45 protein-coding genes and 1 pseudogene (1 of these 46 cut by a window edge) are annotated in these 57671 nt (G+C 41.6%); 22 read left to right on the top strand and 24 right to left on the bottom strand.

Annotated features, from left to right (window positions below):
- Positions 1 to 316 precede the first annotated feature (316 nt).
- Positions 317 to 499 (top strand): hypothetical protein, encoded by a 183-nt coding sequence (locus J8L86_RS16180; RefSeq protein WP_211031028.1) that lies wholly within the window; start codon positions 317 to 319, stop codon positions 497 to 499.
- 103 nt (positions 500 to 602) lie between these two features.
- Here the strand turns inward: J8L86_RS16180 and J8L86_RS16175 are convergent, their stop codons facing one another.
- The 4 genes from J8L86_RS16175 to J8L86_RS16160 form a co-directional block, all read right to left on the bottom strand.
- A complete protein-coding gene (locus J8L86_RS16175) occupies positions 603 to 914 on the bottom strand; it encodes an antibiotic biosynthesis monooxygenase family protein (RefSeq protein WP_065110411.1) in 312 nt (103 codons plus the stop codon).
- A gap of 95 nt (positions 915 to 1009) precedes the next feature.
- A complete protein-coding gene (locus tag J8L86_RS16170; protein ID WP_211031027.1) occupies positions 1010 to 2101 on the bottom strand; it encodes a GTP-binding protein in 1092 nt (363 codons plus the stop codon).
- A 2-nt stretch (positions 2102 to 2103) separates the two neighbouring features.
- On the bottom strand, positions 2104 to 3774 hold the full coding sequence (locus J8L86_RS16165; protein WP_211031026.1) for an amidohydrolase: 1671 nt from the start codon (positions 3772 to 3774) through the stop codon (positions 2104 to 2106).
- Positions 3775 to 3896: 122 nt separating this feature from the next.
- On the bottom strand, positions 3897 to 4541 hold the full coding sequence (locus J8L86_RS16160) for a trimeric intracellular cation channel family protein (RefSeq protein WP_065110408.1): 645 nt from the start codon (positions 4539 to 4541) through the stop codon (positions 3897 to 3899).
- Between the two features lie 412 nt (positions 4542 to 4953).
- On the opposite strand from J8L86_RS16160, the gene J8L86_RS16155 reads away from it, so the two are divergent.
- Positions 4954 to 6066: a linear amide C-N hydrolase gene (locus J8L86_RS16155; RefSeq protein WP_065110407.1), complete on the top strand. Its 1113-nt coding sequence runs from the start codon at positions 4954 to 4956 to the stop codon at positions 6064 to 6066.
- A gap of 95 nt (positions 6067 to 6161) precedes the next feature.
- On the opposite strand, the gene J8L86_RS16150 is transcribed toward J8L86_RS16155, so the two are convergent.
- Positions 6162 to 7049 (bottom strand): LysR family transcriptional regulator, encoded by an 888-nt coding sequence (locus tag J8L86_RS16150; protein ID WP_065110406.1) that lies wholly within the window; start codon positions 7047 to 7049, stop codon positions 6162 to 6164.
- A 166-nt stretch (positions 7050 to 7215) separates the two neighbouring features.
- Between J8L86_RS16150 and J8L86_RS16145 the strand changes: the two are divergent.
- The 5 genes and pseudogenes from J8L86_RS16145 to J8L86_RS16125 all read left to right on the top strand — a co-directional run.
- Positions 7216 to 7578, top strand: a pseudogene (locus tag J8L86_RS16145) (PfkB family carbohydrate kinase); the annotation flags it as partial.
- A gap of 164 nt (positions 7579 to 7742) precedes the next feature.
- Entirely contained in the window at positions 7743 to 8681 is a 939-nt protein-coding gene (locus J8L86_RS16140; protein ID WP_211031025.1) for a hypothetical protein, read from the top strand.
- A 38-nt stretch (positions 8682 to 8719) separates the two neighbouring features.
- Positions 8720 to 9805: a DUF2157 domain-containing protein gene (locus tag J8L86_RS16135; protein WP_211031024.1), complete on the top strand. Its 1086-nt coding sequence runs from the start codon at positions 8720 to 8722 to the stop codon at positions 9803 to 9805.
- The gene (locus J8L86_RS16130; RefSeq protein ID WP_065110402.1) at positions 9802 to 10932 is read left to right on the top strand and encodes a DUF4401 domain-containing protein; all 1131 of its coding nucleotides are present in this window, start codon (positions 9802 to 9804) and stop codon (positions 10930 to 10932) included. The genes J8L86_RS16135 and J8L86_RS16130 overlap by 4 nt, the downstream gene beginning before the upstream one ends.
- Positions 10925 to 11665: a GDYXXLXY domain-containing protein gene (locus J8L86_RS16125; protein WP_197495570.1), complete on the top strand. Its 741-nt coding sequence runs from the start codon at positions 10925 to 10927 to the stop codon at positions 11663 to 11665. The genes J8L86_RS16130 and J8L86_RS16125 overlap by 8 nt, the downstream gene beginning before the upstream one ends.
- Positions 11666 to 11697: 32 nt before the next feature.
- Here J8L86_RS16125 and J8L86_RS16120 read toward each other — a convergent pair whose 3' ends face one another.
- The 9 genes from J8L86_RS16120 to J8L86_RS16080 form a co-directional block, all read right to left on the bottom strand.
- Positions 11698 to 12399, bottom strand: coding sequence for a DUF1826 domain-containing protein (locus J8L86_RS16120; protein WP_247663471.1), 702 nt, complete (start codon positions 12397 to 12399; stop codon positions 11698 to 11700).
- 150 nt (positions 12400 to 12549) lie between these two features.
- Positions 12550 to 14688: a TonB-dependent siderophore receptor gene (locus tag J8L86_RS16115; protein ID WP_211031023.1), complete on the bottom strand. Its 2139-nt coding sequence runs from the start codon at positions 14686 to 14688 to the stop codon at positions 12550 to 12552.
- Between the two features lie 78 nt (positions 14689 to 14766).
- Entirely contained in the window at positions 14767 to 16041 is a 1275-nt protein-coding gene (locus tag J8L86_RS16110) for a DUF3526 domain-containing protein (RefSeq protein ID WP_211031022.1), read from the bottom strand.
- On the bottom strand, positions 16041 to 17462 hold the full coding sequence (locus J8L86_RS16105) for a DUF3526 domain-containing protein (RefSeq protein WP_211031021.1): 1422 nt from the start codon (positions 17460 to 17462) through the stop codon (positions 16041 to 16043). Before J8L86_RS16105 ends, J8L86_RS16110 begins: the two co-directional genes overlap by 1 nt.
- Positions 17462 to 18172 carry an ABC transporter ATP-binding protein gene (locus J8L86_RS16100; protein WP_231919228.1) on the bottom strand — a complete coding sequence of 237 codons (711 nt, stop codon included), beginning with the start codon at positions 18170 to 18172 and terminating at the stop codon, positions 17462 to 17464. The genes J8L86_RS16105 and J8L86_RS16100 overlap by 1 nt, the downstream gene beginning before the upstream one ends.
- Positions 18173 to 18508: 336 nt before the next feature.
- Positions 18509 to 21544, bottom strand: coding sequence for a DUF1566 domain-containing protein (locus J8L86_RS16095; RefSeq protein WP_211031020.1), 3036 nt, complete (start codon positions 21542 to 21544; stop codon positions 18509 to 18511).
- A 72-nt stretch (positions 21545 to 21616) separates the two neighbouring features.
- Positions 21617 to 23008, bottom strand: a complete 1392-nt coding sequence (locus J8L86_RS16090; RefSeq protein ID WP_211031019.1) for a histidine kinase dimerization/phospho-acceptor domain-containing protein — start codon at positions 23006 to 23008, stop codon at positions 21617 to 21619.
- The gene (locus J8L86_RS16085; protein WP_055025567.1) at positions 23005 to 23685 is read right to left on the bottom strand and encodes a response regulator transcription factor; all 681 of its coding nucleotides are present in this window, start codon (positions 23683 to 23685) and stop codon (positions 23005 to 23007) included. The genes J8L86_RS16090 and J8L86_RS16085 overlap by 4 nt, the downstream gene beginning before the upstream one ends.
- A gap of 282 nt (positions 23686 to 23967) precedes the next feature.
- Positions 23968 to 24678, bottom strand: a complete 711-nt coding sequence (locus J8L86_RS16080; RefSeq protein WP_055025566.1) for a FadR/GntR family transcriptional regulator — start codon at positions 24676 to 24678, stop codon at positions 23968 to 23970.
- 684 nt (positions 24679 to 25362) lie between these two features.
- Between J8L86_RS16080 and J8L86_RS16075 the strand changes: the two genes are divergently transcribed.
- The 3 genes from J8L86_RS16075 (at position 25363) to J8L86_RS16065 (ending at position 28753) form a co-directional block, all read left to right on the top strand.
- Positions 25363 to 27024, top strand: a complete 1662-nt coding sequence (locus J8L86_RS16075; protein ID WP_055025565.1) for an FAD-binding protein — start codon at positions 25363 to 25365, stop codon at positions 27022 to 27024.
- Positions 27025 to 27102: 78 nt separating this feature from the next.
- Entirely contained in the window at positions 27103 to 27453 is a 351-nt protein-coding gene (locus J8L86_RS16070; protein ID WP_055025564.1) for a cytochrome c3 family protein, read from the top strand.
- A 52-nt stretch (positions 27454 to 27505) separates the two neighbouring features.
- On the top strand, positions 27506 to 28753 hold the full coding sequence (locus tag J8L86_RS16065) for an OprD family outer membrane porin (protein ID WP_192021713.1): 1248 nt from the start codon (positions 27506 to 27508) through the stop codon (positions 28751 to 28753).
- A 228-nt stretch (positions 28754 to 28981) separates the two neighbouring features.
- Here J8L86_RS16065 and J8L86_RS16060 read toward each other — a convergent pair whose 3' ends face one another.
- Positions 28982 to 30271 (bottom strand): carbohydrate porin, encoded by a 1290-nt coding sequence (locus J8L86_RS16060; RefSeq protein WP_211031018.1) that lies wholly within the window; start codon positions 30269 to 30271, stop codon positions 28982 to 28984.
- Between the two features lie 375 nt (positions 30272 to 30646).
- Here J8L86_RS16060 and J8L86_RS16055 point away from each other — a divergent pair, with 375 nt between their 5' ends.
- The 3 genes from J8L86_RS16055 to J8L86_RS16045 all read left to right on the top strand — a co-directional run bounded on the left by J8L86_RS16055 (position 30647) and on the right by J8L86_RS16045 (position 35590).
- The gene (locus J8L86_RS16055; RefSeq protein WP_082972465.1) at positions 30647 to 31816 is read left to right on the top strand and encodes a BamA/TamA family outer membrane protein; all 1170 of its coding nucleotides are present in this window, start codon (positions 30647 to 30649) and stop codon (positions 31814 to 31816) included.
- Positions 31817 to 32884: 1068 nt separating this feature from the next.
- The gene (locus J8L86_RS16050) at positions 32885 to 35035 is read left to right on the top strand and encodes a bifunctional 2',3'-cyclic-nucleotide 2'-phosphodiesterase/3'-nucleotidase (RefSeq protein WP_211031017.1); all 2151 of its coding nucleotides are present in this window, start codon (positions 32885 to 32887) and stop codon (positions 35033 to 35035) included.
- A 255-nt stretch (positions 35036 to 35290) separates the two neighbouring features.
- Positions 35291 to 35590, top strand: coding sequence for a DUF3144 domain-containing protein (locus tag J8L86_RS16045; protein ID WP_055025560.1), 300 nt, complete (start codon positions 35291 to 35293; stop codon positions 35588 to 35590).
- Between the two features lie 57 nt (positions 35591 to 35647).
- On the opposite strand, the gene J8L86_RS16040 is transcribed toward J8L86_RS16045, so the two are convergent.
- The 6 genes from J8L86_RS16040 to J8L86_RS16015 form a co-directional block, all read right to left on the bottom strand.
- Positions 35648 to 38794: a DUF3857 domain-containing protein gene (locus tag J8L86_RS16040; protein WP_211031016.1), complete on the bottom strand. Its 3147-nt coding sequence runs from the start codon at positions 38792 to 38794 to the stop codon at positions 35648 to 35650.
- Between the two features lie 393 nt (positions 38795 to 39187).
- Positions 39188 to 40321 carry a hypothetical protein gene (locus tag J8L86_RS16035; RefSeq protein ID WP_211031015.1) on the bottom strand — a complete coding sequence of 378 codons (1134 nt, stop codon included), beginning with the start codon at positions 40319 to 40321 and terminating at the stop codon, positions 39188 to 39190.
- Between the two features lie 158 nt (positions 40322 to 40479).
- Positions 40480 to 41703 (bottom strand): family 16 glycosylhydrolase, encoded by a 1224-nt coding sequence (locus tag J8L86_RS16030; RefSeq protein WP_211031014.1) that lies wholly within the window; start codon positions 41701 to 41703, stop codon positions 40480 to 40482.
- A 773-nt stretch (positions 41704 to 42476) separates the two neighbouring features.
- Positions 42477 to 43085: a hypothetical protein gene (locus J8L86_RS16025; RefSeq protein ID WP_211031013.1), complete on the bottom strand. Its 609-nt coding sequence runs from the start codon at positions 43083 to 43085 to the stop codon at positions 42477 to 42479.
- 37 nt (positions 43086 to 43122) lie between these two features.
- Positions 43123 to 43818 (bottom strand): HupE/UreJ family protein, encoded by a 696-nt coding sequence (locus J8L86_RS16020; protein ID WP_211031012.1) that lies wholly within the window; start codon positions 43816 to 43818, stop codon positions 43123 to 43125.
- Positions 43819 to 43972: 154 nt separating this feature from the next.
- Complete coding sequence (locus J8L86_RS16015) at positions 43973 to 44527, bottom strand: hypothetical protein (RefSeq protein ID WP_247663469.1); 555 nt, start codon at positions 44525 to 44527, stop codon at positions 43973 to 43975.
- Between the two features lie 566 nt (positions 44528 to 45093).
- On the opposite strand from J8L86_RS16015, the gene J8L86_RS16010 reads away from it, so the two are divergent.
- From J8L86_RS16010 to J8L86_RS15995, 5 genes are read left to right on the top strand one after another with little or no spacing between them, the layout of a single operon-like run.
- Entirely contained in the window at positions 45094 to 46137 is a 1044-nt protein-coding gene (locus J8L86_RS16010) for a hypothetical protein (RefSeq protein WP_211031011.1), read from the top strand.
- The gene (locus J8L86_RS16005; protein WP_211031010.1) at positions 46127 to 48688 is read left to right on the top strand and encodes a hypothetical protein; all 2562 of its coding nucleotides are present in this window, start codon (positions 46127 to 46129) and stop codon (positions 48686 to 48688) included. Before J8L86_RS16010 ends, J8L86_RS16005 begins: the two co-directional genes overlap by 11 nt.
- Positions 48685 to 48813, top strand: coding sequence for a hypothetical protein (locus J8L86_RS21290; protein WP_268788280.1), 129 nt, complete (start codon positions 48685 to 48687; stop codon positions 48811 to 48813). Before J8L86_RS16005 ends, J8L86_RS21290 begins: the two co-directional genes overlap by 4 nt.
- Complete coding sequence (locus J8L86_RS16000; RefSeq protein WP_055025553.1) at positions 48806 to 48997, top strand: hypothetical protein; 192 nt, start codon at positions 48806 to 48808, stop codon at positions 48995 to 48997. Before J8L86_RS21290 ends, J8L86_RS16000 begins: the two co-directional genes overlap by 8 nt.
- A gap of 4 nt (positions 48998 to 49001) precedes the next feature.
- Entirely contained in the window at positions 49002 to 49307 is a 306-nt protein-coding gene (locus J8L86_RS15995; RefSeq protein ID WP_055025552.1) for a hypothetical protein, read from the top strand.
- A 69-nt stretch (positions 49308 to 49376) separates the two neighbouring features.
- Here the strand turns inward: J8L86_RS15995 and J8L86_RS15990 are convergent, their stop codons facing one another.
- The gene (locus tag J8L86_RS15990; protein WP_055025551.1) at positions 49377 to 50321 is read right to left on the bottom strand and encodes a LysR family transcriptional regulator; all 945 of its coding nucleotides are present in this window, start codon (positions 50319 to 50321) and stop codon (positions 49377 to 49379) included.
- 229 nt (positions 50322 to 50550) lie between these two features.
- Between J8L86_RS15990 and J8L86_RS15985 the strand changes: the two genes are divergently transcribed.
- From J8L86_RS15985 to J8L86_RS15970, 4 genes are all read left to right on the top strand, one after another.
- Entirely contained in the window at positions 50551 to 51633 is a 1083-nt protein-coding gene (locus tag J8L86_RS15985; protein WP_211031009.1) for an efflux RND transporter periplasmic adaptor subunit, read from the top strand.
- A gap of 3 nt (positions 51634 to 51636) precedes the next feature.
- Positions 51637 to 54723: an efflux RND transporter permease subunit gene (locus J8L86_RS15980; RefSeq protein ID WP_211031008.1), complete on the top strand. Its 3087-nt coding sequence runs from the start codon at positions 51637 to 51639 to the stop codon at positions 54721 to 54723.
- Between the two features lie 179 nt (positions 54724 to 54902).
- Positions 54903 to 55499, top strand: coding sequence for a TetR/AcrR family transcriptional regulator (locus J8L86_RS15975; RefSeq protein ID WP_065110383.1), 597 nt, complete (start codon positions 54903 to 54905; stop codon positions 55497 to 55499).
- 100 nt (positions 55500 to 55599) lie between these two features.
- Positions 55600 to 56301, top strand: a complete 702-nt coding sequence (locus J8L86_RS15970; RefSeq protein WP_348772660.1) for a haloacid dehalogenase type II — start codon at positions 55600 to 55602, stop codon at positions 56299 to 56301.
- A 188-nt stretch (positions 56302 to 56489) separates the two neighbouring features.
- Here the strand turns inward: J8L86_RS15970 and J8L86_RS15965 are convergent, their stop codons facing one another.
- Both J8L86_RS15965 and J8L86_RS15960 read right to left on the bottom strand, forming a co-directional pair.
- Positions 56490 to 57470, bottom strand: a complete 981-nt coding sequence (locus J8L86_RS15965) for a sensor domain-containing diguanylate cyclase (RefSeq protein ID WP_082972471.1) — start codon at positions 57468 to 57470, stop codon at positions 56490 to 56492.
- A 186-nt stretch (positions 57471 to 57656) separates the two neighbouring features.
- Positions 57657 to 57671, bottom strand: partial view of a DsbA family oxidoreductase gene (locus tag J8L86_RS15960; RefSeq protein ID WP_211031007.1) — the 3' end only. 639 nt of this gene lie beyond the right edge of the window; 15 of the gene's 654 nt are visible here — the last part of the coding sequence; the start codon falls outside the window, past its right edge; its stop codon occupies positions 57657 to 57659.

Here is a 57671-nt window from a genome sequence, read left to right as displayed (position 1 = left end):
ACACTCAATATTTGAAACTGAAAATGTGATACACGGTTTGATACACCGTTGTAAAATCAATTGAAAAATGAAAGCAATAGCTGGCACTAAGCACCTTTATATCCGTAAACGGTGGTTTTATTTTCGAATGAAACTACCGAAATGGTTAGGCGTCAGGGAAGTTCGGCTTTCATTAAACACTCAAGACCTCTCTTATGCACTCCTAAAACTTCAATGTTTTACTCTACAAATTAATCTGTTAAAGCAACTTGTTGTTAGTTTGAAATCGTTAGACACTAGTGTTGTAACGTCTTCACTACTGATGATAAAGGACACTATGCTAAAACAACTGGCAATGAGTGATATAGATGGATTGGTAGCAGAACTTGAGCAAGGTTATTCTCATCATGCTCATGCGGTTAAAGTATTAGGCCAAAATAGCATCCTCGATAAGAACCATAAATTCATTACAGCGTTAACTTTTATTGCAATTGGATTTTTTACGTTTATTTCCGATTGATAAGTATCTTTGAGCTAACATTTTAATGAGAATGGATGAGCTAGTGTAAGACCAGCCATCCATTCTTATCAATTCGACCGTGTTCAATTTTGAAAAATAGAATCTATTTCGTGACAATATGGATGCTAGTAAACATAGTCGTTTTCGCATCAACGGAGACCTTATGAATAAGATCTTCGGTTTGTTTTGCACGCACTGGGCTATCTAACCATTGCTGATAGGCTTGCTCATTTTCCCAAGTACACATGACCAGTACTTTTGCTGGATCGTCTTTGGAGAGCATCGTTTCGCCATGTAAAAATCCGGGGATGGTTTCCGCAGCTTCTTCTACACAACGTCTTTCGATATGTAAATCAGCGAATCTTTTGCCGTCACCATCATGAGCCGTAAACTCAAGCATTGTAAAAAAAGACATATGTCATTACCTTAATATTGAAAGCTCAGATTGAGCCGTTTTGTGGCTTACGAGTGCAATATACCGTACTGTTGAGCCACGTAATCATTTTGCAGCTACACAAGACAATTGATGAGTGCTGTCTCAAGTTGTTCTTTGTTTAGCGTGCCTTTAGGACCAATAAAGACTAAGCTGCTATGTCTCTTTTCGTCCTTCCATGGCTCAGAAGTTCGATAAGTGTCTCGCTGTCCAACGCGTTGATAGATAGTTTTACTGCTAGGCTCACTGTCAAGATTAAGTACGCATTTCACTCGAAGTAACGACTCGGACAACTCGGCGAGTAGCGTTCGAATCTTGCTTTCTGAAATAGGTTGCTCGAACGTAAAACTGACACTGGCAAAATCATGCTTATGATCCGTACTTTCTGGCGATTCATAATCATCTGGCAGCGTGGTTTCGATACCCAAAATGATTTCCGGTGGCACGTTACCATCTAAGGCTTCAACCACCTTTTTTGTTGGGTAGTTATCTTTAAGCCATTGGCGCGCAATGGCACACTGGTGCTCATCGACTAAATCAACTTTGGTTAACACAATGAGATCTGCAGCTGAGATCTGGTTGTGAAACAATCGGCCAGTGAGTTTGTCTTGAGCCAGCGTAAATAATGTTTCCACGTCCACTACAGCAAGGCCGCCATCCAAGCGAATAGCTGGAATTGCATTAGCGACCTGCACAATACCGTGTGGATCTGCGACGCCACTGGCTTCTAGCACAATCGCTTCTGGTAATTCATCCCGTTCTGACAGTTTAATGAGGCTGTCGGTCAAATCTGCTGAAACTGAGCAGCACGCGCAACCATTCGACAAATTGATCATGTCATCAGTCTGTGATGCAATGAGTTCTGCATCAATATTCACTTTGCCGAAATCATTCACTAAAACCACCAAACGTTTCCCGTGAGGTGCAGTCAGCAACTTATTGAGAAGCGTCGTCTTACCTGATCCTAAAAAGCCGCCAATGATGGTTAAAGGTAGTGTGTTTTCGCTCGCTGTTGATATTTGCTTGCGTACTTTATAAGCGGTCATCAACATGCCCATCATGCCTTGATGTGCTTCGTTAAAGCGTTCTTCAACTGCTTGGCTATCCTTAGCATTAACAACATTTGCCATATTAAAGGCAGGGGTGTAAATGTTATTGGAATTAGCCATGATTATACTTCCTTAGCCTTGAATGGCGTACCGCCCATAACGGTGCCCCAAACGTTAATGTTTTCAATATGTTTAGGGTCAACCTCATATGGGTCTTCGTCTAATACAGTGAAGTCGGCAAACTTACCCTGTTCAAGGCTACCGATTTTATCTTCCATACCAAGTACATAAGCAGCATCGATGGTTACAGCACGTAATGCGCGATCAACACCAATCGCCTCATGAGGCGCAATAACGGTTTCACCATCTTCTGCAATACGCGTTACGGCACCAGAAACTGCGGAGAGTGGCTGCATCGGTACCACAACTTGTGGGTAATCTGAATGCATAGCAAACACTACACCTTCACGCTCAAGTGAGCCTAAACGAGCAACAGTTTCAGCGCGATCTGGGCCGTAAGCGTGTGTTCTGTGTAGAAGACTGCGATGATGGATAAAGTAGCTATTAACGCTAGCCACACCACCTAGTGCTTTAAGTCGACGGGCCTGCATTGGTGTCGTCATTGAATAATGCTCAATAGAGAATCGGTGATCGAATCGAGGCTGTGCTTTTTGCAACGCATCAAGCGTGTTCAAGGTTATGTCAGTCGCAAGATCACCATTGGCATGACAATGAAGCTGCATGCCAGCTTGCCAGTACGGAAGCATTAAATTAACGAGGTCATTGTCACCTTGCTCACCTTGTGAGCCATCTAGGTAGCCTGGGAATCCGACCAAAGAACCTTGGAGTGGATAAGAACCATCAGAGAAGAATTTGACACCACGTATAAAGAACTTATCGCTTTCTAGACTTTGAAGTCGTTTGATTTCTTCGATTGCACCTTCAACACCATGCAACTTTGTCATTGAGGCACCATGCGGGGTGAGCCTCATGCGTACAGGAAAATTCATATCATTAGTCGCTGCTACATGGTCGTGCAACTCTTGCTTCTCATCTAATGTACCATATAGCAAATCAGCAATGGTCGTAATGCCAGCACGGTTGGCGATCGAAGACATGAAGTTCAAACCATCGATACCTCCCCCCGCTAAAACCTGATCTAATACAGGCGCCATGGCCATTTGTACGCCATCAGCTTCGTTTAAGATGCCTTTGAGTCGACCATCTGCGTATTTCTGAATATGAGGATTGTCAGAATCCGTCGGGACATTAGACAGCTTTAAACCCGCTGAATTCGTATATATATAGTGAGGTGCCCATGCTAGAAGATAGATAGGACGAGTTGTACTGATTTGATCGAGTATGTCTCTGTCTAAAGTGCCACCTTGTTTAGCTTCATCATAACCCCAAGCAACAATAGGTTTGGTTGGGTCAGTTTCTTCTTTATCCAATTTTCTTAGAGTTGCCAAGATACCTTCAACATCATTAATCGGTTCTTGAATACCAAAGCGACCAGGCCACTTGATAGGGCCAATAAAATGCAAAGCCATAAAGCCGGCAGACATCCAGCAGTGTGAATGCGCTTCGATAAAACCAGGCATGATGATGCGGTCTTTAAAGGTATCATCAATGGTGACATCGTAACGAGAGAGCCAAGGTTGCATTGATTCGATGGTGCCAGTAGAGAGTACGCGTCCATCGAGTACAGCGATTGCTTCAACTGTCGGTCGACCTGGGTCCATCGTGTGTATTTTTTTTGCGGTATATACGGTTACTGTATTGTTAGTAGACATTTATCTATCTCCGAGTGTGGATATTTAAGTTGAGTATGTTGTAAATCTTTTGATTTAATTGCCTGCCGTTCAATTAAATTCAGTTTTGATATATATAGTTGTGATTGAAGAATGAAATCACCTCACGGATACTTCCTTGATAATATCGCCCATTCAGGCACCGTGATTTGTTTACTAATTGAAAGGTGTCTTAGGTAAACAGAAAAAATAATGGATACTACTGTGCCTGTTGTTGTCCACTCAGGTGCAAAGGCTAAAAACAGCGTATATATCATGCAACCAAGTGTGATGGGGATAGCGTAAAGCTCTTTACTGAGTAGTAATGACGGTTTTTCCAGTAAAACATCTCTCACAATGCCACCACCTACCGCTGTAATCACCCCCAAAAGTATAGGGGCGACAGGTAGTCCAAAGTCTAAATTCCATGCTTTGTGTGTCCCCTGTATGGCAAAGAGAGAGGCGGCAATAGCATCAATGTAAAGGTAGAATGTGTTTATTCGCTTCATTTGCATAATGGGAAAGAAAAAGAAGCCGAAAATACTCGCAACGATACCTATGATGGCGTAGTAAACATCGATTGACCAAAAAACAGGGACATTAAGCGTCCAGTCTCTCATTGTTCCCCCACCAATTGCCGTCATTAATCCGAGAGCGATGACGGTAAATATATCGACTTTTTTATCTAAAGCCGCTAAGACAGCTGAAAGGGCGAAAGCAGCAGTACCAATAATAGTAATGAATTGAAGTAATAGTTCAGTAGTGGACATATTATGCTCATCATGTTGTGCGAATCGATTGATAAATTAAACTGGAACGCTATTACAGGATTTATCCATTTAATGCTGAATAGTACGAATAATGTTCTATTGAATTTTATGCATAATACAAGGTTATCTGAGGCACAATAAATCTTCATGGTATGGATCTGGCCTACCTTATCGGGTGCTTATTGTGCTCACGGGCTAGATTGTTTAGTTTTTCTTTTGCTGGAGAAAGAGGGGGTTCTTAATCAAGGTAGGGGTTGATCTAACCATGGGTAGTTTGAGAAAAGCTCACATCAGGCAATAATCAAAATCGTAGCGTTACATGGAAAAGTAACGAGTGGTGCGTCAGTTTTAATCGCTAGCACCTTCACGCCATTAAACATAGGGATTCTACAACTCGCTTGAGGAAATAACGATGAAATTGAAACCACTATTTTGTTCAATTGCCCTTTCCACTATGATGTTTGCCACCGTAGCCCCTGCAGATGCTTGTACTGGTATTCGCCTCGTTGCTGATAATGGTGCGCCTGTCTTTGGTAGAACCATGGAATTTGGTAATGATGTGATTGAATTTAACTGGAAAACCTACCCACAAGGCTATCAGTTTAAAGGCCACACCTCTGAAGGGGCGAATGGCAAAGAATGGGCAGCTAAGTACGGATTTGTTGCGGCAATCCCATTTGAAGCGGAAGCAGTCACAGAAGGAGTCAATGAAGAAGGCCTTCAAGTTGGCTTATTCTTCTTCCAGCCATATAGCCAAGCTGAGTATCAACAGTATGATCCGAGCCTAGCACATGAATCCATTGGTGGTTGGCAGTTTGCAACGTATGTGTTGTCACAAGCAGCAAACGTAGAGGAAGCAAAGGCACTACTTAAGAGTGTGAAAGTTGTAGACTCTAACCTCTATCCAAGTGCCGAGGGCTGGGATTTTTCACCGCAAGCTCATATGGCTATCAATGATGCAGAGGGGAATGCCGCAGTGGTTCAATACGTGAATGGTGAGCTGCATATCTTCGATAATCCGCTTGGGACAATCACCAATGCTCCTCGTTTTGAGTGGCATCAAGAGAACCTAAAGCGCTATACCTCACTTCCAATCGATAAAGCTGCGCCACTTGGTGACGATGTACGCGATGTTGAGGCTGGTGGACTGGATATTGGAAACCTAGAAAACATTCCTGGAGAAATCACGTCTGCGAATCGTTTCGTTCGCGCTTCTATCTACAGTCAGACCGCTGATCGCTTTGCTGATGCTGACGAAGGTGTGCATTCGGTGTTTAATATCTTGAATAACTTTGATATGCCAAAGGGCGTGAAACAGTATCGCCATTCTGATGGAAAAGACTATTCACAGTTTGCACAATGGACAACCGTGAGCGATCTTCAAAACAAGAGGTTGTACATTCGTTCTTTCTACAGCCCGAGCGTGAAGATGGTCGATCTGAATGAGATTGATTTCACGGATGGTAAAGTCCATACCTTCGATATTCCGACCTCGTTCGAGTATGACAAGATTGAACTCGACTAATTATTGATAAATAAAAGAATAGCCTCACTATCGTTCTCTTTTCAATAACCACTATCAGAGACGCAGTGAGGCTTTCGTATTGTCAGGCTCACAATCTACTTAAAATATGGCGTTATAGACTCAATCAATGTGGTTTTGATTTGAGCAATTTGTATGGAATGCGGGCACCAAAGTGCCATGGGAATTAGCATCTCATTAAGCGCGCCAGAGAGTTCGATTTTCTGGATACTTTTTTGGTAACAAGAATGCTGCAGCGCCTCTTTGGGCAATATCGCCCAGCCGTGACCTTCACTCACCAGTTTGAGCAATAACGACATTTCACCAATCTGATCATGTTGCGACGATACTATCATTCGCGTTGCGAGGTCATCTTCAATAAATGCTTGCATGATCATTTGTTTAGACGACTGCATCGCAGGGTAGCGTGCGCTGTTTGGCAGGCTGTGTATTTCATGGTGATTGCCTGCGACAGGTATAAGTGAAATATGCCCTAAAAACGTCGAATCAATACTATGAATCATCTGAGCTTGATGAACATTCATCAAAGCAAAATGGATTTGTCCGCTTTGAATTCCCTGCTTGACTTCACTTTTGCTCCGCACCACAAAGTTGATACGCATGTTGGGAAAAGCGTCCGTGATGGTTTGATAGATGGTATTGAGAATACTTTGGGGAACAAAGCTACCATAGGCAATAGTCAGGGTTTCAAGTCCGGTACTTGCGAGGCTTATTGCCAGTTTATCGAGGGTTCTTGCCTGTTCCAATGCCTGCTTAGCATGATGATAAAGCAGTTTTCCTTCTTCGGTGATCTGTACAGAACGTGCTGAGCGGTCAAACAGGGTCACCCCCCAATGGATCTCCAAGTTCGTTATTACTTGGCCAACCGTCGTTCGATGTTTGTTGAGTTTGATTGCCGCTTTCTTGAACGACTTTAACTCATAAGCGGTGATAAATGTTTGCAGCTGTTCAAGGCTATATTGCATTTAGTGCGGCTCCTATAGACGCAGATTTAGAATAAAAGTCGCCATTATTCTTCACTCTATACTTTGGGGTCCTTTTCATCAATAGGAGGGACTAGATAAGGCCTTGGTAACGTCAAAACAATGGGTGTCTCTTTTGTTTAAAAGGGGGCTATTATTTTGATAATCAATAAACCCTACTAATGAAACTGAAGCACAAGCGCTTACGGGTACTGATACACACTCTGCCGCTCTTGCGGCGAACAAGTTGCATCAGTATGGCATTGACACGGTCATTATCACTCTAGGGAGTCAGGGCGCTTATGTCAGTGTGCAAACTGATTCTGAGCGATACAATCAACTAATAGCTGCTTTTCCTGTCACTGCAATTGATACCGTCGCTGCAGGTGACACGTTTAATGGCACATTAATGGTGGCATTAGATGAAGGGCTTAGCATGATTGAAGCGGTGAGCTTTGCCAACCAAGCATCGGCGATTACGGTGACTAGGCAAGGGGCGCAGCGAGGTATTCCTTATCGAGCTGAGCTGTAACTAATTGATAAACTTAAATCGCTAAACTAATGTGCATATAAAGAATAAATGCTATTGTATTCAATCACATTTAAGGATTTGAATGTGATTGAATACAAAATGGTGTTGTAACAACATTTCAGCTTAATTGGGTTGATTAAGTTGTGTGTCAAGGATGAAAGTATATGAGTGGGTATGGAAACTGTTGGAGTAACTCAAGTGATGTCATTATTAATGAGATCAAGGCTAAAGTCTTGGCTCGAGACTTTGAGCTCTATGGTATTAAAAGGCGAAATATTCCACCTCTTGGAATTGATTACCTTGAAGTATTAGATGGTGTTACTAAGCTCGATAGACTAGAAATTGAGCGTATTGCCAAAGAAGTGATCGCGACACATAAAAGAGGACCTACCCCTCCGCTCTCACTACAACAACAGCTTCAAGCAAGACAGAAAGATATTTGGCAACATCAAGAGCACCGATCATTTTCTGTTTTCTTAAAAGATTTCACTAAAGGCTTTTCTATTTACAAATTGCTTATTGTCTCTAGCTTACTGATACTTTTTGCTGTAACAGTGCAAGTTATGACCAATGGTTTGAGGTCAAAGCTTGTGAATAAAGAGCTGGAGGTCGAGATTCAACAAAGAATGAGCGAGCAGGAAAAGCATAAAGCTAACATTCTTGAAAACATGCAAAAGCAAATTGCAGCCCAAACCAAAACAATCAAGCTGAATTCTGAACAAGCGGAACTGAAGTCATTATTTCAAAGCCTAAACCGTCAAGTGTTAAGCGCTAGAAGAGATGTTGATAGATTTTATTATCAACATCAGCGTTTTCCAGAAAGTAATAAAGAAGCCAGTGCAATGTTAAATAGATTAAAGTCTGAAATTGGTGTCAGAGATGCGTTTATTTCTAGCCAGAAAGGCATTGTATTAGTGCTAGATTCGCAATTTGAATCAGGCACTGTTATTCATCACAAACCAAGTCAGTTTGGACAAGGTATACAATGGCGATGCGAGACAAATGCTGTAAAGGCTTTTCTTGAAAACCCAACGCAACATATTTGTAATCATAACCCTAGCATCAGAAGAATGACCCTCATTCCTGAAGTGTGGTCTGATTAATCAAATTTACCGCTATTGAAAATAAGAATGGATTCTATATGACCTCAAATCGTTCTCAAATGATTGAGTTGATCGAGCAGGATAAAATCGCTGAACATCACATCAATCAAGCGTTAAAGCTAAGTGGTGTCTCGCCAAGCACTCAAGGTTGGTTTCAATTTCTTAATCAATTACTCGCTTGGTTTGGTGGGTTAGCATTGATGTTTTCAGTGCTATTTTTTATTGCCTACAACTGGCAAGAGATGGGCAAGTTTGCCAAGTTTATGCTTGTTGAAGTGCTAATTGTTTTATCTGTTATTGGTTATTACTGGTTAGATAAAAAAGCGCGAAAAACTCAGCAAACTGAAGGCTCCGCTTTATCAGAACCCTCCAAGACACCTTCTTCAATCGTAAGCCAATTTAAAGTCAGCGATACTGTTGCCAAAATCCCTTTGTTAATGGCGTCGATTTTCTTCGGGGTATTATTGGCGTTATTTGGGCAGACATATCAAACAGGTGCCGATCCGTGGCAGTTATTTTTTAATTGGGCATTGCTGATTATTCCTTGGGTCATCATAGGTCGCTTAAGTGCATTGTGGATGGTATGGGTAGGCTTACTCAATTTAGCAGTACTACTATATTTTCTTGAGTTTGGCGGGGTAGGACTTTTTGGGCATCAAGACTTAAATGCGCTCTGGAGCGTCTTTAGTATCAATGCCATAGCACTATTGTGTTGGGAGTTTATGAGCCGCCGATATACTTGGTTAGCTGTTCGCTGGGCACCAAGAGTATTAGCGTCAGTCAGTGGTTACAGTATTACTTGGCTGACATTGTTGGTTATCGTAGATGCCAATTATATAGGTGTAAGTCGCTATGACTTGAGTGGTGAAAACCTCGTTCCTGTTCTTGTGTGGCCAATATGGGTTGGCTTAATGTACATCGCCTATCGACGCTTTCGGCAGGATTTATTTATGCTAGCTGGCACCTTGTTATCGGCCAACATCATTATTATCAGCTTTTTAACGACGCACCTACTAAATGATGTTCATGAGTTGGGCTTTTTGTTGATGTCGTTTACCACGATTGGAATGGCGGCGGGGTCGGCAATGTGGCTGCGAAATATCAATAAGGAGTGGCAATCATGAAGCAGTCACTCTCTAATACCAATAAGCCAATCCATGGGCTTTGGCAATTACTCATACAGCATCAATTGGTTATGGGAGAAGCGCCAGAAAAAACTGAAATTACATCACCTTGGTTTGTGAAGTTATTACTCGCAATAGCGGGCTGGTTTGCAGCATCATTCTTTTTAGGGTTTGTCGCATTGGGGTTAGAGTTTATCTTCGATGAAGATTCAGGCCCTTACATCATGGGAGCTGTGTTGGTGCTGGTGGCCTATGTATTACTTTTAAAAATTCGAAATGAGTTTTTAGAGCATCTTGCATTAGCGTTGAGTTTTTGCGGGCAAATATTATTGGTATATGGCTTTATTCAACATACTAACGATGACGTTAGTGGGTTAATGGCCACAGTGTTACAGCTTAGTTTATTGTTAATAATGCCGAATGATATTCATCGTTTTTGCTCAGCATTTATTGCAGGGTGCTGTTTGATGGTGACGTTAGCCTTGTTTCATCTGCCGTTTATTGGTGGCAGTGTGGTGCTGATGGTTGCGTGCTGGTTATTATTAAATGAGTTCAATCTATCAAAAAAACCAATGTTTGCCGGGTTATCACGTCATAAACGTCCCATTGCATATGGCTTGTTATTATCACAAGTTTTACAGTCTAGCTTAATGGCATTTCAATACCATTGGTATAAGGATATCGGCGCCTCGGTCAGTCAAGGGTTTTACACCGCTCCTTGGATGGGGAATGTACTATTGGCATTCGTGTCACTGTATGTGGCGCAAACGATACTGAGTCGTCATCCTGAATTATCCCAAAAACTGCGTTACTGGACATTCGCCGTTATCGTTATTATTTCGGTGCTATCGTTTGAAGCACCAGGAATTAACGTCGGTATCTTGTTGCTCATTTTAGGTTTTTCAGCCAGTAATTACTTATTAATGGGAGTAGGGATTACCGCTCTACTGAGCTTTATATCTGCTTACTATTACTTTTTACACTACACCCTTTTTGAAAAGTCGATAACCCTCGCCGTGATGGGATTAGTCCTGCTAGGTATGCGCTGGTTTTTACTTAAATCCAGTTGGCTTAACGGTGCAGAGGCGAGTATCAATAATGTTGCCAAGGAGTCGGCGAGTGAATAAGTTAATCCAATTGTTGAGTCATCATCAGACACGCTTACACAAAACCCTGTTATTTGGCACCTTAGTCATCATATTAGGGTTAGTGAATTGGCAAATTTATCAAAAAGAGCAACATCTTGCTCATGGCACCAAAGTTTATCTTGAGTTAGCTCCTGTTGATCCTCGCTCACTTATGCAGGGGGACTACATGGCGCTGCGGTTTAAAATCGCAGATGATATTCGTGCAGCATTAAAGCATGCTCAAGCGCAATCAATTGAAGCTGCGAAATCCAATCAAGGCGTTTCAGATACACAAAGTCACTCAGTCGCTAGCAGTGAAGAGCAAAACATTGAGATAACAAGTGAACAGTGGCAATCACTCCCCAATAGTGATGGTTATGTCATTGTCAAAATCGATGAAAATCATATCGCCCATTTTCAGGCTATTGCAGATGCTCCAGATGACGGCAAGAGTAATGCAAAAAACAGCGGTATAAACAGTGCTGAAGATAGCGAGCAAACTCTGAGTTCAAATCCGTTACGGATACAGTATCGAGTGAGGCAAGGGCAAATCAAATTTGCTACCAACGCTTTCTTCTTTCAAGAAGGTCACGCCAGTGTATATGAAGCCGCTGATTACGGTGAGTTTCGAGTTAACAGTAATGGCGAGCCGCTATTAACGGCCATGTATGATGCCGACTTGAAGAAGCTTGAGTATCGAGAGGAAGGCGGCGAGCAAGAAAGTAACAACTGATAATAGATTGAACTTTGTTGATTCAGCTATATTTAGTTGATGAAGTCCAATGTTAACAAAAGCCTTTTTTCACCTTTAGTTGGGCTAGGAGAGCGATGCACTAATCCGCCGCCTTCATTATCAAACCAACCCTCGCCTTTTAATAACGCAACATCACCGATAGACAGTTGGTTGATATCTTCGATGGATTGCAAAAGACCTGACTCTTCGTCAGCAAGTCCTTGGCTACCGATACCGAGCTTTGAACGGTCTATGACATTATTTTCAAGCCATTGTGTGGTGTTACCCGTAAAGGTGCAAACTAGTCGGCAAGGGACTCTATCTACATGAAATTTAGGACACATAGCGCGATCAAGTGCCGTTAATCTTAGGCCAACTCTTTTAAGCTCGAAAAGGGTACAAAACATATCCACCAATAAGCTGATTTGATGGCAAATTACATGATTATTTTCAAAAAGGCTTAACTGCTCAGTTAAGTGTTGATATGACTCTTGTGGGGTTACAGTCATCACCGCTTTTAGGTGAGGTATTTCTGTCACTAACCTCTGTGCACAGCTGACAACATCATGACTAAGCTCTTGCTGCCAAATGGCAATATTCACTTCTTCACGGTAAATGTCAGTTAATACATTCGGGTTGTCTGAGGAGACCGCCAACCGGCTTTTGTGCATTTCAGGTTGGTGATGAATGGATGTTACAGGTTTATTGGTTGTCTCAGTTGCTGTTGTCATCATTATTTACCTCAAATGCTATGTGTTAATCACCCAAATAAATGGGCTTTGCTGACAATGTAAATGCCATTAAGCCTTTAAAAGCCGGAATAAGAGCGCAATGTAATTAGGCTACTCACACCGGCTTACGGCCATCATTTATACAAGATGACGTTAGAATAAGTACTTCATGCTTGCTTTAAATGATCTAGGTTCGCCAGGCATAGTCCATGCTTCAGAATATGAGTTGGCGTAATACTCTTCATCAAGTAGATTATCGATGTTGAGGTTAAGCTCTAAATTTTCAGTCAATGTGACGTTGGCATATAGGTTCACCAAGGTGTAATTAGGCAGGTCGTAATCTTGCTCTAAAAAGTCACCTAATTGAGTGCCAACATATTGAACGACAAATCCGCCACTGCCTTCAAACCCACCAAATTCAACAAACTGACGTAGCATAAGGCTGCCACTGTGTTCAGGGACATTGCCTAAACGAGCACCTTCTTCAATGACATACCAATCCCATAGGGTTATTTCTTTGGCATTTTGCGCATCGATATAGGCGTACGACATCGACACTAACGTGCTATCGGTCATCTCATAAGAAAGATCAAGCTCAAAGCCTTCACTTTCCGCTTTACCAATGGCTTCAGTGGTGCCATCACCATTAGGACTACTGGCTAGAATGTTGGCTTTCTCGGTTGAGAATAAGGCCGCAGTACCGCTGAAACCGAGTTCTGCATAGTCCCATTTCATGCCGATTTCGTAAGACTTACTTTCTTCAGGTTCGTGGCCATTACCATCGGCATCGGTGCCTGAGTTTGGACGTGCGCCTTCTGAGTAGCTGGTGTAAAGACGTGCTTCATCAGATAGCTCGTAAACTAAGCCCACACGAGGATTAAAGTAAGACTTTGAGGTGCTGGTTTTACGGTTATTGTCTAATCGATAAGTGATGTCTTGGCTGAAGTTGTCGTAGCGCATACCAAACATGACTTTCCAGTCTTTAGACAAATCAATTTGGTCTTGGAAGTAAATCCCTTGACCACTTTGTTCTTCTAAATCAGACGTGTTGTCTATCATGTCTGGCAAGGCGTCGCGATACACAGGGTTATCGTAGTCGATGGCGTAATACTCAGGGGCGCTTTCAGGGCTACCAGCTGGCGCCGTGTTATGGCGATAGCGTAAAATAAGACGCTCTAGCTCATATTCGTAAGCATCAGCACCAATTAACAAGTTATGCTGTAAGCCGAATAAATCAGCTGAACCACTGAACTCGAAACGAGCCGATAAATCTTCGGCATCAAAATCACGATAGCGGCGCTGACGGACAATGTAGTTGCCATCGGCATCGTACCAACGTGGTTCTGTTGCGCTGCCTTCAAATGATGATGTGCGGTAGCTGAGACCCGCATTAATGGCCCAATCACCCGCTAAATCATGTTGTAGTTGCAGCTGGTGTCCCATAGCATTAATTTCTACAGGCCCGTCTGCTGGTTCACCGTAAAAATTTGATGCTGAGAAATCTTTACCTTCAACAACCACAACACCTCGATCCATTGGGGTTTGTTGATCTAAGTATTCAAGCTCGTAGCTGAGAATCGTATCATCACTTAATTGGTATAAAAATGAGGGTGTTAAAACCGTTTTGTTACTTTCAACGGTGTCACGATAGCTTTCAGCATCTTCATAAGCACCGTTAACTCTAAATGCTAAGTCGTCAGTTAATCCTGTCGTGAAGTCAGCTTCAGCACGATAAGTGTTAAAGCTACCTGCAGTCAGTTTGATATAACCTTGTTGGTCAAACTGAGGTTTTTTCGTGATGATATTGACGGTACCGCCAGGCTCACCACGACCATACAATGCAGAGCTTGGTCCTTTAAGCACTTCCATCACTTCCACGTTAGACATATCGCGATTGCCGCTAAAGCCGCGACCAGCACTAAAGCCGTTAATCAGATAGGCCGAAGGCAGGTTTTCATCTCCAGCAAAACCACGAATGGCGAACATGTCCCACAGTCCGCCAAAGTCGTTTTGTCTGGTTACGCCACTCACTAATGCCAATGAATCTTGAAGACCTGTAATGCCAGTTAATTCCAATGTTTCAAAGGATATAGTGGAGATAGATTGAGGGAGATCTTTTTCTTGAACGTTACCGCGGTACGCATTACGAAGACCTGTCACTTCAATGACTTCAACATCCTCTTTAACGGTCGCCGTTGTATCAGCTGCGTGAGCAAGCATTGGCGTTGATAAAGCGATACTGATACACAGACTCAAAGGTGTGATCTGCTGTTTGAAGGTGTGGCGTTTCATGTTAACTATTTTCCTTGTTATTCACTTGAGTTAGCAACTCGATCTAGCCACTAAAATGAGTGGCTAGATTTAGTGGCTTTATATATTTTCAGGGGGGGTAAATTTCGGTAAGCCTGACATCGTGTCTAGGCTAAACTCATCGTCGCTAAACAACAGTGGGTAATAAAAGTGACGTAACCTTTGATGGTATTGGCGTACACTTTGCTCGTACCTCATTGACGCTTGTGTGTCTGTGCCTGCGATTGATGACATTAATCTTTGTGCCAGCATCGGCGGTGACAGAAGCGCAAAACGACCCGCGAGTGCATCTTTTTCTAATGTGGCATTAAGGTAAGCGTTAGATAACTCACTGGCTTTCTCATCACCCACTTGTTGGAATGCGTAGTACCATTTCCACTCAAATAATGAATCCATTTGAGTGCTATCTTTCCATTTAGGATGATTCACTAAAAAGGCATCCCAAGTATCGGACATCGGTAGATCCCAAGCATCATTGACAGCTTCGCGCTGGGTTAATACGATTTCGCCACCATTAGGACTATGCACCATCTCATCAATGGCCATATCACTGACAACAGGCACTAACACGGTAACGGTTAGCCAAGCTGCAAGTAACACTGAAGCGGTTTGGGCAGAGCTTTGTTTTGAGGCTGTTTTACTGGCAGTAAAGGCTAGGGTTAATAACATCCAAAATACCAGATGGGCGAGTACGACCAGTATCATGAGCAGTGCGGATGTCAGTGGCGCCTTAAAGAACAATACACCGACAATAAAGGGTAACAAGACGGCGATAGCCAACGCACTACACAGAACAAAGGCACGTGATAACCACAGATTTTGCTGTTTTCTTGCTGTCGTGATCAGTAAGTCGTAACGACCTGCTTCACGTTCAGATGAGCGCAGATCGTGCAGTAATAAAATCACAAATAGCGGTAACAACACACTCACCAGAAAAGCAAAATCAAACTTGCCTAAAAAAGACAGCTCTGGATTGTCTACATCGGTTTCATAGATTTGTCCTTCCAAAGCCAACATACGTACGCGATGCTTCCACGGGTAAATATCTCGCTGCCCTAATGCAGCAAAGGCAATCTCTGAAGGGGCTGAGTAGGTCAGTTGAAAGGTGTAATAGGCTGCACTGCCGTAATCAGACTGTTTTGACAGGACATCTTCACGGTCTATTTGATCTTTTTGCTGCAGTCGCTCAATCGTAGTTAATTGTGATTGTGTTTCACTGATCCCTGACCATACGGAAAAAACAGCTAGCAAAAACACAATGCTCAAAAATGCAATAACATAACGCTGTTTTGCAACAAAGTGCGCTTCTCTTTTTAGGTTTGAAAATACATTCATTAACGTATCCTCCTTACTGCGATTCTCAAGCAAAGCCCTACACCTATCGCCCAAAACAATAATTGCAGAACATAAGCTGTACTGCGTTCTAGTCTGGTTGTCGCTGCGTCAGGTTCGAATGAAAATGAAGATAAAACTTGCCAGTTATCAGCATCGACTCGAGCGATGTCATCATCGGTATAACGATTCATATCGTCTTCATAACTCAACGCATCTTGATGAACTTGGTTAAGTGACTGAACAAAGTCGAAACGTAATTTTTCGGCTTCACGAAGAAAACGATGATGAGTTTCTAGGCTGGTGCCCGATATCATCATAGAAAAAGAACGGATTGCTGTGGTGGGCGTTAACCAACCAAATTGTCTTGCGATTTGGGCTTGTGAAAGCTCTTCATCCATGCGTTTTTCTGCAAACTCATTCAACAAGTCAGTGAGTTTTTTCTCTGAGTATTGCGATACCGCACCGCGAAAATTAATCGGTAGATCTTCGATGTTATCGACGTCATATTTTTCCAGTAAGTTCTTCTTTAGCTGCTCAAATGCAGGATCTGCAGCATCATGGCCGTTACCGAGTTTTCTTAATTCTTCTAAAACAGCAAAGTCTGCTTCCAATTTCCCTGGTGAAGGGGCTATGGCCGCAGCGCTTGAGCTGCCAATGCGAGGAATTAAAATACACAGCACTATCCACAGACAGGCTAACGTGGCGAAGCTGGCACTGTTTTTAGAACTTAGCGCCGAAACGGCTAAAACAATGCCACTCCAAACTAAGATATAAAGCACGTAACCGGCAACGAAAGCACTGGTGATCATGATTGACTCACCGTTCACTGTCGCCCAAATAGCGGCAATAATCAGCGGCAGTAACATCAATAGTCCACTGCTGACTAAGGCAATATATTTACCTATGAGCAAGTGCCATAAGTTGATGCCTTGGGTAATCATGATATCGAGAGTACCGGCTTCTTTTTCGCGGGTGATGCTGGCATAACCAATCATGATGATGAACAGTGGCACCAGCACTTGCAGCAAAAAGCTTGGGGTTAAGCTGCTAAAGCGGGTCATGCCCGATGCCTGACGTTGATCAGAAAACATGGCGCTGTTTTGACGATGTCCCTCAAGGAAAATAGATGTCCCAGTAAATGCATCAACACCTGGCTCAATGATGCTCAGTGTAGAAGGGGTACGAAATACATAATGACCGTAATGCACCATACGGTGCGGGTGTCTATCAGGTTGTTCTAAAAATCGAGATTCAGAGGTGTGTTGTAAATGCTCACGCTCGTGCGTGGCGTGTTGCATTTCATTGGTGTTAACTATTGCAGATACAATAGTCAGTAAGGTACCGATGATGATAATGGTTGCTGCAAGCTTAGTTCTGTGCCAAAAACGCCATTCATCACGTGTAATTTGATTAATGGCCATTATCTTCTGTATCTCGCTGAAAAGGCTGAATGAACTTCTTCTGTATCGATGTGGGCGTTGTCACCACGCTCAAACATGCCAACAATTTTTCCGTTATCTAATAAGCCAATGCGGTGGGCAATTTGGCAAGCACCATAAACATCATGAGTCACCATAAATACGGTAGCGCCTTCATTGGCGAGAGTGGCAATCAGTTGGTTGAACTCGTCGATGGCATTGGGATCTAAACCTGAGGTAGGTTCATCAAGGAATAATACTGGCGCCTCGCGCAATAGCGCCAAGGCAATGGCTGTCTTTTGACGCATGCCCTTTGAATAATGCGCCATATTTCGATGCCACGCATTCTTTTGCAGTGCCACTCGTGTGAGAGCTTGTTCGATTTCTGATTCGGCGCGAGATATATCAGCTAGAGACAGAAAATACTTAATATTTTCAAAACCGGTTAGGTGACCGTATAACATAACTGATTCAGGTAGATAGGCGACTTTACTGCGAATGCTATCTATGTCTTTTTCAACAGACATTCCCATTACCGTTGCAGATCCGCTGGCTGGGGAAATTGTTCCCAAAAAGGTTTTAAGAGCAGTGGATTTACCAGCACCATTGCCGCCAAGCAGGGCAAATACTTCGCCTTCACCTATTTTAAAGTTCACATCGTCAAGGACATTTTGCTCTGAAAAACGCACACTCAGGGAGGAGGCTACAACCATTTCTTTTTGCATTAACTGTCTCTACATTTTTGTGTTTAAATTCACCTAAATTATTCACTTTAGGTTCTTGGAGTCCAAAATATAACAGTTATGTTACAACATATCATTTATGTTGTAAATTTACTGTTTATTGAACATTATTGAATCATCTTGAGCGCATAAGCAGGTTTTATAGGGACCGATACAACGAGGTTTGTGGTTGATAACGACTTATTTGTGCCAAGCAATACGCTAATCTATTTTTGTTTTTCGGTTAACAGGGTCTTTAAGTAAAAAAACCTTCAGACTTTTAATGTCTGAAGGTTTGATGTGTTGATTCATTGCACTTTATGCGGGTTAATGCAGAGTAGCGTTTTTATCTTCCCCTATTAATATCAAACTAGGGTTGTCAGCATAATCAGGGTGTTGCTGCCAATTACTGCTATCGATAATCCATGGTTGTAAACAGGCTCTATCGGTCACACAGGGATCGGTTAGTGCCTCCATAAATTCAACGACTTTATCGGATTGCTCAATATTGATATCGATTTCTGGTGCTGGCGAATGAGATGTTGATTCATCAAAGCTTTGACGGAACAAGAAGCGTGTATTTTCAAATGCGTATGGGTTCATATTGTAGTAAACCTGCTCACAGCTTTCACCATACTTGTTCATTAAATCGACTACAGAGGTTAGCTGGCAATAATCGGCATTATTGAGCTCATTAAATTGTGAGTCGGCATTGAGTATTGAGCTAATGCCTAACAGGTCATTCATGGCGCCACCAGGGTTACCATAAACATCCATTACCTGCGATAGCGTAGATAAAGCACCGTTATGCATATACGGCCCAGTGACCGCAATGTTCAGTAATGGCGAGGTGCGAAAATGATAAGCATCGCCTATATCGCCTGTAATATTTTGGCGTCCAAAATCGCTGTCGATGACAAACTGATTGCTGTCACCATTACCCGGGCCGACTTGGCCTAGACCGATGGCGTGGAATTTACCGTCAGTAAACGCATCTCCAGTATGACATTGGCTACAAGCGGCGCCACCTTCGTCACCTGCTGTCATGAACAATACCGCACCGACTTTTTGATTAAAGCTGAGACTATCGATGTTGTTATTGGCTTCACCACGCAGCGCTGCGACATACTCTTTCCATGGGTTGTTCGCAAAGACCATTGACTCTTCAAAGGCGGCCAGAGCTTCAGCAATACGATCAAATGTCACCGTGTTATTGCCATAGGCGGCTAGGAATAGTGCTTCCCATTCTGCATGACCTTCAAAGCGAGCTGCTAACATTGAGCGATATGCTTGATGACTGTCACCTAAGGGCTCGTCGCCACGCATTTCGTTATGAGTAATAGTGGGGAAACGAGATTGTGCATTGGCCAATGATGCACCTAACGGGATGTTACTATCTGCGCTGCTGAAGTTAGCGGAGTCAGGGGTGATGATGCCAGCATCAGTACCACGGGCATTCGGTGTACCGCTGATGCTTTCGATACGGCCATCCCAAAACAGCCCTCGATCTAACAGACCTAGATTAAACACGGTTGGCGCATTGCGACCTATCACAGGGTAACCCGCAAGTTCATCACTATCACTGCCGTTAAAGTATCGACCTGAACCGAGTAAGTTAGGCGCAAAGTCATGAAATACATCAACGGCATCATATCCCACAGGCCATGATAAATTGTCACCACCACCGAGCGCTGGATGATGACAAGAGGCGCAGGCGGTATCGTATTCACCGCTTAATCGTTTTGAATAAAACAGCGCTTTACCTAACTGGGCTTTAGCATCATTAATATCAGGTAAATTTCGACCTGTTGTAGGATCACCCGTTAATCCTTGCTCATTAATAAGCACTTGAGCATGCACATCTACTGGCGCAACATCACCTTCGACAGTACCTAAACCGTCATCAAAGGTTATCGCCTCGCCATCTTGAATATCAATAGCTGCCAGTTGCGAGTCTGACGTACCAGCCCGCACTACTCTGACTAACATGTTATCACTTCGCCCTTTAAACCAATTTAACCCTGTTTTGAAATTGATAAACCATGAGTCTTGTGAGAACTCGATCATCGGCGACGAGCTCCAGGTGTAATCATTGGTGGTTGAAGGGAAAATGGTGAGGTTAATGGCAGGGGAGACAGTGCTAAAATCTATCAGTGAAAATAGCTCTTTATTATTAGGTAAACGCCAATCGCTGTAGCCTGCCAGTTGAGTATTTTGTGCATATTCAAGTGCTAGGCCCCAGTCCATCGCTTCTGCTGAGCCATTATCGCAGTTAAGCCCATTAAGGCCAGCAACACATTGTGCCCACATTAGGCCAGTGGCTAAATCGGTAACGGTACCGTCATCATGTACGGTGTAACGTTCATCTGGGGTTTGCTGCGCACTATTGGTGGTGGAGATAGGGTCAATCACTCGCACTAAGCGCAATGCTGCTGGCTGGTAACGCTGAATATTTTTGTTATTACCGAATACGAATTGAAACGCCCATGCATAAAACGCTTGATGTTCGCCGTAATAAGGCACCGAGCTCCAGTAAAACTCGCTAACCGTATTGGGAAAATATTGTCCGTCAATTTTAGACGCAAGATTGCCATTGCTATTGGTAAAGGTGGAACCGAAATGGGCAATTGACATTAACTGATGATTACTCGGTACTCGCCAGTCACTGTAGCCACAAAGGTTAGCTTCATTGGTGCCAATGATTAAGCTGTTCCAATCATCATAGTAATCCCCATTGCGTTCGGGGTGCTCTCTTTCGAGCGCAGTTAATCCTCCCCAGCGGTAGGTTTTGTTGGCATCGTGAATGCCGCCATCCTGAGTTTTGACCTCCCACATTAAGCCTGTGCGATTATCCCTAACACATGCCCAAGGCGCGGTTTGATAGTCACCACTGCCGTTATATTCAGTGCCATCTGCATTGATACGGGTAAAATCAAAACCGCTTTGACTCGTACTAGCACTTCTGCCTTGATTACAATCTTGAGCGAGCGTTGTGTTATCACTTGCTGTGAGTGTCGTACTGCAGTCAATACCATTTCGGTTGTAGTCTGCGCCAAAGGTAATGCCGGTATCGTTAAGGGCTGCCGTACCGAGATTGAAACTCACTGGTGGTGTTTCACCGTCTTCGCCGCTACCGTCATCATCTTCACCGGTGCCTGAGTCGCCGTCGTCTCCATCATCACCATTATCATCACTATCATCATCGCCGCCAGAATCTCCGCCAGAATCGATGGGGGTTTCGCCAATGTCTGTTTCGTCTTGATGGCTATCCGTGCTATCGCCGCCGCAACCCAATAACATGAGACTGAGTAACATTGAGCAAAGTATACGCAGCGTGTGGTTTGTTTTTAGTTTAATTTTCACTGTGCTTCCCTTATGAGTTGTTCATACAGGGCTAGCATAATTAACCAAAGATGAGCAGAAGATGAGCGAGTGTTATTTACTGTAGTTAAGTGACATGTGTAACTGCTGTTCACTGAGTCTGGCGTTCAACTCAAGCGATAGCGCTTGGGCAGCACTATGGGCAATAGATAGGCCTAATCCGACATGCTGGTTATCCGTTCTTGCTTTGTCCTTTCGCCAGAGGCGATCAAACATGGTTGTTAAGTCATCTTGATTGAGATGAGGTGCATGGTTGCTGACTCGAATGACTGATTGTTGGCATACACTGTCAATGATGACGTCACTATTTACCGGGGCATAGGCGATGGCATTGCTGATTAAATTTGAAAAAATAACGCGCAGTAAGCGAGGATCACTCACTATGTATTGATCTTGAGTGACTAATTGGCTGATGGTGATATTTCGCTGCTGTATTTGGTTGGTCTGCAATGATAAACACTCTTCAATGAGCGTGGTTATATTGACTTGTTCCAGTAATGTTTCAGCGCTTGAGTTTTCGATTCGTGCTAACGACAGCAAGCTATCAATGGTTTGCTGTAATTGAGCCGATGATTCAGCAATATACTGAAAATCTTCAGATGAGGACTGCTCTGGCCATTTCAAAGCAACCTCGCTGGTGGTTCGCATTGCGGCCAATGGGGTGCGTAGCTCGTGGGCTAAGTCATTATTAAATTGACGCTCTCTGGCAAAGCTTTGTTCTAACCTTGCGAGCAGTTGATTGAGCCTGTCGACTAATGGGCTGATCTCAGAAGGGACATTGGTTGCAATTAATCGGTTATGCAACGAGCCAGCTTCGACTTTTGCAACCTGTTCAGACAAGTTCTGTATTGGCGTTAATGCTTTACGAATAGCAAACACCAACATGACTGATAATAAGGTGCAAAAAAATAACCCGCCAGCAATCAATTGCAGTGCATATGTGGACAACTGTTGATTTATCTCTTCTCGATTTATGGCCACTGATATGTTTGCTGATGGTTTTCTTAGGCCACCTTGAACGGTAAATGAATACACATGAATAGCATCGCCGTTACTTAACTGACTATTATATTCGACATCATTTGAGCTATCGGTTTGTTGTAAACTGCTGAGGGCAGGCAGGTGATTATCACCAAGACTGCTGGACTTACGCAGTGTTTGACCTTGTTTGTCCCAAGATTGTAGATAGTAATTGCTATTTTCATGGTCGAGTTTTGACATGATATTAGCGCTAAAATCTTGGTTTAACGCCGCAGGTGGGGTGAACCGGTTAGGCGGTCTTTTAAGCGTGAGTTTTATGATGCGAGCAAATTCATTCAACTCATTAGTGAGGCTGGCATTCAATCGACGCTGCTCAGAAAGGTACAGAGCAGATATCGCTAATATGGCGATGCTCACAAAGCAGGGAACTAGCCAAAATAGTAACTTGGCGCGAATGCTGGTCATGGTTTTTCTGCACTGATCATGTAGCCCATTCCTCGACGAGTGTGGATAAGCGGGGCGCTGTTGCTTGATACACTAATTGCTTTTCGTAAGGCGCAGACAGCGGTATCGACCACATTGCTGCTAGGTGAGACTTGTTCGTCATAGATATGTTGTTCTATTTGAGTTCGAGAAATAACCTTATTGGTGTTCAGCATCAAATATTCCAATAAAGCAAATAACTGCGATGGTAATGATATCGATTGTTGTGCTCGCATGACGGTTTTCGCTGAGCGGTCCAATTCCAAATCTGCGACAACAAGTTTTGGCGAGCGGTTTTGGTATTTACGCCTTGCTAGGGCCTCGACACGTGCGATGAGCTCTTCAATGGCAAAGGATTTGACTAAGTAATCATCGGCGCCCAAGCGCAAACCTGCAACACGATCTTCAATGGCGTCTTTAGCGGTAAGGAATAAAACCGGAGATTCATTATTGGCTTCGCGTAACTGCTTTAATACGTCTCGGCCATCTAAACTTGGCAGCATAATATCGAGAATAATGACATCATAATCGTGCTCAAGCGCCATCCATAAACCTTCTTGGCCATCACCTGTGGCATCAACGGCAAAACCCGATGCTTTAAGCGCTTTGATCACAGGTCGACGTAAGGCTTCTGAGTCCTCGACCAATAATAATTTCATATTACATTCTCTTATTGATGATAGTGACATTAATGAAGTCAATCACTTAGGTCTTTACCGTTACCACAATGTTCGAGCAGGGGTGATTATAATCAATATACTAAAGGTAACATGAGCAGAAGGTGAACACGGAATAATCTTACTTAAATTACTCTATATCCTTAGCCTATTTAGGTTGTGAGAGCCCTCACTGTTGTTGAAGAAGGGATTTGCTCGGCAACCTTACCATCACTGCAGTGTTAGGTGATGTGTAAGGTTTGTTGAAGTGACTGCTAACTGAAATTATTTATTTCTGAAATTAGTTTCAACTTGATCAAGTCTAAAGGTGAAATCTAATAAATGTTTATGCATTTCTGCTTTTGCTAATTCTTCATCATTTGCGATGACAGCTTTAACAATAGGATCATGTAAACCAGCAGGGTGCATTTCATCATGGTCTGGTTCGAACTCTTGTGCGGTATTACTGATCACTTTGAGTAAGGATTTCACAATAGCCGCTAAGAAGCGGTTGTTGGACATGTCAGCTAGCAGGTAGTGCACATTTTGGCGTAATTTGACTGTTTCTTCATAACTAAGTATTTGGGTTTCATTAGCACAGGCTTCAAGCAGTTTTTCAGCCATTTCAGGGGTACAATTTTTGGCCGCTAAACCCGCCACCATTGGCTCAATCATTTGTCTGGCATTACACACTTCTGAAAAAGACATTTGATCCATCAGAAAAAGTTCTTGGCACACATTGATTAAACGCTCGAAGGTGATGCTTTTAACAAATGCGCCGCCCATAGCGCCTTGTTTGATTTCAACAAGCCCGCTTGCTTCTAATCCTCTGATAGCTTCACGAACAACGGTGCGACTGACTTGAAAAGATTCTACAAGCTCTCGTTCAGAGGGTAACTTGTCACCAGCGATATATTTTCCTTGAAATATGGCATCTTTAAGCTGATTACTTATTTCATTTGACGCTTTAAGTTGTTTGACTGGCTTAAAATCCATCACACATTTTTCCTGAAGTTTACTATGGCAATTATCATAGCATGGGCGATAGGCCATCGCCTCAGGATATCGTGTTGGTTTTGGGGTAAATTGGCAAAAAAACTGATCTGCTTGGTGTTTTTAAGTCTATGTTTCTTCTATAAACATGGGAGAACTTTTGGCTTTTTTTTCTTCTTGCTTTGTTACGAAAAGGATAATTTCGGATACTTGACCAGGTTGCTAGAAGCGAATTTTTTGCTCCATTTTAGTTAAGGATAATGCGATATAAAAATACACCTTTTATTTTTAAGCCTTTGATAAATAGTAAGTATGACCCTGTTTTTAATAGGTAAAACACTTGTTGTAATGCTCCTTTCTCACTGCCCCATCATCTTGCCTAATACGTAAATTAGCCTTTTACAACCTTGTTACTTAATGGATCACAAAATAACTTTTTTTTGAGATCGACCGCATAAATGTCACCTTAGATCCTTTTGGTTAAATGTTATATGTCATACATTAGCCCTAAAGGGGTAGGACATAGCAAATTTCGTTTCTATCAAAGTGCGGCTTACTCCTTTTCTGACGCAAACACACTAACCCTACTTTGATAAGTAAGTAGCCTTTGCTGTTTTGACAGAGTTCATTGTTGCTGTTGGCAGCGTGGAGCTTCTCATTTACGGCGAATGCAAATGGAGTTTTAAAATGAGTAAAGACAACGTTATCGATCAGTACACTGCGAATGTGCTTCAAAATGGTATTTCTCGTCGTAGTTTTATGACACGTGCAGTACAAGGTACTGGCGCCGTGGCTTTTGCTGGATTAGGGGGGATGGCAAGTGCAACTGCTGCAGAGTCAGGAGCTGAAGCAGCTCATGCGTCTGTCGGTGGTGCGACACTAGATTTCATGCCGAAACCAAAACCAATCGCTGATAAAGACATTGCTTCGACGCAAACATTTGACGTGGTAGTAGTGGGTGCTGGTGCTGCGGGCGTTCCTGCTGCACTTTCTGCTGCTGAAAACGGTGCCAAAGTTGCTGTATTGCAAAAGCAAGCCATTGTGGTTTCACAAGGTAATACCGGTTCAGGTTTAGACTTAAAAAACTGTGACAAAGCAGGCGTTGAAGCCATGGTGTCACGTTTAATGAGCGACAGTGCTCACCGTTGTCATCCTGAGCTTGTCCGAGAGTGGGCATACAACTCTGGTGAAGCCATTTCTTGGGTGATTGACCGTGCTAAAAAAGGTGGCGCGTCAGTGGTTGACCAAGGTACTGGTCCTCAACATGGTATTCATGGCGTCACCGAGCATAAGCTTAACTTTGTGACGTCATATTTCGGACCTAAGCCTTATACCGCTGGTGACGGTATGCGTGACTTGGCTAAAACAGCAGAAAAAGCGGGTGTGAAATTCTTCTTCAATACGCCAGCGCAACAACTTATTCAAGATGCATCAGGCAAAGTGATTGGTGTTATCGCAAAAAGCCGTGATGGTAAATACCACAAATACATGGCCAAAAAAGGCGTCATTTTATCGTCTGGTGATTACCAAAATAATGAAGCGATGTGTAATTTCTTCATCCCTGATTTGAAGAACTTCGAACGTAAGCAAATGGAACGTACAGGTGACGGTTTCAGCATGGCTTATTGGGCGGGTGGTGTCATTGAACCTGTTGGCCACACTAAGATGTTGCATGATTTCGATGCAGGCCCTGCTTCTATGTGTGATATGCCATTCCTTGCTGTTAATCGCAAAGGTAATCGTTTCGTTAACGAAACCGTTGCGATGTCATTAATGAATAACTATCTCCGTGACGAAGAAAATGCAGGTCATTACAGCCAAATCTTCGACTCAAATTACATGACAGAAGCAGCAGACTGGCCAGGCAAGCTTTACTCTCCTGAGCAGTTGAAAAAGTACATGCCTGAAGATCCAACACCTAAAACGGGTGTTTATGCTTCGCAAACCAACACTTATGTGGCTAACACAATCGAAGAGTTAGCTGAGAAATTAGAGTGTGACCCTAAGACTTTAGCTGCGAATGTGAAGCGTTATAACGAGCTTTGCGCAAAAGGCATGGATGATGATTTTGGTAAGCCTTCAAGCAAAATGCTGCCAGTTGTAAAAGCGCCTTTCTACGGTATTCATCGTCGTATGCGTATCTCTACTATTTGTTCTGGCATGTTGGTGAATAAAAACCATCAAGCTTTGGATGCCGATGGTAAGCCGATTGGCGGCCTATTTGTTATCGGTAATCTTGGCGGCGGATTCTATGGCGGCGTTGATTACCCACTAACGGTATTCGGTCTATCGCTAGGGCGTTGTTACACCTTCGGTTACTTAGCAGGTAAGCACGTCGCTAACTTATAAGTTGCAAAGAATATCTGATATGGAGGCCTGAGCATCAGGCATCCATTCCAAATGACTTGATGGAAATGGAATAAAACAATGAACAAATTTATCTTACAAAATATCTTGCTTGCAATGGCATTGACTGTGTTTGCTAATGGCGCAATCGCTGCTGATAAGTCGTTAGGTAACACCCATAAAGCTGCTGGTGTTGAATGTAGCGATTGTCATGAAACTAAGCCTCCTCAAGCGGTGCCAATGTTTAAGTGTTTAGAGTGTCATGACACTAAAGAATTGGCTGAAACGACTAAAAATGTCATGCCAACAAACCCACATGAAAACCGTCACTTTAGCACTGAGACTGACTGTACTTACTGCCACAATCAGCATAAAGCATCTGAAAACTACTGTGGTAGTTGTCATCTTCGATTTGATTTTGTTGTGCCTTAGCCAATGAGCGAGTCCAGCAATTAACTAATTTTTGATTTACAAGGATGACAAAATGAAAACAAAACTACTCCCTTTAGTGGTGGCCTGCATGACCGCAAGCCCAGCGTTCGCTGCCGATCCCATCTCAAACTTGTTTGATGACGGTAGCTTTAAAGGTCAATTTCAATTATTCGATTTTCAACGTGATTTTGATGGCGAGACGACTGATCGTCGTGATACATCGTTAGGCGGATTATTTTACTTACGTTCAGGCGAGGCAAATGGTGTGAGCTTCGGCGGTTCTTTTGCTTCAGCTAACCCCATTTGGGATGCGAACAGTGAAGGTATTTATGGCCTTGTTGGTGGTGGAGCACCAGGTAGTATCGCTGAACGTGAATCGGTTAATCGTTTACAAGAGTACTTTGTGTCGGGTAATTGGTTTGACACTAAAATTACCGTCGGTGCACAAGAACTGCGTACACCTATGATGAATCCGTTCCCATTGCGTGCGATTCCATTCACCTACCGTGGTGCGAGTGTTAAAAATACCTCTATCGATAACTTAGCCATTTCGGCTTTGTATATCACTGACTACATGGGATGGACTGAAGAGTCTTTTGTAAGTGTGTCAGAGGGGATTCAAGGAGAGTTAGCACGTAGCGGTATTATTGTTGATGTTGATGACAATCCTATGTTGGCATTAGGCGCAAATTACACTTTACCAATCGATGCTATTAAGGCTAAAACGAGTGTTTGGTACTACTCAATGCAAGATGTGTACGACCAATATCACATCAAGTTTGATTTGAGCGGTGAGTTAGGGGCGACTAATTGGTACTTCAAACCGTCGTATTTGAAGCAAGATTCAATTGGTAATTTAGATAACACCGCAGCGCAGTTTGACACTTATCAAGCAGGTTTCCACCTCGGTATGAAGTGGAATGGCTTTGATGCAACAGTGAAATACGTCACTACTGGTGACGGGAATATCATTGCGCCATTTGGTGATGAAAAAGTAATCATTCAGCAAGTTGTTCAATCGAGTCGAGCGAATGAAGATGCCTATGGTGCACAGTTAGCTTATCGATTTGCCCCTAGCTCTGCCTTGAATGGGGTGAGTGCTTATTTGAATTATGCAAATTATCAAGTTGATGGTGATTCAAGCCAAGATATCGACGAAACCGATTTGTCAGTCCGTTATGACTTAACTGAATACGTGGAAGGCTTAAGTGTTCGAGCTCGCCATGCCATTGTTAATTACGCGACAGGCGACGACCTAACGGATACTCGATTCTACATTTATTACAAATTCGAGGTGTAATTAGCGCTTTTTTTCATATTTCATCATTTACCTTTTTTGCCCATCTCTCTTTGATTGATGGGCTTTTTTTTGTCAGTTATTAGCTTGCATCAAGTGAGAAAAAAGCTGCAAAGATGAAGTAAAAGTGAAGAAATCAAAGAAAGGCCAGAGCGCGCAACATGATAAAAATATGCCCGTTTATCGAGTGATAATCGGGCATATTGTCTTCTTTAATAACGCAATAAGCGATTAGAAATAGTAGCCAAAGTTAATGTTAAAGCGCTTGTTAGTATCACCATTACCCACCATAGTGCCACCGATGAAAGGTTGGTTTTCGGCGACAACATAATCGAAGTAAGTGTATAGACCGCCTGCTGACACTGCCATGCCAGTGACATTCATAAAGGTGTCTTCAAGTGATGCCGATTTACCTGTGACTAAAGAGTAATCATTGTAGAAGGTAAGGTTTGATACTGGCCCAAAATCGACAGGTAAGCTGTAGGCTACGTTTGCGATGTAAGTGGTCGCTTCTGCAGGAATTGAGTCATAGAAGTGGTAGGCTGCAACGACGATACGGTCAACGTCTATTCCGTCGACATTGTATTCATAATCAGTGACCTGTAATTTTACGTTCCAGCGGTCATAATCAATAATACCGTGAATCGCTGCCGCAAAATTGTCACCATCGGTGCCATTTGCAATTTCTAATTGGCCAGCTTGTACTGAGCCGCCTAATTCAAGGCCAAGTTTATTAAAGGTAAAGTTGTGGGCGTAGCGCAGATTAAAGGTGTTGACTTCACCGGCTTCATAACCTGCTGTTGGTGCATCATAAGCATCCTCGCCGTCTAAGCGAATTCCCACGACATCGTAGGCATAGCGGTCAGTACGATCTGACACAAACCCATCAATTCCACCTTGTTCATCATTCTTATAAAAGGCGACATCAAAACGGTTTACGTCGCTTTTGTATGTGTAATTTAGGCCCATATCATGGTCATCTTCTAGACCAAGATAAAAGTTAGAACTGAAAAAGTAGTTATTCGATGCGTAAGTCAGCATACCGAATGGCACCTGAGTGACCCCGATTTTACCTTGTTGATGCTCGTCAAAGTTATAGCCAATCCAGGCATGTTGCACCACATTCATGTACTCAAACCAACGGTATTGTGCTGAGTAGATTAAGTCGCCGTAGCTGCCCGAAACGTCGATTCTAAATAGGTCGAAGTCAAAATCACCACCACGATCGGCATTAGCATCATTAAAGTCTTCATAGGAGTAATTGACTCGTACTGCGCCACCAAAGTTGACCTTGGCTTCGGTTTTCTCAACCGTTTCCACAGCTTCGACGACTTCAACTTCATTGATGACGACAACATCCTGTTGTACGGTTTGCTGCGTTTTATTGGCAGCCTCTTGTTGTGCTTCTAGCTGTTCAATTCGTTCTTTTAACGCTTTTAGCTCTTCTTCAATCGAGCTTGCATTGGCAGTCGTGGATAACGCTAAAGCAATGCAGGTAGCGGCAAGTGAATAACGAGTCATCATTTTTCCTATGGGATAAAGTGAAGGAGTGTTTAGTATATGTTATTAACGTTATCTTGCTGTTGATGAAATGCGTAAAGTGTGAGGTGGCAGGGTAAAAGGCCTGAATGTTAACGCTTAATTGCTAATATAAGGTCTGCTTATGTTTTTATTATCGTTTTTATCTTAATTTTACAGCAGTGTTAGCCGTATAAGTTTGGGGTTGATGAACGCAATGCTGCCTGCATTGGTATGATGCGATCCTTCATCAGCGATTCGTTGACCTTTTATGTTTCCTTCAAAATAGACCTTAATTCTTGTTGGCGCCTCTTTGACAACGGAATATTTAGAAGCGCGTTCCAGTTGTATTTATTGCATTGTTAAATAGGCATTTCCATGTTCAAAAATCTTTCACTATTTGCCATGTTGGTGGCTTCATCACATGCAATGGCAGAGTCATCATACTTTTTTGATGAGCAAGATGGTCAGCTCGATTTAGGGCATCATTTGGCGGAAAATGCTTACGGTTTTTTACCCGTCCCTGTGATTATTACTGAACCCGCAGTGGGCTTTGGTGGCGGATTAGTGGGACTGTTCTTACATGAAACAGAAGAAGAAAAAGCATTAAGGAAACAAAAGGCACTTGAGTCTGTAGACGGTGGAGCGCAACTTATTCCTGCTGCTATGACTCTAGTGGGCGCAGGTGGAACAGAAAATGGTACTTGGTTTGCGCTGGCTGGTCATCGTCACTCTTGGCTTAATGATCGGATCCGCTACACAGGCGGTGCTGGTGCAGCCAAAGCGAATTTAAACATTTATACCGATTTGGGTGGGATATTGCCTCCGAATCAAAGTATTAAGTTTGATACATCGACAGAGGCTTTTTTTGCACTGCAAAAATTACAATTTAGAGTTGCAGATACGCCATTAATGCTTGGCGTTAAACAGATATGGTCAGAGTCGAGCGTATCATCGTCAAATCAAATTATTGATTGGTTACTGCAAAAAGCATTAGGTGATAAGCATACGACATCTGGCTTAGGGCTCGTGGCAGAGTTTGATACCCGTGACAATATGTTCTTTCCTAAAAACGGCTATATTTTGTCGGCTGAATATATGGCTTTTGATGAAGCTTTTGGATCGGATAGTCATTATGCGACCTTGAATGCCAGTGCTGAAGCTTACTTTCCTATCGCTGATAAGTGGACATTTGCGGTGGCGGGCAGCTATGACGAAATTTATGAGAAAGACACTGAATTATCGCCCACAGCTAAACCATATGTTGATATGCGAGGCGTATCGGCGTTTCGCTATCAAGGGGAGCAGGTAGGAACATTACAGGCGCAATTGATGTATCACATTGATCACCGCTGGACCGTCTCAAGTTTTTACGGCTATGGCGTCACGCAAAATGAATCATTCAAAGATGGTCTTGAAAGCGTTAATGCATACGGTGTTGGCTTTCGCTACCAAATCGCACGCCGCTATGGTATTCACATGGGGATAGATATTGCAGCCAGTGATGAAGAAAATGCGCTTTATTTTAAGGTGGGATCCGGTTTTTAACTGATTAATAGATAATTAATCCTCTAGTCGGTTAAATATGCGAGCTGCCATAATGATATATTAAATAATTAATATGTATGTCTTGTTGTTGTAATATATATTTGCAATTTGGTTGGCGTTAAAATTATATTTATCGGTTATACTTTGCTATTGTATTTTGTCTCTTTAGTTGAGTGTGATTTATTTATTGCTGATATTACTACTTAGTTTTATATGAACTTAAGTGCTGAGTTAATAATAGAGAGCAAATAATACACCCTACCAATAAGTTTTGTGGTTAACTTGTTACGCTTGTTTTGTAACTGTTTAATTATTGCGTCAGCATTTGAGCTTGTTTGTTTGCGGATTGATTGCTGTTATTCAAAGATAAATTTTGTTTTTGTAGTGTTTAGTTGTATTTATTGTTGGTTTTTTAACCAATATTATTTATGTTTCTATCAGGATTGTAATTTTTAGATCATATTTTGTTTTGACTTTAATCTTGGGTTGTTTTGTTTGTGCGCTTTTATTTTTTAAGTGTTTTATGCTGGTTTCGTTATTATTTGTGATGTTTTGTATTTTTGCCCTTGTAGCTCGTTTTACTCTAAGTGGTTGAATGGTAATATATAGATTTTAATTATAATTTTATTGTTCAGACTGACGGATTATTGGTGAGCTATATTATTGTTAATCGGCAGTGATTAATATTTTTATCCAGTTTGATAAGCCATTGGGGTCTTTGTGCGCGATGTATGAGTTCTTTCATCTAAAAACGCATTTGTTTTTCAACTTTAATACCCATGTCATAAACCTTCCGTGCTGATTATCTTGTTTTTCCATTCAAACTGTAATTTTATTATTTAATTTACTTTCTGTTTTTCTATTGTGGTGTATTCCGAGTTGTTAATTTGTTTCGGTGTATCATTTATTCTTCACTTTACTTAGATATTAATTTTATTTAATTTGTCGCCGTCTTTAATGACCGTGACTAATAAATACTTTACGGCTTATGTTCAGTTAATGTGATTAATAGAAACATGGCGGTAATGGTTCAAATGAAAGAAATACTTTAATTCCTTTGGAGTGAACATGAAATTTAATGCTAAGAAACTGCTTCTTGTCTCAAGTGTTGCAGCTGCACTAGCGGGTTGTAATTCATCTGATAACGATAAACCAGAAACCCCGCCTGAAAATACGATCGTTTCAATGGATATCCGTCTTATGGAGACAACAGATATCCATACTAACGTTATGCCATACAACTACTTTGAAAGTGCTGAACACAATGAAGCTAACCTACCAGAGTGGGGCTTAGCACGTACTTCTTTAGTGATTGCAGAAACTCGTAAAGAAGTCGCTAATAGCATGTTGTTTGACAATGGTGACTTGATTCAAGGTAGTCCAATGGGCGACTACATGGCAGCACTTGGCGCAGAGCACTTAAAAGGTGAGAAGCACCCAGTTTACAAAGCGATGAATCATTTAGAATATGATGCTGCTAACTTAGGTAACCATGAATTCAACTATGGTCTAGAGTACTTAGATGAAGCACTTAAAGGTTCAGAATTCCCTTACGTTGGTGCAAACGTGTGGAAAGCTGATGATTCACTAGAAAAAGTGAGCGCAGCTGCTGATGAATGTGAAGTTCGCATTACTGAAGATTTCTACGAAACTGCTGAGCACATGTATGACCCATATGTGATTTTAGATCGTGAATTTACTGCTGCAGATGGTGAGACATACACGGTAAAAGTGGGTGTGATTGGTTTTACTCCACCAGACATCATGGGTTGGGATGCTGCTCACTTAGTGTGTAACGTTGTGGTTTCAGACATCAAGAAAACGGCTGAGCATTACGTACCAATCATGAAAGCTGAAGGCGCAGACGTGATTGTTGCTATTCCGCATTCAGGCTTAAACAATAACGATGACGAATTTGCTGAAAATGCATCACTGCATTTAGGTTACGTTGAAGGCATTGATGCCATCATGTTTGGCCACGATCATCGTGACTTCCCTAACTCGACTGGCGAGTATGGTGACATTCCAAATGTTGATGCAGAGAAAGGGTTAATCAACGGTATTCCAGCAGTGATGCCTGGTTACTGGGGTGCTAAGTTAGGTGTGATTGATTTACGACTTTTCTCTAAAGATAAAGGTGAAACTTGGGCGGTTGACCATAGTTTCTCGACTGCAGAACTTCGCTCATTAGTTGAAGGCTCTGACGGTGCTATCGAAGATTTAGTTGAAACTGAGCATGAAGGCACAGTGGAATACATGGCTGACTCAATTGCTGATATCGACGTCAACATGAACAGCTTCTTCCCGCAAGTGGTACCTGATTTATCAATTCAAGTCGTTAATGAAGCGCAACTTCACCAGTTAAATAAATGGAAAGCAGACGGTGAGTTCGCTGATGCTTCAGAAGATGCGATTTTCTTATCTGTATCTGCGCCATTCAAGTCTGGTCGTAATGGCGGTACTGATTACACCAACATTCAAGAAGGTGAGTTAACTAACGCATCTGTTGCTGATATCTATGTATTTGATAACAACACGCCAGCAGTATTGAAAATGACTGGTACTGATATTAAGCGTTGGATTGAGTGGGTTAACTCAAATGCATACCGCAGCTTACCGTTATCAGCGGGTGAAACCTTCTTAGTTGAAGAGTTCCCTGGTTATAACTTCGATGCGTTCTACGGTGGCTTTAATGCTGATGGCGAAGGGCTACTTAAGTACACTGTGAATGTTGAAAACGAATCAAGATTCATTGACATCAATGGTCACCAGTACACTGAAACTGAAAATGAGCAGTTAACGAGCCTGACTTACAATGGTGTTGAAATTGCTGATGATGCTGAAATCTATGTGATTACCAACAACTACCGTGCATCTAATTCAAGTATGCCTGGTGTTGATAACGCTGTGATGGTTAAAGAAGAGTTCGCATTTAACAACCGTGAATTAGTTCAGTTCTACTTAGCAGATCGTTTAGAGATGCAAGAAGGCACTACACTTGAATTCCCGAATGCTAAAGTGTTCCAACTTGAAGCGCCAAACACAACTAGCGTTTCATTTGCTTCGGCTAAGCTTGATGAAGGCTTACGCTGTGCAACAAATGAAATCACAGGCCTGTCTACTGAAGGTGAAGATGGCACTAAAGAAGGCACTGAAGGCTTCACTATCTACAACTTCAACTTTGACTACAGCGGCGAGTTCAACTGTAAAGCTAAGTAAGATGCTTGATAGATAGACCACATATTTTAAGTAATATGTCGCCCTACTTAATACTTGTAATCAAGTCATAAGTAGGGCTTTTTTATGCCTGTTTGATCGTGCGGATTGACTAAGCTGACACGGCTCACAGATATGACATATCAGTCACCTAGAATGTGAACAATCTTACGGTTTATCGCCTTAAAAGCACGTACGTTAATAGGTATTACTATTCAGCCATGTCCGTTTGGCTGCTTTTATTTCAAGGGTCTTATAATGTTTGAAACAAATCCAGATAAAGCGTTTTTCGAGCGTGCTAATCAATTCATTAATGTTGCTAACGAGAATAATCAAGATCCTCAGGTGAAAACGGGAGAGATCAGTGCTTCTTTCATGTACTCACTTGCTCGTTATAACGCTTGGTTTGCATCGACAAGCTTTGATAATGCAGAGCAAATGAAGCAGAAAAAAGCAGAAATGGTTGCATACTACGTTGAAGAATATCGCAAGCTGCTAGAAGGTAATATGGAAGATTACATCACTAACTTTGACGAGTACCGTAAAACTCAAAAGTAAGCTTCAAAATGTATAACAGCATAAAAAAGCCACTTCTCAGTGGCTTTTTATGTATCTCTATAAAACGGACTCAGCTTTTATTTTGGTGTGTTCGGCAACTGAATCAGTTTTTTTAGGCGTTTTACTTGCATTCCATTGTTGCAATAACTTGTCTACAAAAACTTTATCTTGGGCTGAAGAAGCAGTGACAAGTAAGAAAAATTCATCTTTATTCTCTAAGAAAATGTTTATTTGTGTTTCTTCAGTTTCTGAGCCGCTATATTCAACAGTTATGTTTTCAACTGAGGTAAATGCTGCAGAAATTTTGTGTAATTCATCATTTTCTGTCCAGTACGAAAATACGTTGTCTTGAGTGAAGCCATTGCCAGCTTCTTGCAGGCTAAAAAAGGATTCACTGTAAAAATAAATTGGGCTGGATCCTGCTTGAATCATCTCATTATCTTGCATAAAACTAATATCATGTTGCCAGAGGTTTTTACCGTTGATAACGTCGTTTTTAGCAATTAAATTGACCTCTTGAGCTAGTATCAAGGCGAGCAATGGAATCGCGCAAATCATGAATACCCAATTTCGAATATAGAGTGTTGAATTTGCAATGTACGCTTCAGAGTCACGTCCGTTTACTTTGTTTGCATATAGAACTAAGGGTAAAAATAGCGCAATAGGGATAATGTAACTTACAACACTTACACTTATATTGTTATTTACTATGTTGTAGCAGATTAAAGCAATGAAACTTAACCCTGCAGCCCAAGTGGGTATCAGCCAATTACGCTTGTTTCGTTGTTCGCTGTCTACTTCCATCCACATAAATAAAGCATAGAACCATAAGGGATTGAAAAACGCTCTTGCAATAGGCCAAATATCAGATCGATGTGTTGCTTTAATGAATTGCCAGTTTTTGTAGCTCCAATATGGTAGGTATAAAGAAAAAGAAAAAAGACCTAACAGAATGAATTTTTTGAATGAAATTGGATAAAAAGTAGCAGTGGTTTGATGTTTCGTTTCATCTAATAGGCTGACGATAGTAAAAAGCACACCAATACCGAAACAAATTATCGCTACAATCCAATATGTTAACCCTCCAAGCTCGTCAATGAATACTTGTAGAGTTGAAGGTTCATTAATAACTGTAGGAGTTGATGGGTTATCAAAGTCAACAATCCCATACGAGTCAATGCCAGTAACATTAGCTAAAGCATTGGAATACTCTTGAATATCTGAGGGTTTAACGTGATCAACTTTTGATTGATAAGAATAGTTTAGTGTGAGTAAGTTGCTTTCTTTATCAAAAGTTAGCTTGAAAATGGTACTAAAAAAACGGTTATCTTCTTTGATGAGTTCTGGATCAAAATCCCAATTTTGAGGACGAAGTTTGGCAGTAATAACGCCTTGTATTGTTAGAGGGTGGGCTAAAGCTATTTCACGTACACCAAAGCCTTCAGGCATACTAAGGTAAGGAGCGATCTGGCTTTCGTAAAAATAGATTTTATATCCTTCATCATCGTCCTGAGTCCAAGCAGAGGTTAAACGATAGTTCTCCTCAATGGAGAGATTGCCTTGTTGAGGGTTAAAGTCAACTTTTAAAGGTTCAGCAATTTCAATGCCATTGAAGATTGAATTGTAGTAACTTGCATAGGTTTCAGATAATTCTGTAACACTATTATTTTCAATCCTAGCACGGAGTTGACGTGCTTTTTGACCCGTTAAAGTAACAACAGAATTAAAAGTAGAATTACCTTTCACCCCCTCACTTAAGTCGTAGTGCTCTTTAAAGTCAATTTTGCTACCACTATTGCTATTAGCTAGTGATTCTAATGCTTTGTTGCCATCTTTTATTACTAATCCAAATCCATAATCTGGCTGATAAAGTTCGTCGAGATTGACGTCTTGATAAAGTAACGTTGGGTCAAGCCAATAAGTTTTTTCATCTAACTCAGCTTTGACAATCGCATGGTTAAAAGTTTGTGGTGAAGGTAAATATTTATTTAATATTTTACCATTTTCAGAATTTACTAGTGTTGCTGAAGCTGTAATATTGAGTTTTCTTAACAGCGCTAAAAGTAAGACTGTTTTATCTTTGCAATCTCCGTATCTTTTTAGCAAGGTCTCGCTCGCTTTTGCAGGGAAATGGCTATTACTACCCATCTCTAATCCCATATAACGGATATCCTGCTGTACAAAATTGAGTGCCAAAACTAGCTGTTCTTTAGGGACACTAGACTGCTTTTTAATTTGCTGCACTTGGCGAGTAATTAAATCACTGTCATCAACTTGTTTCTCAAATAATGGTAGTGCCCAGTTAATAACTGATGCCCAGCTTGGCAAACTACTGACTTCTACGTATTCGTAAGGGCTGTACCAGATTGCAGCATCTGAGCTAATACTGAGTGGGGCGTTATCTTGAAGTAACAATTGATAGTCAGTTTCTTTCCCTAGTTTAGTGGTTTTGAACTGACGTTCGCTATTATGAAATTTGACATTGAGTGGTGTAGACCTTCCCCATATAACTCGAAGGAATTGCTTGTGTATAGGCACGCTCCATTGCAGCGAACGATTATAGGAAAAGTGATTGTTATAGACTGGATTAGCACCTTCGCGCGTATAACTATACTCTATAGTATCTCCTACCCGGACGTCGTTTATTAACCAAAATGCGGTTAAGGTTCCATCATAGATTAAGTCGGTTGCTGAATCTCTTTTATCTAATGAAAATTGGCTCTCAAGGTTTTTATTAATGCGCTCGCCATCTCGATGGAGTGTTATGCCATGAAAAGCAATTTTTTCATAAGTTGGATCAAAGTCGATAGAGATTTGAGATACATACTCTAGCCCTTTGGCTGTAACAGCTTTGGTGACATACCGACTAAATTTTAACGTATCGCTATCTGAAACCTTGATCTGATTGTCGAGAATGACGTGATATACCCCATCGGATAATTCTGTTGAATCTGGTTCAGGAGGGGAGTCATTATCAATGGTTTGAACCCATTTAGGTTGAGTTGTAAGCACAACTCCTTTTTCAGCAAAACTATTTTTGTACCAAGTTTTATCTAAATTATGCCGTGTTAAATTTGCCTTTATTTCTTGTTCTTGGGCATTAATAGAGAAAGTTGGAAGAGTAATGGTCGTAATAACAAAAATAAAAGCAAACAGTTTCTGAATTAAGAGTACAAATATAAATTGTGTCGAACACCAAGACATTAAGCTAATCCTTTTGCTTATAAAATAGAGTGCTAAGCGATATTTAAATCAATGAGAAATTTAGAATTATTGTGGGCGCTTCATTTTTTGAAGCAAGATGATGTTAATACAGTTTGGTGTAATTGTTAAATAGAAATAAGGTCTTTAGCCATTCTTTAAATTTTAAAGTGACATCAACAATAATGAAAACAGCTTACATTCTTTAGCTTAAGTGAAATGACACTGGAGTAGATAGTTATAACTTTGACGAGTACCGTAAAACTCAAAAGTAGTGATTAACGCCATTTGTAGTTTAGTCATTAACCACACTCAATGTTATTGAGCGTGGTTTTTTATCGCCGGTTATAACCTAAATGTATTTGCTACTGTGCTTTGCCTGTCACTCAGCCCTTGTCAGCGAGTTGGTTGATGGTTTGATCGTTCAATAGCCTGATTAACCTGTGCAATAAGTTGCTGTTTTTCAAGTTCAGTTAGCTTCATTGTCGTTCGCACACGTTGGCTTGCATAACTCGGATCGATTCGATACCAGTGGGTTAACACCCTAAGCAGTAAAGCTGACTTTAAAGGGTGATTGACCATATTTGTGGCAAGTTCAAAACTGACTTCAGGCTGTTGGCTCACACCAAAGTAGTCAATATAACTGCGGATAGCCTCATTTTTTAATCCACCGTCCAAGGTATTAATCCACTCAATAGCATTGGCTGCATCAGAAATGGGCCAATGTGTCAGTAAGCTATAAACCAGCTTGGTTTGCAGCACTTCTGGATATTGATGAATGGCGTCTATGCTCGCTTGGTGCTGCTGTTTACTCAGCTGATTGGCAATCGATATCATGGCATTTTGGCTAACGGTTTCAGATATTTGGCTGTTATCGGAGAGGTATTGCATTACCTCAAGGGGAGCCTGTTGTGACCAAGCATTGAGTAATGACTGAGTTGCCTGTTGTTTTGATAAGTCGTCATGGATGCTATCAACCCAAAGTAGTGCAGCTTCAACATCTTTATGGGTAAGGTGATTAATATAATGAGCAATAATACTTGGCATCACATCAAAAGCGGGCAAGCTGAGGATCATTTCGCCTGCGCCTAGCTCATCTTCTTGCATATAACGCTGCAACACCGGAGAGTAGTATTCACCGAGTTCGTTGGTAATTGGTTGCTGTTGCAGCCAGTGTAAAACGGCGTGAATGTCGTGATTACTCCACTGTTGCAGTAGATTTTTGATAATCGGTGCACGTTGTTCAAATGAGGCAATTTGGTTTGCTTGCTCAAGCCTAGCAATAAAATTGCTTGTCTGTTGGTTTTTGCTGGCTTGTGCACTTGCTCGTTCAGCTTGTGCCAATAAGCGGTTATTAGCAGTCGCTACAGGTTTATAGGATTGTAATACGCCTGTTTTTGGCTCATCTAGTCGCAATTCATGGAAGCCTTTTGGCAGCTGCTGTTGTAGTAAAAGGCGACCGAACAAGCTCAGAGCAGTGGCCATTAGAGCCAAGATGATGATGTTGTGAGTGCTTATGTTTATCGTCACTTTGTCACCTTTTTTAGTTATTACCATAAAAACCTTCATCGTCATTGAAGGGGGCGCCAATTAACAAGCTTATTGACTGCATGCATAGACTGATCGAGTTTATGTAACAATAAGCTTGTAACGGTTTGGATAGGTGAGTTTAATGCAATATTAGTCGGTTAATTAACCGTAATATTGACCGTATCTACCTTACCCTTATTTTTGGTTTTTACTGTAATGACAGCATTACCCCGTTTACGCGCGGTAACAACGCCATTTGAGTTAACCACGGCAACAGTGGCATTACTTGATGAATATGTGACTTTTTTATTGGTGGCGCATTGCGGCAATACCGTAGTATTCAGGCTAACAGTTTGGTTTTTAGCAAGCACCTTAGAAGCAGGTGTGACTGTCACCCCTGTTACCGGAACCCAAGTAGTAGGGCAGTCATTGCCATTACCAGGATCGGTCGGATCGGTTGGGTCAGTAGGATCGGTTGGCCCAGTGCCACCGTTGGTTTTAAACCATGTTCTAACGTAGTCAACTTCCATTGAGGTTGGGTAACCGGCAGATGGTCGTTGATCTGATGGATAGAACTGGTTACATCTAAATTCAGTTAATGGGGCACGTAATCCCTGTGACAGCGTTAAGTTCATCTGACGATGCCAATATTTATTTTCCTTAGTGGCGATTTCTTTACCATCGACATACCAAGTGATGCTGTCTTTAGTGACGTTTACACCATAGGTATGAAAGTCGTTGCGAGGATCATAAGGCAGAATTATTTGATTGTGATTAAATGGCACTTTTAACGGGCGTTGCCAAGTTGGCTCACCATTAATGACTACAATGTTGTGTAGGTCATGATCTGATTTTCTAACTTCATTTTTTTGCGTTAATTCAACCACATCAATTTCGCTGTATTGCACATCGCCGTCTTCAGTCAGGGTGCGATCAATCGTGCTATACATCCAAAATGCAGGTGATACTCCAGGGTAAGTACTTGCGCCTTTAATTCTTGCTTCGTAATAACCGTAATTACCCGTTGCACGTGATTTAGCTATGCCTGAGGTGTAGTACAAAGGGTAGTTTGGCACTTGTTTTTTATTACAACCATCCCAGAAAGTACGGGTGTGATTTTCACGTCGAGTGGTTAGAGTCAGCTTGCCGCCAGAAACAACAGCATTACTGTCGCGCCAAGACCAAACACCAAAGTTTTCAGGCTGAAAGTTCCATTTTGCAGAGTCTTTATTATTAAATTCATCAGAACGCTTGGCTTGTAATACCCAAGTTTCACCAGGTTTAGCAATAGGTGGTGAGCTAGGCGCTGCGGCAAAGCTATGTAGAGAAAAAAGACTGGCAATACTGCATGTGAGTACCGTTAACTTTCTAAGTTTGTTCATAAATAGTCCATTTATTTACTAGGGAAAATAATGTCAGCTCTTACATTTTCGGGCTATAAGGGCTTATTTTTTATAAGAGGAAACAGTCAACGTCAGGCTGTTTTCTCCTCTGTATCAATTGAGGCAGGGCTAACTGACAACAGTGCAAATAAATGGGTCATCGATTTGGCGACCTATGTTTACAAACAGATATACAAGCAAATTGATATAATTAGTGTAAACATATGATGTATGCGATCGCAATAGTGTATTGAGCTATTTTCGTACAAAGCGATGATAGCTGGGGAGATGAGTACATGCTTTGATGGTCATTAATATTAGCAACTTGTGAATTAAGGTTTTGAATTATCGATTAAAAACCAAACCGCATGATGGAAGATAAATAGAAGCCATTAGTTGGAGAGTCGATCTTAAAAATTTAATTTTATTGTGAATGACACCACTGGAGATATCACCGCTTGGGTGGCGGGAATGTAGAAGTAAAATAAATATGACGAATTTGCTGAAAATGCTTCACAGCATTTAGGTTACGTTCAAGCAATGGTTAAAGAAGAGTTCGCATTTAACAACCGTGAATTGATTCCGTTCTACTTAGCAGACCATTTAGAGGTGCAAAGAGGTACTGAGTTTGAATTCCCAAACGCAAAAATAGTGATTAAGGCAATTCGTAATTTAGTCATTAACCACGCTCAATGTCATTGAGCGTGGTTTTTTATCAATGTATAAACCCGCATAGCTTACGTTTGCACTTAGCTAACGGACTTTATTAAGCGTTAACCTTTGATTAAATACTCCCCTTTAGTGGTTAAAACCACGGTGACTGCGTAGTTCGAAGTGTTTTTCCAATACCAACCGTGGGAGCCTGCAAAAGGGGTGGTTAATGACCCCGTAACTTTGCTAGCAGTGCTGATGTTGTAACTTTCATAGTAATCAGTGGTATCACCTTGTGGTTCGCCATGAAAGTCAAAGTAGAGTAATTCATCATTCAAGGTCTGCCATTCATACTCGAGATGCGTGAACTGGTTCAGTAGTAATTTATATTCTAATCCTTTACCTGCAGGGATCAGAACATTGACCGTGTCTGAGCGGACTGCTGAGTTTTCTCGTGCTTGTTGAATTACCGCAACCGATGGTGCGTTGAGGATAACTATTTGAGCATTTGCTGTGTTGGCTGGTTCGGTTGTTAAGCTGATTTGATTCTCGGCTTGGGCGATTGAAGTGAGCCCCATAGCACTGCCTAATCCCGTCGGATCAATATTGTATTCAGCGGGTAATATCGCGACCACGAGTACTAAAATACCGATAACGATAGCGATGACGCTGGCTTTGATTAGCGTGGCTGTTGACTGCACTTGCACGTCATTATTGTCAGAGTGTTGCATGGTAAATCCTTTCAAATTGTCTGTTTATTCGTATTGGTTAGTTAACGAAGTAGCCTGTTAACTGAAATCCGACTAGCATAACGCCGCCACTCATAAGTGCAGTGTTGGCCGCGACAGAAAACCGCGTAAAGCTGGGGCTACGACGCCAAAAACTCATGGCAATTAATACCAAGCCTAATGCCATAAACTGGCCTATTTCTACGCCAACATTAAACGCGATAATGTTCTCAATAAGCCCTTCTTGTGGCAGGTTAAATTCTTGAATTTTTGTCGCTAACCCGAAGCCATGGAATAAACCAAATATCAGCACCGCGAGTTTGGTATTGGGCTGAAATCCCACTAAACGCTTAAAGCCTCCAAGATTATCAAATCCTTTATAGATGATAGAAAATCCGATAATGGCATCAATGAGATAAGCATTAATATTGATGTCGTTAAATACGCCCCATAGGAGAGTGACACTGTGACCTAAGGTAAATAGGCTGACATACAGCAATACATCTTTGGTGAGGTATAAAAAGAAAATCACCCCGACAAGAAACAGTAAGTGATCGTAACCTGTCACCATATGTTTAGCGCCAATATAGATAAAGGGCAGTATTGATACCCCTTGGTTTTGGGTTAGAAACTGTCGAGTAGTTTCATCTACTCCGTGGGCATAAATTGAAAATGATGTCATTAACCCTAACAATATCAACGATATTTTTAAGGCGTTCGCCAGAGTTTGGCTCATTGTGTTAACTCCAATAAGTCTTTGAGTATCTACGTAAATTGCCGATGAAATCAGCTTAATCTAGACGTGATACAGCACAGATGAGTGAAAGCTATCGAGGTTAGTTAACCATGATTCGATAAACACTCATTTTTCGATTAAAACAACTATCGACTTATTGATGTGGTGGTGGGATTGGGGGCGCGTAATGCACGGTAGCATAAGCCGTTTCATTATCGCTAATAGTGCTGGTATGAGTAAATTCTGCCACAAACACTGACTCTATGGGAGGGTGTGATGGAGCGTGTGAATGGCTACTGTGTTCGTGATCGGTTTTGGCATTATCTATCAAAACAGAGTCGGTGGAAGTGGCAGTAGATTCAAGAATATCTTGTTGAGTTTCAATCGCATTAAAGCGTAATTCGCTTTGATGTGAATGCTGGTGGACAGGTGAATTAGCGTGTTCGTTATCCCCGTGAGAAAAATGACCATGATGATGATTCACCTGACTACCGGATGGGTGTTCACCATGAGGATATTGCACTGAAAAAGCCGCACTGCTAGTGGAAAACTGACACAAGAGTACCAATAACACGATAAGCAGCGTCATTGATGATGGTGAGTTAGCGACTCGCAAAGAGCGCTGTTGATAAGGCTTATCGGTCAGTTTACGTTTCTCTGTTGGCTTATTTTCATTGATGTATCGATGACTACATTGATATCTAAGCAAGCTGATTAAATCAGATTACATAGCAAACCGCTAGTGTCCTCTACTATATAGTGAAGACGTACTAACTTTTATGAAAATGTGATGTGACAGTATTAGGTTTACTTTTTTAGCTTTTATAATGTTATTCATTTTTGCATTATCTCGAACGCAGTGTAATTCCAATAAATAACACGATAGATATGCTGTAAAACATGCCAGCTTAGGCTTTGCTCTTAAAACTTGTTCGCACCCAGAATATTTTTTCCTGTTCCTAAATCGGCGATTTACCGGCGACTGTATTATCTCGCTGTATAACTAAAAACTTCTAACACTGTGAATGATAATACACAGTCATCACAGCTAGGTAGGTGGGTATATAGAAATATAGTAAGAGTAGTGTGATTGATAAAGGATAAAGTCAGTTGAAGAGTTTCAATATTACTGTCTGAAAAATAGGCATAAATGATAGAAAACGTTACAAAAAGCGACTTTAGATCACTTATTGAACGAGCAAGGTTCTATTTTCGTTGCATTTGTTAATTTTCTGCTTTATTTTCAGTTCGCAATGATAAAGAAGAGGGATTTTTGTGTCGTTATTGAGAAATGTCTGCATTGGTTTACTGGTAGCGCTTATGTTTACCGGATGTGCAGTGGATAAAAGACCAGATAGCTATAAACCTGCTATTAATATCAGCTCATCTATTGCAGCTCACGCAAGTTTACTTTCAAAAGATCAAGCCTTACAGCATGCATTAGAACGTCGTAATCTGGTTATCAGTCGCACTGGTGAAGTATTGCCGTTAAATCAAAATGTGTGTCAATCTGCGCTTTATTATCAAATTAGCGATAGACCGTTGCCGAGTTATATTGGTCAGCATCAAGATTTACTTAGTGGCTTTGTTTTAAAAGTCATTTATAGCGATGAACAGTGGAAAGTCGTTAATCCCGAGCGTGAATTGATGCCACTTAACGATTTTTCTGAAGACTTTTCTGCTACATTCTCAGCACAAGACCAGTTAATATTTCAGCCATCTGCTAACCCAACAAACGCCCAATTGAAGCTGCTTATGCAAGTTGTGAGTCAGGTGTTTGAACAACATGCCACTTCATTCATTGTGTCTGCGAGTCAGGCTGCGTCAGTTAAGACCGCAGGGTTTCAGGCCATCACCACCAAAGCAAATAGCCAGCAAAGATTTATTCGTTCGTCATCTCACGGGGTCACCCAAATACAAGTAAACGATAGCTTTGGTGATAGTGAAACCTTAGCCATTATTTTCGAGTCGGATCCATTAACTGCGTGCATGAAAACCAATACTAATTTGGTTAATGATCCAGTAAACGATGTGCTAAAACCACCATTAAAAATCGACCAACAACTACTGGTAGCAACATTGCCTAAAGATGCTGACTTTAATCAGTTAGCAGAGCAAGAAGCGCTATTTAGCGAAGGGGTTTATCTCAACATATGGGGTGATAAAAAGCCTTATGGCGATAACAACCAGTTAATTGCCGATCGATGCATTAAGCCAGAAAGCCATTTACTTGCAGAATGCAGTAGCAGAATTGGCGACGGTAACACTAAAACCGTAAATGGCAGAGCAATTTTAAGGCGCGTAAATAATGAAAAGTAAACTTTTTGAGCACTTCATTATTGTGTTCATACTGGCTTTGTTCAGTGTGTATGTTTGTCTAGAGTTATCGCTCAATGTGCTATTGATTGACTTATATGCTCAGCCTATTCAACAGGTTTTTGGTGAATTTAGTCTCAACGCCGAGCGGCTCGAACTTTTTGGTCGAGTCTTATCTGGTTTTGGTTTGGCTTTATGTATCACAACGTTTTTCGTTAACAGTAAACGAGTTAAAACGCTTTTGCCTTCATTGGCAGATAAAGACGATAAATATGTTAATAAGCAGCTAAATTGGAAAATTAGGCCGCTAGTATTACTGGTTGCTTGGGCGCTTATCATTCCTTCGCTTCGCGTAGCAGTCGATACCGCGGTTAACATTACCAGTAATGAAGGTAAGCTAGGTGCCGTAAGAGCTATTGTTTATAAAGAAGCTTACTTGGCTGAAGTGGTCAGTATTGAAGGATTTCCAGAGTTAGATAACATTGCCAGTGACCCAAATCGCAAGCAATTGATGGTCGCAATGATCCCGTCTTTAGCTTACTTATCAACGGGCTTTAATAGCCTGATTGGCAGTAATTTAGAAAGCATGGCCAATCAGTTTTTGTTAAGCCGCCAAGAAGATGTGTTTATAGCCGAAGCGTTACCGCGTATTCGTCAGTTTGATCGCGTTTATGAGCAAGAGTTTTCGCAATATAAGCAAGCCAGTAAAGAGTATGTCACTGCATTTAAAAGAGAAAATAATTATGCATTGATTGAAGCTGAGCGTGTTGCGTTACTAAAGCAAGCTAATACTAATATCAGTGACCACTGGAAAGAATACTCTGAAGCCTTGCTTACTGCAGGTGAGTTTAGAGAAAGCTATGCCACTGATGATGAAAGTGTGCTTCGTAAAGAATTTAGTGAATTTAAAAGAAGATACTGGGACTCGGATTGTAAAAGAGATTGCCGAGATAGAAATAGACAACTCTTTGCAGATTACATCAACAACCTCAAATTTGAAGATGGAGAACCGTTTGGTATTTACTTAGCACCTGATGAGATCAACGCTTCTAAAGTGTTCAAGTCTAAATATAATTTACTGGGAATGTTTGATAGAGGGCGAGTGAACTACTTACACCGCCATTATGGCATTCCAGAAGACATGGAGTATGAGCAGTACCTTAGCTCAACAATCGCGACCCAAATAGCGATTAGTACATTTAAAAGTGGGATCGTCAACGTCAGTAATGATTGGACATTTGATGATCATCAACAACTGCGAAATGCGATTGAAGCTAAATATAAAGGCCGAGCCAAAGCCATTTGGAATGAATATCTTGCGTCATCTCAATTTAAGCTACCAAAGCCAAGGCTTGACCGAGTGGCATTTGCTCGTTCTGATGTTGTTAAGCAGTTTGCAAGTGATAGCTTAGGGCCATTTTATTTGTCGAGCTTTACACCAGGCATTTCTGAACAAAATTACAAGAAAAAATGGCTGGATCAACAAGACAATATTTCGTTCATTAAAATGGTCACATCGACGGCTGCCACAGCCGCATTTTCGCCTGGCGGCAGTATGCATAAACTGGGTAAAGATGCGGTCACCTTAGCGGTTATTCCTCCCTTTAGTATTGTCGCCAGCTTGTTTGCGATTGGCGGGTTATTTTTAAAAATTGGTCTTTACCTATATCCACGCCATAAAGGGTATTTATCTGTCGCGATTGTAGGCGGTGTCATGGCCTTTGCGTTGCCAGTTGGTGCTAGCCTGAACAGCAAAAGTGCTTACAACCAAATGATGGCTAATTTTGCTGATACATACAGTACAGAGTCATTGCTTGACCAAGGCTTTACTATGGGCTTTGGTTACGTGATGGATATTGAGAATGGTATCCACAGTACCTATCGTCGTTTAGCTGTTATTGATGTTGTTGCTGAGCTGCTATATGCCAATACAGACACTCAGGATGCGGCGACAGGTGAGATTATTTCAAGGGAAAATCCATTTAGAATTTACGATGACTTTGCTCATAAACAACTGCAATTCATCCCTAATTTACTAGGGTTTCAAGAGGTTGTCTCACCATTTGACACGAATATTACTGTGCTAAAACAAGACCTCAATGTGGGGGCTTACATGGGTGTCAGGTTAGCGGACAATAAAGTGAAATCAGTCAGCATGCCAAACTTTTTAGAGCATACGAATATCGGCGTGCTTGCAGAGCAAAAGTACTTCTATAAACCTAAGGTTAGCGAGTTAGCCACTAATTTTATTTCTAATTATGACGACCCGATTTATTGGTTTAATTTAAGCCAAGGCTCGGTTGGGAAGAAGTCAGTTATTGATAAGCTTGAAACCAATATGGTCAGCTATTTAAATAATAATGAAGAGACCTTAGCTTTACTTAATAGCTTAAAGAGTAAAGGCCATAATAACCTTATTTTGTTAGAGCTTGAGAACAGTAAGCGCTACCGCTGCTTTATGTTAAAAAGCCTTGATGCTGCGGCCATTAGCCAATCAATCAGCCTGAATACCTTTGATTACCAAGAGCTGCCAAAATGTAAGGCGACAATATGAGGCAAGTAATAATTATCACTGTTAACGATGCCAGTAACCAGCAAGTTGTTGGTGTTGAAACGCTTTGTTTTTATCGAATGAAAGACAGGGCAAGGAAAGTATACGAGATGAAAAATAATGACTAACGCACTCTCATGGATTGTAGAGCTAGTTGTCGGATGGCTAGCTGAAAACATATCAACCTTACTTGTAGCCTTAATTGTAGTGGGGTGTATTTATTACTTTAATCTACAAGAACAAGCCGCCATTGCCGAGCTTGGTAAACAGGCTGAATTAATAAAACTTAAAATTTCAATGATAACGGAGTAACCCTATGACTGAAACTGCCAAAAAATCCAAGGTTACTTTCACCTTAGACTTCAATTTTTTTAGCTTGCTTACCTTGTTAATTGTGTTGTTTTTCGCTTATACCGCGCACAAAAAGAACATGGATAATGCCGATAAAATGAATAATTTATTGGTTAAGTATGAACAAACCCTAGATGCAGCAATCGCTGGCGACAAGGTGACGCTTGCCCAATATCAGAAAAATGTTAAAAAAGCAGTGGCGTCGTTGTCACCTAAAGAGAAAAAATTATTGTTAGCTTTACTCGAAATCGACAATAAAAAGCCGCTATAAATGAAATAAGGATGCCAAAAGGCATCCTTTTTTATTAATATATTTCAATATTATAGGTGTTGAATTGGCCTATATCAGTGGTTTAATCGCACCACGAATCTTTGCTATTTGGTTACAGGTTCCTGTTTGTGAACAGTTTTCTAGTTCGATGAGCATATGATCAATAAAACGTTGGCTGGCAAGGCTAATGTATCGTCTCGATGGGTAGACTAAATAGCACTTTCCTTCATAAGGGGCTGAGTCTTTGAACAGCATTTCTAATTGACCTGTTTTGACATAATCTTGGCAAAAAGGTAATGGCATCATGGCGATACCTGCTCCAGCTAAAGTGGCTTCTAAGCAAACAGAGAGGTTGTTGACACATAAATTCCCTTTTACTGATAAAACCATGTCTTGGCCGAATGGGACTTCATTAAATATTCGTCCATTTGGGTATCGAAATAAAATTGAATTGTGATCGCTGATTTCTTCAGGGGTTTGCGGCGTTCCAGCTCGGGCAAGGTATTCAGGGCTTGCAAAAAAATGCACTGTCTCGCTCATGATGTGCCTAGCAACCATTTCATTTTCATTAAATGAATCTTCCAACATAAACGCCAAATCAATATTGTTGCGGATCATATCTTGAGGTTCGGCACTGACAATAATTTCAACTGTGATGGAAGGATGCAGATCCATAAAATGTAAAATGCCTTGGGTTATTTGCAATAACTCAGGAATAGGGAAGACAAGAATTCGTAAATGACCACCGACATCGGTTTTCTCATTAGTCAGTTCTGACAAGGTTTCTTCTAATGAAGACATCATTGAAGTGGTTTTATCGTAAAAGTGACTGCCCGATGCCGTTAATGTCATTGAGCGGCTTTGGCGGTGAAAAAGCTTTACCGATAATTCATCTTCTAATGCCTGTAAGCGTCGACTCAAGGTTGATTTAGGTAAGTTCAAAATGTCTGCAGCCTCAACAAGGCTGCCGGTTTCAACGATTCTATGGAACAGCGAAATATCTTCAGTTTTCATCTAGATGACTCTTTAAATTGTATTTAACTTATCCATAGCGTTAACAAAGTCCTGACTATCTATTATCAGTTTGCACACACAATTCTGTATATAGCAAGTAAATGTAGTTTCATTAAATGGAACCTATAGTTCCAGATCATTCCATTTTATTCAACCATAATCACTGGTATCTTTGCGCCCTGTTTACATCAAGGTTACATGACTTTGTTTCGCTATTGGGAATTCGAAAATGAAACACCTCCTACTACCATTTTCACTTTTATTATTCATTCTGATGACATCGGGTTGTACTGCTGAGTCTATTGAAACGCCTCCACCGACAACTCGGCCAGTGAAATTGCTAACAGTGACAGATGTTAATGCTGGCTCCATTCGCGCTTTTCCAGCAAAAGTCGCTGCGACTAAACAAGCTAATCTTGCTTTTCGAGTCTCAGGTCATTTAGTTGAGTTGTCGTTATTTGAAGGGCAGCAAGTGCGAAAGGGTACTGTGCTTGCACGCATTGATGATCGAGATGCACGTAACACGTTATTAAACCGCGAAGCCGATCATGAGCTTGCTGCAGCTGACTTCAAGCGCAAAGGTGAGCTATTAAGACGTGAGCTTATTTCTGCCGCTGAGTATGACTTAGCAAAGGCCCAGCTTAAATCAGCTGAAGCGAATCTTGCGAATGCAAAAGATCAATTAAGTTATACCGTTTTGAAAGCGCCATATACAGGCACAATTGCCAAGATTGATATGGACAACTATCAGATGGTACAAGCGAACCAAGCCATTTTAGTGCTACAAAAAGACAGCAAGATTGATGTGGTGATTCAAGTACCTGAATCATTAGCGAGCACGGTAACTCGATTTAATCCTAATTCTAGTTTTGTCCCTCAGGTGCGCTTTGCTAATAATCCTCAAAAAGCATACCCAGTAAAATTGAAAGAACATGCAACGCAAATTACTCAAGGCACTCAAACCTATGAAGTGGTATTTACCTTGCCACGGCCGCAATCTATCACTGTTTTACCTGGTATGAGCGCTGAGGTGAGTATGGATGTGACTGGGACAGAGCCAAGCTCTATCACTGCAATTGTTCCTGCCAATGCAGTGTTTAAGCGTGATGCAGATGGTCAAGATGTTGTTTGGTTATACAGTGACGAAACGGGTACGGTGAATCAGCACCTAGTGACTATCGGTAATGTAACGACTCATGGTATTGAAATTATTGATGGTATTAATATTGGCGATCAAGTTGTGGTTGCTGGTGTGCAGTACTTATCTGAAGATCAAGTAGTGAAACCGTTGCGCTGGCAACGAGGTGTATAAGCGATGAATTTTGCAGAGTTATCAATCACCCGTAAGGTGATCAGCTGGATGTTCGCGCTATTGTTACTCGTTGGCGGTAGTATTTCATTTTTTAGCTTAGGTCAGTTGGAATTTCCTGAGTTCACTCTTAAAAATGCATTAGTGGTGACCAGTTACCCTGGCGCATCACCTGAACAAGTGGAAGAGGAAGTCACTTTACCGCTTGAAGATGCACTACAACAACTTGATGGCATAAAGCACATAGTTTCAATTAACAGTGCGGGTTTATCGCAAATCGAAATTGAAATTGTAGAGCAGTACGACAAAGACGCACTACCCCAAATGTGGGATGAAGTGCGCCGTAAGGTTAATGACACGATCCCTCAGTTACCACCTGGGGTGAATACCCCATCTGTGATTGATGACTTTGGTGATGTTTACGGAATCTTACTCAATGTCAGCGGTGACGGATATAGCAACCGTGAACTGCAAAATTATGCTGACTTTTTACGTCGCGAACTCGTGCTCGTTGATGGCATCAAAAAGGTCACGATTGCAGGTAAAATTAACGAGCAAGTCATTGTTGAGATGTCTCAGCAAAAGCTCAATGCGTTAGGCCTAGATCAAGATTATATCTACAGCTTAATCAATAGTCAGAACGTGGTATCTAATGCTGGGACTATCCGCGTTGGTGATAACCGTATTCGTATTCATCCAACAGGGGAATTTGATAGCGTATCGGAAATGGAGCGCCTATTGGTGAGTGCACCTGGTAGCACTAAATTAGTCTACCTAGGGGATATCGCCAAAATCTACAAAGACACAGAAGAAACCCCAAGCAATATCTATCATGCTAATGGTAAAAACGCATTATCGATTGGTATTTCGTTCTCAAGTGGTGTGAACGTGGTAACGGTTGGCGAAAGTGTCAATGCAAGAATGGTAGAGCTTAACGGCGAACTGCCTATTGGCATGCAGCTAGAAACGGTTTACGACCAAAGTAAGATGGTCGATCAAACGGTAAAAGGCTTTTTAGTCAGCCTTGCTCAATCTATCGCTATTGTGATTGGTGTGCTGTTGGTGTTTATGGGGGTACGCTCTGGCATCCTGATTGGTTTGGTGTTGTTGCTGACTATTCTTGGCACCTTTATCATGATGAAAGTGCTTAATATCGAGCTGCAGTTAATCTCGCTCGGAGCCTTGATCATCGCGCTTGGTATGCTGGTGGATAACGCCATTGTAGTTACTGAGGGGATATTAATTGGCATTAAACGTGGTAAAACCCGTTTAGAAACTGCCAAAGAAGTCGTCACACAAACCCAGTGGCCGCTACTGGGCGCCACCATTATTGCCATTATTGCTTTTGCGCCTATTGGTTTATCTGACACTGCTACTGGCGAGTTCTGTGTATCGCTATTCCAAGTGTTGTTAATCTCGCTATTTATTAGCTGGATTACTGCGATGACGCTAACACCTTTCTTTTGCAATATGATGTTCAAAGATGGTGACGCGCCAACTGGAGATGTTGAGGATGACCCATACAAAGGGTGGTTATTTCAGGTTTATCGCACCACATTAAACCTTGCGATACGCTTTAGAGTGCTTACCGTTCTGTTAATTATTGCAGCATTAATCACCTCACTTGCTGGTTTTGGTCACGTGAAAAACGTGTTTTTCCCTGCGTCAAACACGCCAATATTTTATGTTGATGTGTGGATGCCTGAAGGAACTGATATCAAAGCGACTGAGTCTTTCTTACATAAAATTGAAGAGAATCTCTTAGCTGAGCAAGCTGAAAAAGATGTCGGCATGGTTAACTTGACCACAGTGCTAGGTCAAGGCGCGCAACGTTACGTGCTGCCCTATGTACCAGAAAAAGGCTACAGTGCTTATGGTCAGTTATTGATTGAAATGACCGATTTAACTACCGTAAACAGCTATATGCGTATTCTGGAAAAAGAGCTGAGTGTGCGTTTCCCAGAGGCTGAATATCGCTTTAAATACATGGAAAATGGTCCAAGCCCAGCCGCAAAAATTGAAGCGCGTTTTTATGGCGAAGATCCAAAAGTACTGCGTGAAATCGCGGTTAAAGCTGAAGCGATTTTTAATGCTGAACCAACAGCCGTTGGCGTAAGACATAACTGGCGCAATCAAGTTCAAATGATCCGCCCGCAACTGGCGTTTGCTCAAGCTAGAGAAACCGGTATCAGCAAAACGGACTTAGATAATGCATTACTGACCAACTTCAGTGGTAAGTCAGTGGGTGTGTATCGTGAAAATAGTCACTTGCTACCTATTGTTGCTCGTGCACCCGCGTCAGAACGTTTAGATGCTAAAAGTATTTGGAAACTGCAAGTATGGAGTAGCGAAAGCAATACCTTTGTTCCTGCAACACAAGTGGTTTCAAGCTTTGATACTGAGTGGGAAAACCCAATCATTATGCGTCGTGACCGTAAGCGTGTGTTGTCAGTGCTTGCCGACCCGATTAATGGTACCGATGAAACGGCTGATTCTGTATTCCGTAAATTACGCCCAGCAATAGAAGCCATCGAACTGCCAGCAGGCTATGAGCTTGAATGGGGCGGAGAGTATGAATTATCAACTGAAGCTCAAGTGTCAGTATTTAGCTCATTACCTATGGGTTACTTATTCATGTTTTTGATTACGGTATTACTGTTTAACTCAGTCAGGCAGCCATTGGTTATCTGGTTTACTGTACCACTGGCGTTAATTGGTGTGGTATCGGGTCTATTGTTATTTGATGCACCGTTTAGCTTTATGGCGTTACTTGGGTTACTCAGTTTAACTGGGATGATCATTAAAAATGGTATCGTGCTGGTGGACCAAATCAACGTAGAGCTCAGAGAGGGCAAAGACCCTTATCAAGCGGTAGTGGACTCGTCGGTTAGCCGTGTTAGGCCAGTATTGATGGCGGCAATTACCACTATGTTAGGTATGGTGCCGCTATTAAGTGATGCCTTTTTTGGCTCAATGGCGATTACCATTATCTTTGGTCTTGGATTTGCGTCGATTTTGACATTGATTGTTTTACCTGTGACATACACCATCGCATTTCGGATCCCTTATCAAGGAAAAACCGTCGCAATCTAATGATTCAGCAAGGGTCACCTTGCACATGAGATGATGAAATAAAGCCTAACTTGTCGAGCAAGTTAGGCTTTTTTATGTGCAATTACACTGGACGATTTGGGTAGTAAACTCTATAATTGAACGAGTGCTCAATATGAGTTGAGTGACTGTTTAATATAGATTGAGATATCGAGATAGCTATGAGTAAACCGGCCAAATTTAATCGCGAAGAAACCATTAAAAAAGCTGCTGACCTTTATTGGGAAAAGGGCTTTCACGCGACCTCTATGCGTAACTTACAAGAAGTCATAGATATGCGCCCGGGTAGCATTTACGCAAGCTTTGGCAGTAAAGAGGGTTTATTCAAAGAAGCCCTACAACACTATGCGCAATCTGGTGTTGCTCAGCTAGACTTATGTGTTGAGCAATCGGACTCGCCGCTTGCAGCTCTGAAGATGTTTGTTGAATGTGCTGTGTCGGCGCGTGAGCACAATGCTCCGAGTGGTATGTGTATGTTAGTGAAAACGGTGGCTGAATTAACCGAAGAGCATGCCGAGTTACTCGCAGAAGCTAAGCAATCACTTATTATGGTCGAAGCTGCATTTGCTAAATTATTAGCTCAAGCACAAGACAATGGCGAGCTAGATTCAAGCCAAACGCCACAAGCCTTGGCTCGTTTCCTACAAGTGCAAATTATCGGTATTCGCACCTATGCCCATGCCAATAGTGACGACAATACCATACAAGATTTTATTGAAGCCATATTCAGTAATCCGCCTTTAGCCAGACAGAGTTAATAAGACTTTTCCTCGTTGAAGCGATGTTATTGAAGGTGCTGTTATTAAAAGCTCTGCTATTTACTGAGTACATGTCATTAAAGGGTAAGGAGTGAGGAAGGTGAAAGAAAATCTAAAACGGCCAAACATCACCTTGGCTTTTGATGTGTATGGCACCTTAATTAATACTCATGGGGTGTTAATCCTGCTCGAGACAATGATAGGCGACAAGGCTAAAGCCTTTTCCAATCGTTGGCGTGAAAAGCAATTAGAGTATTCCTTTCGTCGCGGGTTGATGAAAAACTATGTTCCTTTTAGTGACTGTACCCGCCAAGCACTTGAATATACCTGCGATTATTATCAAATTCCCTTATCTGCTGAACAAAAACATGCGCTGATGGAGTGTTACAAAACCTTACCCAGCTTTGAAGATGTTAAGCCTGCTTTGATAGCATTAAAAGCCCAGGGTTATCGTATGTTTGCTTTTTCAAATGGCACTAAGCGTGCCGTTGAAACATTACTGCATGCAGCGGGAATAGATGCATTGTTTGAAGGGGTCGTCAGTGCTGACGAGATAAAAACGTTTAAACCTAACCCAGATATTTACCAACACTTTTTACAGGCAACTGAGTCGAAAGCAAGCGATACTTGGCTGATATCAAGTAATCCGTTTGATGTGATTGGTGCAATAGCGACGGGGCTAAAAGCGGCATGGGTTAAGCGAACTGAAGGGGCTGTATTTGACCCGTGGGAAATACAGCCTAACCTGATTGTTGCTGATTTACAGCTGCTTGATTCTGCACTTAACGAGAGTGTTGAATAGGTGCAAAGCTCACTCGTAAGCGAGCTGATAACTAGGTTGTTATTAACGAGTAATATCCGATAGTCACTGATAAGTCACTGATAATAAGTCACTGATAATAAGTAGCTGATAGTAAGTAGCTGATAATAAGTAACTGGTAGTAAATAACTGGTAGTAAATAACTGATAGTGATTGAAGCCTTAGTAGAATTAAGCAACTCGCTTTTTATTTTTAAGCATTTCTTGATCGGCTTTATCGAGTAAATCAGTAAAATTGGCATGTAAATCGACTTCGATACTACCAATAGAGACGGAATACTCAGGTAAATGTTTCGCGCGTTTCGCGCAGCAAAAACCAACCTCTAGACGTTGCTTAAAGGCAACGAGATCGGACTCATGTTCTAACATAACCAGTGCGACAAATTCATCCCCACCAATACGACCAATGACATCACTTTGACGCACGGTATTCTGCAATACTGTGCCAATGTGCTTAATCATATCGTCACCCGTTTTATGGCCATGTTGGTCATTAATAAGCTTAAAGTTATCGACATCTAAGTAGCAAAGTCCCAGCTTAGCTTGATTACGTTTGGCTAGCGCAATACGTTGCTGACTCAGGGTTTCAAAGCCACGACGATTATTAATGCCTGATAAAGGATCTGTAATCGCCAGTTGCTGCATTTGGCCGTATAAATCGATTAAGGCGAGATCAGATTCAAGAATGTCTTTTAATTGTTCAATAAGCTCTAAGTAACTGTCCTCATATTCTGTTTGCTTATAATCCATGACACAGAATGTTCCGAAAGGGTGCCCGTCAGGCCAAAAAACGGGGACGCCCAAATAAGACGTAAAGCCATCGTTGTGGACTTCTGGGTTGGTATCCCAACAAGGGTCTATCGGGGCATTGGGCACGTACAGCGGATTGCCAGTTTCAACGATACGGCGACAGAAAATATTGGCTTCGGGCTCTATGACAATGCCTGCTGCATAGGGATTACTGTCTTGCTGACTTGAGATCGTGACTTGAAAGCCATCATCGGGGGTAAATTGAACTAAAAAGCCGGCAGGAGCATGAAATACCTTAGCAAGTAAGTTCACCGTTTTTTGCCACTTATCTAATGATATGAGCTCATTAGGATTATCAAGAAGGAATGTTTTGGGATCAAATATTGGTTTTTTTTTATTCATTGATAAACCCATCATGCTTTTTTAATGAATTAATTATAGTTCAATATTTCAGATTCGAGGTATTGCCAGTCAGCGCGAGCGTTGAGACAAGGATTTGAATATAAACCGTGAAGGCAAATCTATATAACTTTTTGTCGCTCAATAGATTTGCCGAACACAGATGCCATGTTAGGTAACGATGATAAGTTAGTTAGTGGACTC

This window comes from Shewanella sp. MMG014 (assembly GCF_018100775.1).
GTDB classification, from domain to species: Bacteria; Pseudomonadota; Gammaproteobacteria; order Enterobacterales; family Shewanellaceae; genus Shewanella; species Shewanella japonica.
Note: the sequence above shows the minus strand (reverse complement) of the source record. Positions and strands in the feature narration are given on the sequence as shown.

What these genes read in the sequence shown, in the direction of transcription:
- J8L86_RS15985 (WP_211031009.1), top strand. Translation starts at nt 50,551, where the DNA reads ATGAAACACCTCCTACTACCATTTTCACTTTTATTATTCATTCTGATG.
- J8L86_RS16120 (WP_247663471.1), bottom strand. Translation starts at nt 12,399, where the DNA reads ATGATGACAACAGCAACTGAGACAACCAATAAACCTGTAACATCCATT.
- J8L86_RS21290 (WP_268788280.1), top strand. Translation starts at nt 48,685, where the DNA reads ATGAGGCAAGTAATAATTATCACTGTTAACGATGCCAGTAACCAGCAA.
- J8L86_RS16180 (WP_211031028.1), top strand. Translation starts at nt 317, where the DNA reads ATGCTAAAACAACTGGCAATGAGTGATATAGATGGATTGGTAGCAGAA.
- J8L86_RS15980 (WP_211031008.1), top strand. Translation starts at nt 51,637, where the DNA reads ATGAATTTTGCAGAGTTATCAATCACCCGTAAGGTGATCAGCTGGATG.
- J8L86_RS16135 (WP_211031024.1), top strand. Translation starts at nt 8,720, where the DNA reads ATGACCTCAAATCGTTCTCAAATGATTGAGTTGATCGAGCAGGATAAA.
- J8L86_RS16110 (WP_211031022.1), bottom strand. Translation starts at nt 16,041, where the DNA reads ATGAATGTATTTTCAAACCTAAAAAGAGAAGCGCACTTTGTTGCAAAA.
- J8L86_RS16105 (WP_211031021.1), bottom strand. Translation starts at nt 17,462, where the DNA reads ATGGCCATTAATCAAATTACACGTGATGAATGGCGTTTTTGGCACAGA.
- J8L86_RS16175 (WP_065110411.1), bottom strand. Translation starts at nt 914, where the DNA reads ATGTCTTTTTTTACAATGCTTGAGTTTACGGCTCATGATGGTGACGGC.
- J8L86_RS16030 (WP_211031014.1), bottom strand. Translation starts at nt 41,703, where the DNA reads ATGAACAAACTTAGAAAGTTAACGGTACTCACATGCAGTATTGCCAGT.
- J8L86_RS16065 (WP_192021713.1), top strand. Translation starts at nt 27,506, where the DNA reads ATGAAAACAAAACTACTCCCTTTAGTGGTGGCCTGCATGACCGCAAGC.
- J8L86_RS15990 (WP_055025551.1), bottom strand. Translation starts at nt 50,321, where the DNA reads ATGAAAACTGAAGATATTTCGCTGTTCCATAGAATCGTTGAAACCGGC.
- J8L86_RS16055 (WP_082972465.1), top strand. Translation starts at nt 30,647, where the DNA reads ATGTTCAAAAATCTTTCACTATTTGCCATGTTGGTGGCTTCATCACAT.
- J8L86_RS16050 (WP_211031017.1), top strand. Translation starts at nt 32,885, where the DNA reads ATGAAATTTAATGCTAAGAAACTGCTTCTTGTCTCAAGTGTTGCAGCT.
- J8L86_RS16045 (WP_055025560.1), top strand. Translation starts at nt 35,291, where the DNA reads ATGTTTGAAACAAATCCAGATAAAGCGTTTTTCGAGCGTGCTAATCAA.
- J8L86_RS16020 (WP_211031012.1), bottom strand. Translation starts at nt 43,818, where the DNA reads ATGAGCCAAACTCTGGCGAACGCCTTAAAAATATCGTTGATATTGTTA.
- J8L86_RS16130 (WP_065110402.1), top strand. Translation starts at nt 9,802, where the DNA reads ATGAAGCAGTCACTCTCTAATACCAATAAGCCAATCCATGGGCTTTGG.
- J8L86_RS16025 (WP_211031013.1), bottom strand. Translation starts at nt 43,085, where the DNA reads ATGCAACACTCTGACAATAATGACGTGCAAGTGCAGTCAACAGCCACG.
- J8L86_RS16140 (WP_211031025.1), top strand. Translation starts at nt 7,743, where the DNA reads ATGAGTGGGTATGGAAACTGTTGGAGTAACTCAAGTGATGTCATTATT.
- J8L86_RS15975 (WP_065110383.1), top strand. Translation starts at nt 54,903, where the DNA reads ATGAGTAAACCGGCCAAATTTAATCGCGAAGAAACCATTAAAAAAGCT.
- J8L86_RS16170 (WP_211031027.1), bottom strand. Translation starts at nt 2,101, where the DNA reads ATGGCTAATTCCAATAACATTTACACCCCTGCCTTTAATATGGCAAAT.
- J8L86_RS16040 (WP_211031016.1), bottom strand. Translation starts at nt 38,794, where the DNA reads ATGTCTTGGTGTTCGACACAATTTATATTTGTACTCTTAATTCAGAAA.
- J8L86_RS16000 (WP_055025553.1), top strand. Translation starts at nt 48,806, where the DNA reads ATGACTAACGCACTCTCATGGATTGTAGAGCTAGTTGTCGGATGGCTA.
- J8L86_RS16150 (WP_065110406.1), bottom strand. Translation starts at nt 7,049, where the DNA reads ATGCAATATAGCCTTGAACAGCTGCAAACATTTATCACCGCTTATGAG.
- J8L86_RS16005 (WP_211031010.1), top strand. Translation starts at nt 46,127, where the DNA reads ATGAAAAGTAAACTTTTTGAGCACTTCATTATTGTGTTCATACTGGCT.
- J8L86_RS16080 (WP_055025566.1), bottom strand. Translation starts at nt 24,678, where the DNA reads ATGGATTTTAAGCCAGTCAAACAACTTAAAGCGTCAAATGAAATAAGT.
- J8L86_RS16155 (WP_065110407.1), top strand. Translation starts at nt 4,954, where the DNA reads ATGAAATTGAAACCACTATTTTGTTCAATTGCCCTTTCCACTATGATG.
- J8L86_RS16165 (WP_211031026.1), bottom strand. Translation starts at nt 3,774, where the DNA reads ATGTCTACTAACAATACAGTAACCGTATATACCGCAAAAAAAATACAC.
- J8L86_RS16060 (WP_211031018.1), bottom strand. Translation starts at nt 30,271, where the DNA reads ATGACTCGTTATTCACTTGCCGCTACCTGCATTGCTTTAGCGTTATCC.
- J8L86_RS16085 (WP_055025567.1), bottom strand. Translation starts at nt 23,685, where the DNA reads ATGAAATTATTATTGGTCGAGGACTCAGAAGCCTTACGTCGACCTGTG.
- J8L86_RS16160 (WP_065110408.1), bottom strand. Translation starts at nt 4,541, where the DNA reads ATGTCCACTACTGAACTATTACTTCAATTCATTACTATTATTGGTACT.
- J8L86_RS16115 (WP_211031023.1), bottom strand. Translation starts at nt 14,688, where the DNA reads ATGAAACGCCACACCTTCAAACAGCAGATCACACCTTTGAGTCTGTGT.
- J8L86_RS15965 (WP_082972471.1), bottom strand. Translation starts at nt 57,470, where the DNA reads ATGAATAAAAAAAAACCAATATTTGATCCCAAAACATTCCTTCTTGAT.
- J8L86_RS16100 (WP_231919228.1), bottom strand. Translation starts at nt 18,172, where the DNA reads ATGGTTGTAGCCTCCTCCCTGAGTGTGCGTTTTTCAGAGCAAAATGTC.
- J8L86_RS15995 (WP_055025552.1), top strand. Translation starts at nt 49,002, where the DNA reads ATGACTGAAACTGCCAAAAAATCCAAGGTTACTTTCACCTTAGACTTC.
- J8L86_RS16070 (WP_055025564.1), top strand. Translation starts at nt 27,103, where the DNA reads ATGAACAAATTTATCTTACAAAATATCTTGCTTGCAATGGCATTGACT.
- J8L86_RS16075 (WP_055025565.1), top strand. Translation starts at nt 25,363, where the DNA reads ATGAGTAAAGACAACGTTATCGATCAGTACACTGCGAATGTGCTTCAA.
- J8L86_RS16090 (WP_211031019.1), bottom strand. Translation starts at nt 23,008, where the DNA reads ATGACCAGCATTCGCGCCAAGTTACTATTTTGGCTAGTTCCCTGCTTT.